The following is a 57,671-nucleotide window of genomic DNA, read 5'->3' as shown; positions in this document are numbered from 1 at the left end:
TCGGCCAGTTGGTCCGTCAGGTCCACTACCGCCGTGTCGAAAACCACGAGCGACGTCTTCAAGGACCGCATGCTCGCCAGCACCGCGGCGAACACGCCGGAGAACACCACCGAGGCGGCCATCGAGCCGGACTGGTCGACGCACAGAACCACGTCGCGCTGGATGGCGGTGGCGCGGCGGCCGTACCCGATGATCCGCTCGGGAATGACCGTCCGGTGCTCCGCCTGGTAGTGCTTGAGGTTGGCGCGGATCGTGCGATCCCAATCAATATCGGTCAGCTTGGGGCGGTTGATGCGGGCGGCCCGGTTCAGCGCGCCGCTCACCGCTGCCCGGGTTTTCTGGCTGATGCGCTGCTCAAGCTCGGCGACCACCTTGCGTACCACCTGGCGGGCCGCGTCCTTGGTCTTCTCCGGCATCACGCGGTTGAGCGAGAGCAGCGTGCCGACCATGTGCACGTCCGGCTCGATCGCGTCGAGCATCTCGGGTTCCAGCATCAGCCGGGTGAGGTCGAGGCGCTCGATCGCGTCCTGCTGCATGACCTGCACGACCGTGCTGGGAAAGTATTCGCGGATGTCGCCGAGCCACCGGGCCACCTTAGGAGCCGAGCCGCCCAGTCCGGCCGAGCGGGCGCTGCGGCCTCCCTCGCCGTCAGCTTCCCCGTCGTACAGGGCGGCGAGCGCGGCGTCCATGCGGGCGTCGCGCCCCTCGGCCGGTCCCAGCGATTCGGCGGCCGGTCCGCCCAGCACCAGCCGCCAGCGCCGCCGCCGTTCGTCGTTGGTGGTCACCCGATCTCCCTTCCGAGCAGGGCACTCAGCGTCGGCAGCACCCGCGCCGCCCGGTCGTGATCAAGCACCAGTGGCTCGCTCGCCGCATGGGCCGGCCCACCCGCGATGCGCTCCCCGATTGCCCGCCGCTCACCATGCGCGAAAGCTCCAAAAGTGCGCCGCAGCAACGGCAACACGTCGTCAAAGGCCTCGGGCGCAATGTCAGCGAGCCACTGATCGAGCAATTCCAGCAGGGCATCATCGTGTACGAGCAAAAGACCGCCCCCACTCAGAAACCCCTCCACCCACGCAGCACCGTGAGCAGGCGGTGTACCGACGGTCAACGACAACCCGAGCCGCCGGCGCACCTCGGCCGCGTCCAGCCGCCCGGCGTCGAGCAGCAACCGCGCCAGCCGTCCCGCCAGCAACCCGTGCAAGTCGGCGCGCCCGGCCACCGATGTCAGCGCGCCCAGCCAGCGTTCGCGCAACTCCTGGTCATCGAGCAACCCGATCGCTTCGTGCACCGCGTCGATGTGTTTCTGCAGCTCCTTGGCCGCCTCGTCGGACAGCGACCCGGCCGCCGCGGGCAACCCGGCACACACGCGGGTGAGCAGGCTCGACGTCACCGTGCGCAACCCCGCCACATCCGTACGCCGGACGTCGCCGTATCGCACCGTGCGCGCCAGCGCCGGGATCGCCGCCATCAGATGGTTGAGGTCGGCGTCGAGCGCGGCGCGGGTGTCCAGCGCCGCCAGCACTGGCGGAAACGCGTCGGCCAGCTCCGCGACCAGGCACACCTCGACCAGCGCGGTCACGTCCCCGAGCGTCTCGGCCTTGCGCGCCTGCCCGACCACCTTGGCCGTCGCTGCGGACACCACTGTGGTGCCGTGCATGCTGCCCTCGACCAGTTGCACCGCGAAGTCCGGCAGCCACCGCAGCCGCCACTGCTCCCGGAACGTACCCGTGCCACGCCGCGCCGTGTCGGGCTCACCCCATGGCACCCCGATCGCGCGCATCCTGTGCAACAACCGGCTGCGACCCAGGTCGATCTCCCGGCGCAGGTCCAGCTCCAGCACCCGTTCCAGCGCCTCCGGTTTGAGACGCACGGAGCGCTGCTGGGCCGCAAGATCCTTGGCCAGCGGTACGGCGGGCATGTCATCGGGTACGCCACCAAGCCGCTCGCCGACCACCACCCGTCGCCCGATCAGCTCGGTGCGCAACGGCTCCCCGTCGCACATCACCGCCTCGGCCGCCTCGGTCACCTCGGCCAACCCAGCCAGCGGCCGCCCGCGTACAGTGGCCAGCGCCTCCGCCAACCGGGTCGCCTCGATGATGTGCGCCGATGAGGTGGGCACCCCCTCGGCCCGCAACACCCCGGCCGCATCCACCAGCCACCGCGGCACCACATCCTCGGCGGTGCTGAAAAGATGGTGATACCAGCCCGGCGAACCCACTCCGGCGCCATACCCCGACCAGGAAGCCAGCCGCCCGTATGTCCAAGGCACCCACGTAAAGCTGACCTTGGCCTTCTTCCGCCCCTTGAGCAGCGCGGCATCGTCCTTGGCAGTGACTTTGCGCCGTAACGCGGGCACGTGCCACGCCCCGCACACCACCGCGATGTCGGTGTGAGTGCGCCGGACCTCGCGCAGCACCGTGCGCATGTAGGCCTCACGAACCTCATCCTGAGGGTCGTCCGGCGCATGCTCGCGGATAGCCGTCATAGCCTCAGCGATCGCCTCGAACGCCGGCATCCCCCGATGCTCAACCACGTCCTCCCACCACCGCTCAGGATCGTCGTACCCGGCCGCCCGAGCCAACTCCCCGATCGGATCAACCGGCCGCCCGTGCGGCCTCTCCACCTCGGCCTCTGCCCCAGGGCCGGCCTCGGCCTCAACGTCAGGGTCATCCTCGGCCCCAGTTCCGCCACTTCCAGGCTCGGCCGCGGTCTCCGTGAGCCGATAGGCGTAGGGCAGGTCGAAGAACCGCACCGGCACCCCGTTGTCCACCGCCCAGCGGATCGCCTGCCACTCGGGGGAGAACACCGCGAACGGCCAGAACGCCGAGCGCCGCGGGTCGTCAGTGGCGTACCCGAGCAGCGCCACCGGCGGTTCCAGTCCGCTGTCGCCGACCCAGCGCACCAGTTCGTCAGCCTCTGGCGGCCCCTCGACCAGCAGGATCGCCGGGCGTTCGCGCTCCAGCTCCACCACCACCGCCCGGGCTGAGCCGGGGCCGTGGTGGCGGATGCCGTAGTGGTGCTCAGGCATCGCGGGCCGCGCGGTAGAAGTCGCGCCAGTCCGCTCGTTCGCGGACCACGGTTTCGAGGTATTCGCGCCACACCACCGCGTCGGAGACCGGGTCCTTGACGACGGCTCCGACGATGCCGGCGGCTACGTCGGCCGGGTGCAGGGTGCCGTCGCCGAAGTGGGCGGCCAGGGCCAGACCGTTGGTGAGCACCGAGATGGCCTCGGCGGTGCTCAGCGTGCCGGTCGGGGACTTGAGTTTGGTGCGCCCGTCCTCGGTCATGCCGCTGCGCAGCTCGCGGAACACCGTGACCACGCGGCGGATCTCGTCGAGCGCGGCCGGCACCTCGGGCAGGTCCAGCGAGCGGCCCATCTGCGCCACCCGGCGCGCCACGATCTCGACCTCATCGTCGGCGGAGGCGGGCACCGGCAGCACCACTGTGTGGAAGCGGCGGCGCAGGGCGCTGGACAGCTCGTTGACGCCGCGGTCGCGGTCGTTGGCCGTGGCGATCAGGTTGAAGCCGCGCTGCGCCTGCACCTCGGTGTTCAGCTCGGGCACCGGCAGCGTCTTCTCCGACAGCACGGTGATCAGCGCGTCCTGCACGTCGGAGGGCACCCGGGTCAGCTCCTCCAGGCGTGCGATCGTGCCGGTCTGCATCGCGCGCATGATCGGGCTGGGGGTCAGGGCCGCCTCGGACGGGCCCTCGGCGAGCAGGCGCGCGTAGTTCCACCCGTACCGGATGGCTTCTTCGGCAGTGCCCGCAGTGCCCTGCACCAGCAGCGTCGAGTCGCCGGAGATGGCGGCGGCCAGGTGCTCCGACACCCAGGTCTTGGCGGTGCCGGGCACGCCGAGCAGCAGCAGCGCCCGATCGGTGACCAGTGTGGAGACGGCGACCTCCATGAGCCGGCGCGGGCCGACGTATTTCGGGGTGATCTTCGCGCCGTCGCCCAGCAGATAGGTCACCACGGCCTGCGGGGACATCCGCCAGCCGGGTGGGCGCGGTCGCTCGTCGGACTCGGCGAGCAGGGCCAGTTCGTCGGCGTACTGGTCCTCGGCGTGCGGGCGCAGAGCGGTCACTGGAACTCCTGGAGCATCTCGTGTCGGAAGGTGAGGGTGCGGGCCAGCTCGGCCACCGGCCGCACCCGTGAGGGGTCGGCGGTGGCCAGGTCGAGCTGGGCCGCGAGCTGGGTCACGTGCGGGGTGAACGTGGGGGGCATGGCCAGCGCGGCGGCACGGCACAGCTCGGCGAGCTGCCAGCTGTGTTTATCGGTACGAGCCCGGTGCGCGATGGTCTCGATCACCGCGACGGCCAGCTCGTCGGGCCACGCGCCGGGGTGCACGGCCAGTAACCGGTGGGCCAGGTGGTCCTCACGGCGCAGAAACTCCGCGGCGATGCGCGCCAACTCGGCCGGGGGCAGCAGCAGGTGCAGATCCCAGCGGACCGCCTCCCGCAGGTTTTCGTCGCGGACCAGCTCGACGGACCACGCCGAGGTCTGCTGCGCGATGGCGGCCTTGGCGAACCCGTGCAGCAGCGGCGTTTCCCAGTCGTGGCCGCGGGCCAGCGCCACCACCTCGGCCGGTTCGCGCGAGAACGTCTCGGTCCAGGTGCTCAGCGGTGTGCCCGCGATGACTTCCTCCAGCAGCCACGCCTGCACCCCGGTGCCCCGCGCGGGCGTGGCGCCCACCCCGTCGCGGCGCAGGTCCGGGGTCAGTTCGGCAGGCGGTGTCACGATGAGGCGGCTGCTCACCCGCACGCCGGCGATGCGGCGCTCCTCGAGGCGCACCGCGGCGAGGGCCCGCGTAGCCATCCGCCGGCCCAGACCTGAGCCGGGCAGCCGTTGCAGCAGCTCGAGCGCGGCCTCGCGGACCTCTTTGCGGCGGTCGTCCAGCACCGCCTCCAGGAACTCGTCGTCGGCCGGGGACAGGCCGGTGCTCAGGGCACCCACGAATCGGGTCCGGTCCTCGGCCGGCTCGCTCGTCCAGGTGCTGCGCAGCAGAGCCAACCCGGCGGCCGGGTCGCGGCGCCGCAGGTGGGTGAGGTGTTCCAGGCGCGCTCCGGGCGTACCGGTATCCCAGGTTTCCGGGTCCTCGACAACGGCCGCGCCGGTCGACTCGGCGCTCAACCACCGCCACTCCGGCCGCATGGCGGCCAGCCACTGCCCCCGCTCACCGGCCACGCGGCCGATCGGGGCGCGGATGACACCGTTACGGCGCCCAGCGTCCAGCAGCGCGGGCAGCGTGCCGGGCGGGACCAGACCGCCATGCCGGACCGCCGCGGCGAGCCACTGGGCCAGCAGCTCCTGGGACTGTTGCGAGCCGCCGGACAGCAGCCGCTGCAGCCGGAGACCGGCCGCCGTCGGCACCGCGGGCTGCTGCTCGGCCGGTGCGGGCTCGACGCCGGGATGACCGGTCGCCGCAGTGCGCCCGGCCCGCCGATAGGCCAGCGCGGTCGCCGCGGCCTCCAGCAAGGGGGACTGGGCCACCGGGATCGAGGTGTCACCGACCGCCACAGTGGACGCGGTGAACGGGCGCCGCGCGGTGCCGACCAGCGCCGCGGCCAGCAGATCCGGGGGCAGCTCGGGCGTGCGCGCGGCGGCGCCCCCGGGCATCGGCGGACCGGCGGGTACGAAGCGCCCGTTCACCCACGCGGCGAGCGGGCGCAGACCGTTGGGTGTCCATTCGCCGGCCACCGTCGCGGGCGCTCCACCGGAGAACGCCAGCAGCCACCACGGTTCGCGGTAGCCGGGGGCCAGCGGCAGCGATTGCCCGTCGCGGCTGGTCAGGAAGCCGTCGGTGCTGGGCACCACGTCGGCGAGCAGCATCGGCGCGTCGGCGCGCCACGGCTCGGCGGCCACGATCGCCGACCATCCGGCCAGCGCGCCGGGAACCGTGGTGGCCCCGCTGGGCTGCGGCAACGGCCGGGCCGGACCGAGCCGATCCTTGAGCAGCGCCCGCAGCGGTGCCGCTCCGGGATAGAAGCAGAGGTCGCCCTCGAACGAGGTGCCGGGCACCAGATCGGCGGCCAGGGACTGGCCCGGCGCGGCGAACGACAGGTGCAGCGCGAACCGGCCGGTGCCCGCGCCGAGCAGCCAGGTGCGGCGGGTGGTGATCGTGCCGTCGTCGGAGTCGCTCTGGCCCAGCACCTGCCAGTGGTCGCGCACGGCCTCCCCGGCCAGCACGTCCTCGGTGGACACCGGGAACCCGATCCGCGAACGGACCGTGGCAGCCAGCTCGGGTGGCAGTTCAGCGATCCGGTTGTGACCCGCCACGAGCAGCCGCAGCAGGGCCAGGTCACCGAGCAGACGGTCGGCCCAATGCGCCCCGATGCCCGCAACATCGCCCAGCCGGCGCACCGCCGAGGCGGCTCCGGGGGCCTGCGCGTCGACCAGCCGGGCGGCCATTGCCTCGTACGGCCGGTGCCCGGCTCGCTCGGCGCTGGCCAGACCCTGCTGGACCTGGTCGTCGAGCCACCGGCTCAGCTCGGCCATCCCGGCCGCCACCCGCTCCTCGCGCTGGCGGGACCGCTTCTCGGCGGCCGCCGGGTCGGATGGGCCGGCAGCCTTGGGAGCGGACGCCTTGGCCGCGCGCGCCGACCGGCTCGCCTGCCATTCGAGCACGAACCCGGGGGCGGTGTCCTGATCCGGCAGCGCCGCGCCCTCCGCCCAGACCAGCAGCAACCCGAGCGCGTGTTTGCACGGGAACTTGCGGCTCGGGCAGGAACACTTGTAGGCGGGACCGGTCAGATCGATGCACACCTGGTAGGGATTCTTGCCGCTGCCTTTGCACAGCCCCCACAGCACGTCGCCGAGCAGACCGGACTGCTGCCACGACGTGGGCGTGCCGACGCTGCGCGCGCCCTTCAGCGAGCCGGCATCGGGCGCGACGGCGTGGACCTGAGCGGGGGACCATCGTTCAACGGACACCGGAGCACCATAGAAGCCGGGTACGACAGTTTGAGGGGGCGCGGATGCGGGTCATCGTTTTCGGGGCGACCGGCATGGTCGGGCAGGGCGTGCTGCGGGAATGCCTGCTCGCAGGCGACGTCGAGGAGGTCCGCAGCATCGGGCGGCGGCCGACCGGGCGGCGGCATCCGAAACTGACTGAGACGAGCGTCACCGACGTTGGCGACCTGTCGGCCATCGCTGACACCCTGAAGGATTACGACGCCTGCTTCTACTGCCTCGGGATCTCCTCGGTCGGCATGAGCGAACAGGACTACACGACCATCTCGTACGACTACCCGGTTGCCGCCGCGCGCACGCTCGCCCGGCACAACCCCGGCATGACCTTCGTCTATGTGTCGGGCGCGGGGACGAACGTGGAGAGCCGCACGATGTGGGCACGCGTCAAGGGCCGCACGGAGGTGGAGATCATCAAGATCTTCCCGAACGGCTACGGCTTCCGCCCGGGTTTCATCCAGCCCTTGTACGGCGTGATGCCCCGCACCCGCACCCTCAAGGCGCTCTACACGCTGCTCGCCCCGGTCGCGCCGGCGTTCATCCGCTGGGCACCGCGTTACGCGACCACGTCCGAGGGCCTCGGCAAGGCCATGCTGCGCGCCGCCCGGATCGGCTTCCCCACGCACATCGTGGAGAACAAGGACCTGCGCTGACAGTTCTACACGGCTGCGTGCGCTGCCGGCACCACTTCGCCGGGCTGCGGCGGGGGTGGCGGGGTGCCGTCGCCGAACGGGCGCCCGCCCAGCTTCTCCCGGCCGTGCTCGCCGAGCCAGTTGCCCAGATCCGGGCCGGCCGGGACGATCCCGGTCGGGTTGATGTCGCGGTGCACCTCGTAGTAGTGCTGCTTGATGTGCACGAAGTCGATGGTGTCGCCGAAGCCGGGCGTCTGGAAGAGATCCCGCGCGTACGCCCACAGCACCGGCATCTCGGTCAGCTTTGAGCGGTTGCACTTGAAGTGCCCGTGATACACCGGGTCGAAGCGCACCAGCGTGGTGAACAGCCGCACGTCGGCCTCGGTGATCGTGTCCCCGGCCAGGTACCGCTGATCCTTGAGCAGGTCCGACAGCCGATCGAGGCGGTCGAACAACCGGTGGTACGCCTTCTCGTACGCCTGCTGCGAACCGGCGAAGCCGGCCCGGTACACACCGTTGTTGACGTCGGCGAACACGAACTTGTTGATTTTGTCGATCTGCTCGCGCAGGGCCTCGGGGTAGAGCTCGGGCGCACCGTCGCGGTGGTACTGCTTCCACTGCAGGGAGAAGTCGATGGTGATCTGCGGGAAGTCGTTGGTCACGACCTGGCCGGTGGGCACGTCGACGATCGCGGGCACGGTGATGCCCTTGTCGTACCCGGGGAAACGCTTGAAGAACGCCTTCTGCAGGCGCTCGATGCCGAGCACCGGGTCACGCCCGCCCGGATCGAGGTCGAAGGTCCAGCTCCGCTCGTCGTGGGTGGGCCCGGCCACCGCCATGGACAACGCGTCCTCGAGCCCGAGCAGCCGCCGCACGATGATCGTCCGATTCGCCCACGGGCACGCGCGGCTCACGACCAGCCGGTAGCGGCCCGCCTCCACCGGATACCCGTCGCGCCCGTCGGCGGTGATGCGGGTGGCGATGTAGCGCTGGTCGCGGGTGAATTCACCCTCGGAGGAGACATAGCTCATGCGGTTCACCTTCCCAGGAGTAAGTGGCTTGATGTGCCGATGCCGCTACTTTCTGGCAGGGTTGACAGATGGCAGCAAAGATCAGCACCTACTTGTCCCACTGGACGACATACGTTCCGGTAGTCGCCGTAGCAGCCCTCATCCTCACCTGGGGCCGCGACCTCCCGCCGCCCGTGGTCGTGCTCAGCGGCGTGCTGCTGGCCGGTGCCGTGCTCGCGGCCGTACATCACGCCGAGGTGGTGGCCCACCGGGTCGGCGAACCCTTCGGCTCCCTGGTGCTTGCGGTAGCCGTCACGATCATTGAAGTGGCCCTCATCGTCACGCTGATGATCAGCGGCGGGGAGAAGAGCCAATCGCTGGCCCGGGGCACGGTCTTCGCCGCCGTAATGATCACGTGCAACGGCATCCTGGGTCTGTCGCTGCTGGTGGGCGCGTTGCGCCGGCGCATTGCGGTGTTCAATCCGGAGGGTACGGGCGGAGCGCTCGCTGCCGTGGCCATGGTCGCCGCATTGAGCCTCGTGCTGCCCAGCTTCACCACGAGCCGGCCCGGCCCGCAGTTCTCCCCGGCCCAGCTCGGCTTCGCGGCTGTCGCTTCGCTGGCGCTGTACCTGCTGTTCGTCCTGGTGCAGACCCGCCGCCACCGCGACTACTTCCTGCCGATCACCACAGCGGGCAAGGTGATCGACGCCGAGGAACACGTGGACCCGCCCACTGCCAAGGCTACGTTCACCAGCCTTGGCCTGCTGCTGGTCGCCCTGGTGGCGGTGGTCGGCCTGGCCAAGGGCGTGTCGCCGGCCATCGAATCCGGCGTGGAAGCCGCGGGCATGCCCCAAGCCGTGGTCGGCGTGGTGATCGCCCTGCTGGTGCTGCTCCCGGAGACGATCGCCGCGGTGCGCGCGGCCGCTCGTGACCGCATGCAGACCAGCCTGAACCTGGCGCTCGGCTCGGCGATGGCCAGCATCGGCCTGACCATCCCGGCCATCGCCATCGCCATGATCTGGCTCCAGGGCCCGCTGCTGCTCGGCCTCGGCGGCACCCAGGTGGTGCTGCTGGTGCTGACCGTTGTGGTGGGCACGCTCACCGTGGTGCCCGGCCGCGCGAACGTGCTGCAAGGCGGAATCCATCTGAGCCTCCTGGCAGTGTTCCTCTTCCTGGCCGCCAGCCCGTAACTGCTTCACCGTGCCCGGCCCTGGTTGCTGGTGTGGCTTTACTGGGCGGCTTGGACCGGTTTCTGGGGCTCGGCGCAGGCACCCGGGGGCAGCTCGGGGTCGCCGAGGGCCGCGAGCGACTGATTGACCTCGGTCGGCGTGGCGAGCTGCTGGTAGCCGGCGCCGACGATCACGTCGACCGTTGCGCTGGTGCGTTTGGGGTCGAACTCGGGCGTGGCCTGGTTGAGGAAAAAGGCACGCAGCAGCCAGGCCGAGGAAAGCGCTTTGGGGCCGTACCGGAAAATTGCGACGTCCTTGATGCGCTTGGTGCTCTCGCCGGGCTTCTCGGTCTGGAACCCGCGGTTCTTGAGATCGTTTGTGAGCGCCGCGGCGAGACCTGGTTCCTTGGTTCCGTTGAAGACCCGGACCGTGATGTCGTTCGTGCCGCGCGGCAGCGTCGCGTTCACCATGACGGCGCCCTTGCAGGCGTCGGCGAGCGGTTCGTTCTGCGTGTCGCGGACCACCGCGACGATGACCGTCACGAGCGCGGCGATCATCAACACCCCGAACACGACAAATGCCCGAACTCGCGTCAAGCTCATGGTCCACCCCGTGAATCATTGACCGGCGCCCCCGCCGGGAATCGAGACGCTAGCAAGTGGGCTCAAGGCGGGCGGCGGCCGGTGGGTGGGGGAAAAGGCCAGGCCGGAGTCCGTTTCAGGCGGTACGGCGGCGGACCAGGGCCGGTTCGTAGATGACCGATGAGACGCGCATCTCAGGATCCTCGACCCGGGCGAGCAGAAGTCGAGCCGCCTCAGCAGCCATGTCCTCCAGAGGATGACGGATGGTAGTCAGTGGAGGACTAGCTGAAGTCGCCGCGCTGCTGTCGTCGAAGCCCACAACCGCGACATCCTCGGGGATCTGGCGGCCGCTCTCCCGCAAGGCAACGAGAGCCCCAAGCGCCATCAGGTCATTGGCGACAAAAACGCCGTCCAAATCGGGATGCGCCCTCAATAAAGTGCCCATCGCGGCCTCGCCACTGGCCTGCGTGAAATTGCCCTCCACAACGGGAACCCACCCGTGCCCGTGCCGCGCCATGGCACTGCGGAAACCGCTCACCCGATCGTTGCTGGCCGGCACCTCAGCAGGCCCGGAAATCATGCCGACAACCCGGGAATCAAGCGAGACAAGAAGGTCAGCGGCCATCGCAGCACCACGATCATTAGCAAGGTCCACATAATTCATGGGTACGGGATCGGCAGGCCGCCCGATCATCACGGCCGGCACCCCGGCATCGGTCAGCATGCGAGGCAGCGGGTCCCGGGCCGGCAGCGAAAGCACAATGACGCCGTCTGCCTGGCCGTGGCGAAGGTCGCCGACCAGGCGGGTGCGCTGTTCCTCGGTGCCAACTATTTGCAGGGCAAGCTGAATTCCGGCGGTACGCAGCACGCTCATCAGCCCACCGACAACGCGCCCGAAGTACGGGTCGGCAAAGAAACGCCCCATGAAGGGGTCATCATCGTGGGCCTCGGAATCCGAGACAACCAGCGCAATGGTCCCGGTCCGCCGCGTCACCAGGGAACGGGCAGCACGATTGGGTACGTACCCCGTCTGCCCGACAGCCTCCCACACCATCTCGTGCAACTGCGGATCAACATTACGAACCCGGTTGATGACCCGCGAAGCCGTAGCCCGCGAAACCCCCGCAACCCGAGCGACATCCTCCAGAGTAGGCAGCCGCTCACCACTTCGAACCCGGCTTTTAGCCGCGGTCATGACGTGCTGTTTCCAGTCCGCATACGAGGTTTATAGCACGTGGAGAGCGCTCTCCGATATTTATCCACAGGCGGTGGGCTGCGGCGCTCTTTTGGTGCCGGTCCGGCGCCAAATGACTGTTTTCCTGGTTCGCCGAGGGCGGGTGGCCGGGCGGTTTCGCGGGCTTCGGTGTGTGGGTCCGGCGCCAGTTCCTCTTGCGCTGCTTTTCGGCGGCGTGCATGTTCACCCTGCCGCGCGCGCCATCTCCCCATTGCGCGCCCATCTCTTTCACCGCGCGCCCCTCCCCGCTCTGCGTGCCTGCTTGCTCTGCGTGCCTCCCTGTTCTGCGTGCCTCCCTGTTCTGCGTGCCTCCTTGCTCTGCGTGCCTTCCTGTTCTGCGTGCCTCCCCGGCAGCGCTTCCTCTCCACCGCGCCACCCACTTCGATCTCCGCTCCCACCCCGCCGGTGGTTCCGGAACCTGGCCGGCGTATTGACGGGCGTGCAATCTCGGCGTAACACTTCGGAAAGCGCTCTCCAAGCTCGTTCCCGCGTTCCGGTCGTTCCCCGCACCCTTCGAAGGTTTCGGAGAGGTGTTCCGGCCGGGACGCATCCTCCTCATCCCCGGGAGAAAGTATGAGAACCAAGCTCAGACGGTTCGTCGTTCCCATTGGCGTTGCTGTGCTTGCGAGTACCGCGCTGGCGATCGGGATTCCTCAGGCGCACGCAGCGGATTCGTTGCTGTCGCAGGGGAGACCCGCGATCGCTTCGTCGGTCGAGAACGGGGAAGCCCCGGCAACGGCTGCGGTTGACGGCCGCGCCGAAACGCGGTGGGGCAGCCAGTGGGCCGACCCGCAGTGGCTCCGGGTCGACCTGGGTGCCTCAGCAAGCATCAATCGCGTTGTCCTGCAGTGGGAAACCGCGTACGCGAAGTCCTACCGTATCCAGACAAGCGCCGATGGCAGCGCCTGGACCGACATCTACAGCACGACCACCGGCGCCGGCGGAACCGAGACGCTCACCGTGAACGGTTCCGGGCGTTACGTCCGCTTGTACGGTACGCAGCGCGGCACCACCTATGGATACTCGCTGTTCGAGTTCAAGGTCTACGGATCGCTGGCCACCACACCGCCGCCCTCAGGTGATGGCTATGTGCTTGCGAACCCGCCCGTCACCGGAGTGACGCCGTCCACGGCCACGCCGCCGGCTACGAACCCGCCGACGACACACCACGAGTTCCAGGCGAACTGTTCCGTCAGCCGGTCGAACCTGCCCGACGATCCCATCGTGTTCCCGAACATGCCGGGCGCCTCGCACTCGCACACGTTCATGGGAAACACGACCACGAACGCGGCTACCACGCTGGCGAGCCTGCAGGCCGGGCAGACCTCGTGCATCACGCCGGGGGACAAGACGGGCTACTGGATGCCGACGCTGCTCAACGGCGACACTGCGGTGCAGCCGGTCGGACGTCAGGTCATCTACTACAAGAGCGGCGTGATCGACTATCGCAGCGTGCGTCCGTCGCCGCCCGGACTTCGGTACGTGGTGGGCAGTCCGCTCGCGACGCTCGACGAGTTCCGCAATTCTCCCGGCGCGGTCGAAGGCTGGGAGTGCGGCGACAGCGTGCGGAACTGGGATTTCCCGGCTAACTGTGTTGCCGGTAGTCAGCTGAACATCCGTTTCCAAGCGCCCAGCTGCTGGGACGGCATCCACTTGGACACGCCGGATCACAAGAGCCACATGGCGTACCCGGTCGTCGGCGTCTGCCCGGCGGACCACCCGGTCGCCGTTCCCATGATCGAGTTCAAGATGGCGTTCCCGGTCAGCGGAAACCTTTCCAACGTGCGGCTTTCCAGTGGGCGGGGCTACTCCTTCCACTACGACTTCTACAATGCCTGGGACGCCCCGACGCTCGCCGCCCTCGTCACGCACTGCATCAACGGCGGACTCCAGTGCGACCCGCGCGGGTTCGACCAGTACAAGCCGAATCGCGGCGCGGCGCTGAACGAAAATTATGTTCTGCCGTAACACACATCAACGGTCCGGGGGCTCGCGGCGACGAGCCCCGGACCATTGCTTTCGGCAATCGGCGTCAAGCCCGAGGAATTGCTGAAGCGCCGATAACAAAATCTCAATGAAAAGTGCCGAGCTTATCCAGGTACGTTCGCCGGCTGCTGATCACGTTGTCGGCGAGCGCCTTGGTGCGCGGCTCGATGCCCGCCTTGCCCTCGCTGCCGGCCAGGTTGACGCCCTGATCGAAGTGGGCCCTGAGGTGCCCGACGACGAGCTTGTCGAACGCCGGGCCCTTCTCCGCAGTGGCCGCGCTGACCTGCTCGGGCGTCACCATTCCCGGCATCGGCATGCCCTTGTGCGGGTTCTCGGCCGGCAGCTTGGCCTCGTCGTGCAACGCCCGCAGGGAGGTCAGCTCAGCTTCGTGGAAGGCCGAGATATCGGCTGACAGCGCCTTGAGCTGGTCGTTCTGGCTGTTTGCGGGTACCAGCGCCAGGAGCGGCAGGAGTTCCTCGTCCATCGCGATGGTGATTTCGATCCAGGCAAGATCGGTGCCGCCGAAGAACCCGGCAGTCCCGGCCGAGTTCGCGGAGGCTGCCGGTGTCGTGGTCGTGCCGGTCCCATCGGTCGCACTCGCCGAGCAGGCTCCCATGGTCAGCAGAACCATGAACGCACACCCGCCAGCCATCACAGCCCGGCCCCGGCCCGTCACGCGTCGAATGGCCGGCTCGCGCGTGATGGGGAGGCGACGTTGCACGCAAGAATTTTGAGCGCAGCAGCCGAGTGTGTCAATGTTGCTGCTCACTCCTCAATTTCTGTTATCGACATTGCGGAACGGCATCACTATTGACGAGCCGCAACACCGGCGTAACACTTGCTGCACCGCCGAGCGCGTTTCCCGAACTGCCCCTGCATGCCGTGCAACCCACTGAGGCCGCGGTGTGCAGGGGTCTCCAAAGGTCTTCCATGGTTGCTCTGAGTAACTATTGAGAGTGACGTCGTTTCCCGGCGTCGGCTGCGCGACGAGTGCCTCGCTGACCTGACGCGACGCGACCAGATGCAACGCGACCAGATGCAACGCGACCAGATGCAACGCGACCAGATATGACGCGCCATATGACGCGACGCGACGCGACGCGACGCGACAAAGACGTGACGTGATGCCGAAGGTCGTGGGATGGGGCCACCCAGGCGTTGACATGGAAAGCGCTCTCCACAGCGGATCCGTTCAGTCTCCGCACGAGATCGATAACCCCTCTAACTGTCCGATAAATAACCTTTTGGGCGCCCGGTAAGCGTCGATGTATTGACATGAAGGAAACGCGGGCGTAACACTGCCGCAAGCCACGGAGAGCGCTTTCCGTCCCCGAGAGTCAGGAGTTCCCCGTGCATCCCCATGCTCAGGAATCCCTTCACCGCGAACCCCATGACGTATCCGCACCTCCCGCTGCGGCAGTTGAGCAGCCATCTCCAACCCACCCGAGCCCGGCCGTCCGGCGCCGCCGCCTCGTGCCGGTCGTGGCGCTGAGCCTGATCGCCGCTTTCCTCGGGCTCATCCCCAGCGCCACCGCCCAAGCAGCCGACACCCTCCTCTCCCAGGGCCACCCAGCAACCGCCTCCTCGCAAGAGGGAAACGACGTCTCCGCCGCAAACGCAGTAGACGGAAACGCGGGAACGCGCTGGTCCAGCCAGTTCTCCGACCCCCAGTGGCTGCAAGTAGACCTCGGCTCCGTGGCCACGATTTCCCAAGTTGTGCTGCAGTGGGAGAACGCCTACGGCAAGGCGTACAAGATCCAGACCAGCGCCGACGGCACTGCCTGGACGGACATCTACAGCACGACCACCGGCGCGGGAGGCACGGAGACGCTGACCGTCACCGGCTCCGGGCGCTTCGTGCGGATGTACGGCACCCAGCGCGGCAGCGGGTACGGGTACTCGCTCTGGGAGTTCAAGGTCTACGGGTCGCAGGGTTCCAGCTCCGCCTGGACCACGCTTTGGTCGGACGACTTCTCCGGTGCGGCGAACACGTTGCCGAGTAACGCCAACTGGTTGCTGCGGACCGGATCTTCGTATCCCGGTGGCGCCGCTAACTGGGGGACCGGTGAGGTGGAGACGGCGACGACGTCCACCGCGAACGTTTCCCTTGATGGCGCTGGGAAACTCAACATCAAGGCCATCCGGGACGGCGCCGGGAACTGGACGTCTGGGCGCTTGGAAACGCAGCGTACCGACTTCGAGCCGCGCGCCGGTGAGCAGACCCGGTTCGCCGCGGTGCTCAAGCAGCCTGACGTGGCGAACGGGAACGGCTACTGGCCGGGGTTCCGGGCCACCGGGGCGGCGTACTGGGGTAACTACAACAACTGGCCGGGCGTCGGGGAAACCGACATCATGACCGACGTCAACGGGCGTAGCCAGCTGTCGCAGACGTTGCACTGTGGCTCGGCGCCGGACGGCCCGTGCGCGGAGTACAACGGGCGGAACAGCGGACTGGCCAGCTGCACCGGCTGTCAGACCGGCTTCCACGAGTATGCCCAGGTCATCGACCGCACGAAGACCGACGAGGAGATCCGCTTCTACCTTGACGGGCGCCAGACCTGGGTCGTCCGCGAATCGCAGGTGGGCGTGACGGCGTGGAACGCGGCAGTGCACCACGGATTCTTCCTGCGCCTGGATCTGGGGATCGGCGGGTCGTTGCCGAACGCCACGGCCGGGTTCACCACGCCCACACCGGAAACGACCTCCGGCGGCGTGCTGTCGGTCGACTCGGTAACCGTTTCCCGTAGTGCCGGGAGCGTCCCGGCGGCGATGACGGATCCGGCTACGCCGGCCGGGCCCTCGACGGTCCGGGTGACTGGAACGCAGGGAAACTGGCAGCTCAACGTCAACGGGTCACCGTACGAGATCAAGGGCTTGACCTATGGTCCTCCGCAGGCCGCGGCGGACGGGTACCTGCGCGACCTGAAGAACATGGGCGTCAACACGATCCGGATCTGGGGCGTTGATGACGCCAACACGCCGACGCTGCTCGACCGGGCGGCGCAGCAGGGGATCAAGGTCATCGTCGGGCACTGGCTGAACCAGGGGGCCGACTACGTCAACGACACGGCCTACAAGAACTCGGTGAAGGCGGAAATCGTTTCCCGGGTCAACGCGCTGAAGAACCGGCAGGGCGTGCTGATGTGGGACGTCGGGAACGAGGTGATCCTGACGATGCAGGATCATGGGCTGTCCGCCGCCGAGGTCGAAGCTCGGAGAATTGGATACGCGAAGTTCGTTAACGAAGTTGCCCAGGCGATCCACGCGGCCGACCCCAACCACCCGGTCACCTCGACCGACGCGTACACCGGCGCTTGGCCGTACTACAAGCAGTACGCGCCCGACCTGGACCTGCTCGCGGTCAACTCGTACGGGGCGATCGGGAACGTGAAGCAGGACTGGATCAACGGCGGGTACACCAAGCCGTACATCGTGACCGAAGGTGGACCGGCCGGCGAGTGGGAGGTGCCCGCCGACGTGAACGGCGTTCCCACCGAGCCGACCGATCTGCAGAAGCGCGCCGGATACACGGCAAGCTGGAACGCGATCAAGGCGCATCCCGGCGTCGCGCTGGGGGCTACCGAGTTCCACTACGGGCTGGAGAACGACTTCGGTGGCGTCTGGTTGAACACCTTCACCGGCGGCTGGCGGCGGTTGGGTTACCACGCGCTGCGGCAGGCGTACACCGGGCAGGCTTCTCCGAACACGCCCCCGGAAATCAGCTCGATGACCGTGGGTGACCAGACGGCCGTTCCCGCAGGTGGAACCTTTACCGTGAACGCCGCGGCCAACGATCCCAACGGGGACCTTATCCGGTGGAATCTCATGTTCTCCGACAAGCACATCACCGGAAACACAGGTTTGACCAATGTGTCCTTCACGGAAACTGGGAACGGCGCTTTCACAGTGCGGGCGCCGGAGCAGCTCGGGGTCTGGAAGGTCTACGTCTACGCCTACGACGGTCAGGGAAACGTGGGAATCGAGCAGCGCTCGTTCAAGGTGGTGCCGCCGCCGGCTCCGGGAACCGAGCTCAGCCGCGGAAAACCCGTTACCGCCTCGTCCTACCAGCCGACCGGTACGAACGGGCCGCAACTCCCGGCGTACGCGGTGGATGGTGACTACGGCACCCGGTGGGCCAGCGAATGGGTCGACACCGCGTGGCTGCAGGTCGACCTGGGTTCGGTGCAGTCGTTCAACCGGGTACGGCTGGCCTGGGAAGCGGCGTACGCCAAGTCGTACACCGTGCAGGTTTCCTCCGACGGTTCGAGCTGGACGACGCTGACCTCGACCACCACGGGAAACGGTGGATTCGATGATCTGACGGTAAACGGGTCCGGGCGCTATGTGCGGGTGAACGCCACGGGCCGGGCCACGGCCTACGGCTACTCGTTGTGGGAGTTCGGGGTGTACCGCAGCTAGCGCGGTCCCCTGCGGGCTCGAAGGTGCAGGAGATGGACTCCTGCACCGCAACGAACGGGATCCCGGGGATTCGCACGGCAGTGTCGTGCGGGTCCCCGCGGTGAAAGTCTTACCTGTCTCGAACATCCGGCGGGTTCCGGCGCGGGCAGAATGAAGAGGTGGGAGACAAGGGCCTGGTGCTGCTCGTCGAGGATGAGCGGCCCATCGCCGATCTGGTGCGGCTGTATCTGACGCGCGACGGATTCGGCGTGCATGTCGAGTACGACGGTGCTGCCGGGCTGGCTGCCGCGCGCAAGCTGCGCCCGGTTGCCTGCGTGCTCGACATCGCCCTTCCCGGTATGGAGGGTACGGAGATCTGCCGCCGCCTGCGGCAGGAAGGTGACTGGACGCCGGTCGTCTTTCTCACCGCACGAGGCGATGAGGTGGATCGGATCCTTGGTCTGGAGCTGGGCGGCGACGACTACCTCACCAAGCCGTTCAGCCCCCGCGAGCTTGTTGCGCGGTTGCGGGCCTTGCTGCGCCGGGCCGCCGGGCCCGGGGACGAGCATCGGGTCCGGACCGCCGGCCCGGTGGTGCTCGACCCGGCCCGGCGGGTGGCGACCGTCTCCGATGTTCCGCTGGCCCTGACGACGACCGAGTTCGACCTGCTCGGGCATCTGCTGGGAAGACCGGGGCGGGTGTTCACCCGTGAGGAGCTGCTCGCGGCGGTGTGGGGTTATGCGTCGCACGCAGGCACCCGCACGGTGGATGTGCACGTGGCGCAGGTGCGCGCGAAGCTGGGCAGCGCTGCTGGGCTGATCCGGACGGTGCGCGGGGTTGGCTACACCGCCGATGCTTAAGACTTTTGCTGGGCGATCCGTCCTGATCACCGCCGCAACCGCGGTCGTTTCGGTGATCGTCACGGCGCTCGTCGCGCTGCCCGTCGCCGTACGGTCGGCCAACAACGCGGCTCGGGCGGACCTGGTGGAGAAATCGGCGTTGGCCGTCGAGTTGCTCGCCACCGAGCGCCCGGCCGCCCGCGAACGGATCGTGTCCCGGTTGCGCGACGACGGGATCGCCGTGTATCTGTTGCGCCGGGCCATTCCCGACCGGCCCGGGGTGCCGGATCGGGTGGTGCAGCAGGTGGCGGCCGGGTCAACGGTGGACACCGAGGGTGAGGTCGACGGCCGCGCGGTGCTCATTGCGGGGCGCCCGCTCAGCGGTAACGACGCCGGAGTGGTGCTTACCCGCAATGCCTTTTCCGGTACGAGCGCTCGCGTGCTCGGCGGTGTCTGGGTCGCTTTGCTCGCGGGGCTGCTGGGCGGTGTCGGGGCGGGCGCGCTGCTGGCTCAGTTCGTCGCCCGGCCGCTGCGGCAGGCGGCGCTTGCCGCAGCCCGGCTGTCCGCCGGTGACCGTTCGGTCCGGCTTGCGGTGCGGGCGCCAGCCGAAACCGCCGAGCTTGCCAGCGCGTTCAACCAGCTCGGTGCGGCCCTGCAGCTCAGTGAGGGACGGGAACGCGAGTTTCTGCTGTCGGTCTCGCATGAGCTGCGCACCCCGCTGGCCACGATCCGCGGGTACGCCGAGGCCCTCGCGGACGGGGTGATCATGGGGGAGACGGACACCCGGGGCGCCGGCGAGACGATGGTGCAGGAGGCGGATCGGCTCGACCGGCTCATCGCCGACCTGCTCGTGCTTTCCCGGCTGGAAGCCGCCGATCTGCCGGTGGACCTGATCGCCGTGGATCTGGCCCAGCTGGTCGGGGCCGCGCAGGAGGCTTGGGCGCCGCGCTGTGCCCCGGACGGCCCGCGGCTGACTGCCGATTTGCCGGACACCCCGGTGTGCGTACGCACGGATCCGGGCCGGATGAGGCAGGTCATCGACGGGTTGTGTGAGAACGCGTTGCGGGTGTTGCCGGCCGGGACCCCGCTCATCCTGGCCGTTCGCGCGGGAGAGCACGGCGGTGTGGTCGAGGTCCGAGACGGCGGCCCCGGGTTCACTGACGAGGATCTGCCGGTGGCGTTCCAGCGCGGGGCTCTGCAGCAGCGTTACCGCCACGTGCGCAAAACAGGCAGCGGGCTCGGGCTGGCCCTGGCCGCCCGGCTGGTGGCGAGAATGGGCGGCACCATCGAGGCGGGGCACGCTCCCGAGGGCGGGGCGATGTTCACCGTCACGCTTCCTTACACAACCCGAACATGACGCTGACACAGCCCTGTGCGGAGCACGGGAGCCTGCAGGCATGACAAGAATTGCTTTGAGCACCCTGGGGCTTGCCGGGGTACTGGCTCTGACCGGCTGCGGTGCCACCATGACCCCGGTGGCCGATGTCGCGCCGGCGCCGTCGCATCAGGCATCCGCCGGGACGGCCAAGGCGCCGGCCGGTAAGCGGGCTTACCTGCGCAAGAACACCCTGCACGGGGAGATTGTGGTGCAGGGCAAGGACGGTAAGGCGACAATAGTGGTGCAGCGTGGCACAGTCACCGCCTCGGATGCGAAATCTCTGAGTGTCAAATCCGCCGACGGCTTCAACCAGACGTGGACGCTCGGCGACAAGGTGAAGATTCGCGGTGCCGTTGCCAAGGGTGCCCAGGTCGGCGTCGCCGGCCGCAAGGACGGTGGCACCTGGGTGGCCCGGCTGGTGACCGTGAAGAAGTAGACCCGGACCTGGGAGCCGCCGGTTCACTGCAGGATCGCGCCCATCGGGGAAAGCAGCAGCTTGCCCAGCGACTCGGCCGTGTGGTCCAGGCGGGCGCGTTCGCGGGTCAAGGCTTTCAAGTCATGGCGTACGGCCCACAGGCGCTTGGCGTTTCGCCAGGCCACGTTGCGGGTGTATTCGACGACCTCGCCCTGCCACCAGTCGTCCAGGTCGCCGTTCATCATGTCGATGAGCACCTGCCACTTGTCCAGGAAGCCGCGGCGCAGGCCCGGGATCTGTTCGGCGAAGATGTCGTTGATCTGCAGGTAGTCGTGGTGCTGGTCGCTGTCGTCGATCGGGTCTCCGCCGTGGTGGTCGAAGGTGGTGACCAGGGCGAACGGCAGATCGTAGTTGAGGTGCGCGTTGATGCCGGCCGCTGCTGAGGACAGGGCGTGGGCGTCCGGGCCGGGGACGCGTTGGAAGAGCACCATCCAGGCGCGGGAACAGCCGGAGCTCATCTCGGACCACAGGCGCAGCGCTTCGACGTAACGCGCGGCGAACTCGACGTCCAGGCGGGCGAGGAAGGCCGGGTCTTGGAAGCGCCCCTCGTACAGGCCCTCCAGCACGCCCGTGGTGATCGTCAGGTACACCTTGTTGAAGTCGGCCAGCGGATTGCTGCCCAGCAGCGGCGGCACCCGCAGCAGCAGCTCCTGCAGTGCGGTGAGCTGGCTGACCACCGAGGGCACGTCATCGGGGTGGGCGGCGAGGACGGCGGACATGTCGCGTTGCACGGGTCCCCATACGGACGACTCGATGATCATGTGCAAACTCCCCGTGGGTCCTCAAGCACCGCCCGGCGGGCAATGGTCCACCGGGCGGTGCTCCCCCGAACGGATATGAGCCTGTCATCGCCGGGTGCCGCAGGGATCGGTAGAACTACGTATCTCGGCTACGCAGGTAACGAGAAGATCACGGGGCGCCGAGGAAGATCCGGCTGGCCTGCACCCGGGTGCGGACCTGGAGCTTGTCGAAGATGTGGCCCACGTGGACGCCGACCGTACGCTCGCTGATGAACAGCTTCTGCCCGATCTCGCGGTTCGTCAGGCCCTCGGCGACCGCGGCCAGCACCTCGCGTTCGCGCTCGGTCAGCGCGGCGAGCTGGTCGTTGCCCGCGGCCCCGGTCAGGTCGGGCGACTCGATCAGCGCCACCTTGGCCCGGTCCGCCACCTGCTCGATCTCGGCGGCGAACGGCTTGGCGCCCATCGCGCGGGCCGTGGAGTAGGCGGCCCGGATCGCCCGGGTGGCCGAGGTCTTGCGGGTGCGGCGCGCGAAGGACGCCTCAGCCTGGCGCAAGCGCGAGTATGCCGCCGGGTAGGGCTGTTTGCGCCGGTCCCATGAGGCGGCGGCCCGGGCCCACAACTCCGGGTCGCTGCGCTGCTCGATGCGGCTGGTCTCGGCGGCGCACAGGTCCAGGTAGCCGTCGACCACCGCGCGGACCTGGGGGGCCGCGTCGCCGGCGCCGCGGGCCATGCGGTCGACGATGCTGCGCAGCCGCTTGACCGCCGCCGGGTCGACCGGCACCTCGCCGCCGGCCTGCGCCTCGGCCTCGGCGCGCAGGCCGTGCCAGGCCAGCACGCCCAGCAGTACCAAGTCGTCGGAGCGGGTCTCGGTGAGCCCGCGCTGCACCGCCGCCCGCGCCTCGGCGTGCCGGCCCTGCCACATGGCGAGCCCGGCGCGCAGGGTGAGCATGGGCAGCACGTGCCGGGCGCCGCCACCGGCCAGGATCGTGGCGACCGCATCGAGGTCGCGGTTGGCCGCGTGCACGTCGCCGAAGCCGACCCACAGCCGGCAGCGGGCGAGCAGAAGCTCAACCGCGTCGGCGCCGGACGGGCGGTGCCGCATGGCGTCGACGAGCACCCGTTCCATCTCGGCCCACTGCCCGATGCGGAACAGCCCGTTGGCGGCGATCGCGAGCAGCCGGGTCTGATAGGTGCGGCCCTGGCCGATCGCGGCGAGCTTCTTCGCGCCGCGCCGGGCCACCAGCACGCCTTCCTCGACATTGTTGAGCGGGTTGGCGAGCAGCTCGGCCAGGTGCTGGTAGGCGATGCCGATGTCCTCGGGGTGCCCGGTGCGCTCGGCGATGTCGACGGCCTGGCGGATCACCGCGAGCCCGGCGTCCGGGTCCTGCAGGAAGGCCAGGCTGAAACCGAGGGCGGCGCTGGCTCGTACCAGATCTGCTGTCGAGATTGTGCTGTTGTCCGCAACCTCGAGGGCCTCGCGCGCCCGGGCGCCCGCATCGGCATAGCGGCCCAGGTGCACCAGCAGCTCAGCGAGGTTGGCGGCGGCACTGGCCTTCTCGCCCGGGGTGCACTCCTGCAGGGCCAGGACGCGCTCGTATTCGGCCTCGGCGGGGGCGGCACGACCGGAGGCGGCCAGATAGCGGGCGCGGCGGAAGTGGATCTCGCACACCCCGGGACCATCGGGACGGGCGGCGAGCTGCTCAAGCATGCTCAGAGCGAGCTGGTGCTCACCACAGCGGTGCGCCGATTCGGCGGCGTTGGCCAGCAGTTCGGTACGCCGGGAGTCATCCTCGCCGGTCAGCGTCAACGCGAGCGCCCAGTAGCGGTGGGCCTCGGCGAAACCGTAGAGCTGCTCGGCCGCCCGGGCCGCAGCCACCACCGAGGGCAGCGCCCGGTCCGGCTCGCCCGCGCGCTGCCAGTGGTGGGCCAGCCCGGCATGGTCGGGCTCACCGGGCTGGGCTTCGAGCGCCTCGGCGTAGCGACGGTGCCGGGCGGCGTGCTCGGCGGGCAGGATCTCGTTCTCCAGCACCTCGGCGACCACCCGGTGGCGCAGCCGGTAACCGTCATCGGAGCTGGTCACGAACCGGTGCGCCACGGCGGCGCGGATCGCGTCGAGCAGCTCCTCCTCGGGCAGCGGCAGGACGCGGGCCAGCAGCGCGTGTTCGACCGGCTCGATGCCCGCGGCGATCGTGTGGACCACCTCGTGGGCGTGGGCGGGCAGCTCATCGACGCGCGACAGGAAGATCTCGCGCAGCGTGTCGGACAGCTCCACCCGGCCGTCGCGCAGGTCACGGGCGAGTTCCTCGGCCACGAACGGGTTGCCGCCGCTGCGCTTGTGCACCCGCTCGGCATCCTCGGCGGCCACGTCGTCCCCGGCGATGGCGGTGACCAGCTCGGCGGTGGCGTCGTGGTCGAGCGGGGCCAGGTCGAGCACCCGTACGGATCGCAGCCGGCGCAGCTCGGCCAGCACCCGGCGCAGCGGGTGGGAGCCGTGCAACGACTCCGAGCGCACCGCGGCCAGCACCGACACGTTGACCTCGCCCAGCCCGGCGAGCAGGTAGAGCAACAGCTGGCGGGTGCTGCGGTCGGCCCATTGCAGGTCGTCGAGCACCAGCAGCAGGCGGCGGCCCTCGGCCAGGCTGCGTAGCTGGTGCGAGACGCGTTCGAGCAGCGCGTCGGGGGAGCTGGTGACCGGTTGCGAGCCGGTCTGGCGCAACGCTTGGAGCACGGGGTGCAGCGGGGAGGCATCCCCGATGTCCAGACACGCTCCGTAAACGACCGCAGCGTCGTCGCCGGCCTCGGCCACCGCGATCTCGCGCAGCAGCCGGCTCTTGCCCACACCGCTCTCGCCGGTGACGAACACCGCTGCCGTGCCCCCGGGTCCGGCGGCCCGCAGGCCCGCGCGAATCGACGACACTATGTCGGAACGTCCGACCAGTGGCGTGTCGTCCCCGTCGCTGGCCATGCGTGGCAGCCTAGTGGGAAGGACCCCGGAGCCCGCTCCTCGGTTCGGCCTGTTCTGCGTCACATGGACAGGACGCCGGGTCGGCTGTCGTAGATACGTCATTCAGCAGATCCCCGTCCGGAATCGGGCTGGCACCGTTCTCTTCGCCTACAGGCAAGGGAGCGGACGACATGAGCGCACCATCTACGGAAGTAGCATGCCGGCGACAGACAGTAACTATTTTCTTCGTCGACATCGTCGGGTTCACCACGCTCGTCGACGAGCTCGACTGCGTCGAGGTGCACGAGCTGCAGCGCGACTACTTCGCCACGGTCTCGGCCGTGATCCGCGAGGCCGGGGGCATCGTGGAGAAGTTCATCGGCGACGCCGTCATGGCCGTGTTCGGCACCACGGGACCGGACGCCGGAACCCCGCGGGAAGTCGGGCTCGCCGCGGCCGCCGCCGCCCGGGCCGGCCTGCTCGTGCAGGAAGCGCTGCGGGGGCGCCTCCTGGCCGGGCGGCACCTGATCAAGACCAGAGTGGGACTCGCCACAGGCGATGCCATGGTCGACGTGAGTGCCGCACGTGACGGCGGCTACGGCATGGTGGCCGGCAGCGTGGTCGCCACGGCGTCGCGGCTGCAAGCGTACGCCCCGCATGACACCGTGGTCGTCTGCTCGGCGACGCAGGAGGCCAGCGCCAGCTCGGTCGCGTACCAGGAACTGCCGCCCGTGGTGGTGCACGGCAAGCGCGCCCCAGTGGAACTCTTCCGTGCCCTGCAGCCTCAGGACAGCTCGATTGAGGGGCGCACACTGCAGCCGTGCGGCTGAGTTTCCTACAGCAAGCCGCGCCCGCGCCGATAGATGCGACGTGGGAGCCTCACCATCCGTACCGGCTGAGCCGGCAGCGGCTCAGTGGGAGCCCGGCGATGACGCCGGGCTGGAAGTGCTGGCCGAAATCGGCCGGGGCGCCCAAGCCGTCGTATACCGGGCGCGCCGTGACGGCACCGACTACGCGCTCAAGGTCTCGCTGCAGGATGACGTCAAGCCCGCCCGGCGGCGTGAGCTGCGCCGGCAGGCCGCCCTGCTGGCCTCCATCGACCATCCCAACCTGCCGCGGGTCTACCGCAGCGGGGAGAGCGGCGGCCGGCCGTACCTGGTGATGGATCTCATCGATGGTGAGCCGCTGGCCCGCCGGTTGCTGCGCGGCCCGCTGGCCGAGCTGGACGCCGTCGCGATCGGCATCGGGCTCGCCGGGGCGCTGCGCGAGACGCACCGGCGCAACCTGGTGCACCGCGACCTCAAGCCGGAGAACGTGCTGATCACCCGGGCCGGCGAGCCGCGCCTTGTCGACTTCGGGCTGGCCGCCGGAGCCGGCGGCGAGGCGCTCGGCCCGGACGACGCGATCGCGGGCACACTGACCTACTGCGCGCCCGAGCAGGCCGGCATGCTCAACCGCCCGGTCGACGCCCGATCCGACCTGTACGCCCTGGGCGCGGTGTTGTTCGAATGCGTCACCGGAGCCCCGCCGTTCGCAGCCGACGACGTCGGCGAGCTGCTGCACCTGCACGCCACCGCACCCGTGCCGGACCCGCGCGCCCTGGCCCCCGGGCTCGGGGCGACCTTCGCCGCGATCCTGATCCGCCTGCTCGCCAAGGACCCCGACGACCGTTACCAGAGCGCTGCCGGGCTGCAGGCCGACCTGCGCCGGCTCGCCGCCGGCCCGGCCGCGATCTTCGCGCTGGGCGACGACGACCGGCCCGAGGCGCCCTACGAGCCGGCGATGACCGGGCGCGACGCCGAGTTCGCCGCGCTGCGTCAGCGCTGGGAGCGCACCGCTGCCGGCAACGGTGGCTTCGTGCTGCTCAAGGGACCCTCCGGCACCGGTAAGACCCGGTTGGCGGCCGAGCTCGCGGTGTTCGCCGCCGGAACCGGGGGAGTCGTACTGCACGGGGGTGCCTCGTCCAGCGACCGCCGGCCGATGGGACCGCTGCGGGTCGCTGTGGACGCGTACGTCAAAGACCTCCTGCGCGCCCCCGGCGGACGCGACAAGGCCGCCGAGATCCTGCGCACCGCCGCTGGCGACAGCGCCGGCATGGTCACCAGCCTGTCCCCGTCGCTGGCCGGGCTGCTCGACGTGGCCCAGGTCAGCGGTGAGGTCGGCTTCGCCCGGCACGCCGCCGCGGTGGCCGACCTCATCGCCGGGCTGACCCGCACCGCCGGCCCGCTGCTGTTGCACCTCGACGACGCCCAGTGGTACGACGAAGGCACCGTGCGCGTGCTTGAGCAACTGGCCGCGCGCGCCGGTGACCTGCCGCTGCTCGTGGTGGCCACGGCCCGCCAGGACGACAAGCCCTCGCCCGTGCTGTCCCGGCTGACCGCCGCCAAGGTCAGCGAGGTCACCCTCGAACCGTTCGGCCCGGCCGAGGTCGGCCAGCTCATCAGCATGCTCTCCAACGGCATCGCGACCAGTGAGACCAGCAACGCCGCAATCCACATGATCACCGGCGGGAACCCGTTCGTGACGCTCGGGTACGCCCAGGCCGTGCTGGACGCCGGCCTGCTGATCCCCGACTGGGGAACCTGGGAGGTCGACCGCGACGGCATCGGCGAACTGGCGCTGCCCTCCGACGCCGCCCGGCTGGTGCTGCACCGCCTCGGCGAGCTCGACGCCGACACCCGCCGCCTGCTGGCCGTGGCTGCCATCGCCGGCACCGAGTTCGACACCGAGGTGATCGCCACGGCCGCCGGGGTCGAGCGCCGCCGCGCGCTGGCTTCGCTGGCCGAGGCCACCCGGCTCGGTGTGCTGCAGCAGCAGCGCGACGGCGGGCACCGCTTCCTGCACGAGACCATCCGTACGGCGCTGCTGGCCGACCTGAGCGAGCAGACCGTCCGCGAGCTGCACGGAGCCATCGCCGACGCGCTCGACGCCCGCGAGGACGCCGACGTGTACGCCCTGGCCCGCCACTGTGTGCGCAGCGACCCGGCCCGGGACCCGCAGCGCACGTTGCGGGTGTGCACCGAGGCCGGCGCCCGCGCCCTCGACGAGCACGCCCCGGACACCGCGCTGATGTACCTCGGGTACGCCCGCGAGTCCGCCGAAGCCGCCGAGGTGCGCCTGGGCAGCCGGTTCAAGCAGTTGCTGGGCAGCGCCTACCACCAGAACGGGCGCCTGGACGAGGCCATCGCCACGCTCACCGACGCGCTCGCCGGGACCTCCAACCGCGTCGAACGCGCCGGGCTGCACCTGCTGCTGGCCAGGGTGCACGAGAGCGACTGGAACGGCGCCGCCCAGCAGCACGCCGTCGAGCAGGGCCTGGCCGAGCTGGGCCGGACCCTGCCGGCGAACCGGGTGCTGCGGGTGACCTCCAGCTTCTGGATCCTGATCATCGGCATGCTGTGCCGCTTCACCGGGCTGGGCTACGGCACCGCCAAGGGCAAGCACGCGGACCTGCTGCGCCTGGAGACCACGCTGCACCACTACGGTGTCACCGGCGCGCTGCGCGACCTGCGGCCCCGGCGGGCCCTGCTGCACGGCATGCGCACGAGCCACCCGTTCAACCGGCTGGGCCGCTCCCCGGAACGCGCCCGCGACCTGGTCACCTTGGCCGCCGCGCTGCGCATCCTCGGGCTGCGCCGGCTCGCCGACCGGATCACCGGCAACGCCATGGACCTGGCCGCCGAGCTGGGCGACCCCACGCTGACCGCGCGCATCGAGTTCCTGCACGCCATAGCCGTGCACGGCAGCGGCGAGGACTCCGGTGAGCGGATCCGCCGGGTGCTGCACGAACGCGAGCGGTTCCTCGACGCCGGGCTGGTGCTCGACTGCTACGCCGTGCTCGGCTGGGACCTGCTGCTGCGCGGGGAGCTGGCCGAGGCCGAGGCGTCGATGACCGGCCGCCGGCCCTGGCTGGACGCGTACGGCCACACCGACCGCCCCACCGTGGTCGCCCTCGACTCCGGGTTGCTGGCCCTGCGCGGCCGCGCCGGTGAGGCGATCGCCGAGCTCAACCGGGCCGGCACCGGCTCCCGCGGCGTCAACGAGGTGGTCGATCTGATCATCTCGCGGATGCTCGGCGCCATCGAGCGCGACGACCTGGGCAGCCCGTTCGACGACGCGGTTGCCGAGTTCGAAGGGCTCGGGCTGGGCCCGCGCGACCTGCTGCCCGCGCACCATGGGATCTACGTCTACCAGGCGTACGGCCGGCTCGAACAGGCCCGCCGCGCCGCGCCCGCCGAGCAGGAACTGGCCATGCAGGCCGCCGCGCTCGCCGTGGCAGCGCTCAAAGAGGTCTCCGCGCGGCCGCTGATCGCCGTGCACCACCAGATCGCCGAGGCCGCCCTGGCGGTGCTCACCCCCGGCGGTGCAGGCAAGGCGCTCACTCTGCTCGCCGCGGCGGAAAACCTGCTGCTGAAGGTGGATGCCCCGCTGCCGGCCTTCGAAGCTGCCCTGGTACGAGCCAGAGCACTCGCTGCCACCGGTGTCACCGGGGAGGCCGAACGGCAGGCCCGCCTGGCTGCCGGGATCGCCGAGGACCTGGGGTGGCCGCATCGCGCCCGCCGTACCGCCGCGGAGTTCCGCATCGACGCCGGGCGCCGCAACCGCGTGCCGGTTGCCGCCGGCCGGGGTCGTGAGGGGCAGCGCTGGGCGGCGCTGGAGCAGCTCAGCAACGCGGCGTCGCGGGTCATCGACCCTGAACGGCTGACCCGGGTGGCGCTGGACGAGACCGTCCGGCTGCTCGGCGCCGAACGCGCCATGGTGTTCCTGGTGGACCAGGCGAAGGGCCGCTTGACGCCGTACGTGGGCCGCGACGCAGCCGGGCGCGACCTGGCCGAGCTCACCGGCTACAGCACCACCGTGGTCGGCAAGGTCCGTCAGAGCCGCGAGCCGCTCGTGGTCACCGGCACCGAGGAGGGTGCCGCGCTGGGCGCCGCGAGCGTCGTGCAGTACGGCCTGCGCAGCATGCTTGTCGCCCCGCTGGAGCTTGACGACCGCCTGCTGGGCATCGTCTACCTGGACAGCCGGGTGGCCAAGGGCGTGTTCACCGTCGACGACGTGGACGTGCTCACCGCGATCACCCACCACATCGCCGTCGGTCTGGAGACCGCCCGCGCGGCCCAGCTCGAGGTCGCCGTGGCCGCCGCGAACCGCCAGCGGGACCTGGCCGAGACGCTGCGCCGCGCGATGGCCCGCCTGACCGGCACCCTCGACCCCGAGCTGGTGCTGCGCCGGTTGCTGCTGACCGCGCGGCAGACCCCGGGCGGCGACCGCGGCTGGCTGCTGCTGGGCACCTCGGAGTCCGCCGAGGTCACCGTGCTCGGCGGGTCGGCCGGCCCGGCCAGCCTCGTCCTGGACGAGCACCCCGAGCTGCGCAAACTCTTCGAGAACCGGCAAGCCGACCTGACCGGCGGCGTGCCGGCCTGGGCCGCCGCGCTGGGCGACTACACCGGTGAGAGCTGGCTGACCGTCACCCTGGACGACCGCGAGGGCATGGTCGGCGTGCTCGTGCTGGCCTCCGAGAAGGAAGGCGTCTACACCGCCGCCGAGCTGGGCGTCGCCGCCGCGCTGGTGGGCCAGGGCATGGTCGCCTACGACAACGCGCGGCTGTTCAGCCGGATCAACGAGCTGGCCACCACCGACAGCCTCACCGGTGTGGCCAACCGCCGGCGCTTCTTCGAGCTGGCCGAGCGCTCGGTGACCACGGCGCACGAGGCCCGCCGCGCGATCACCGCCCTGATGATCGACATCGACCACTTCAAGCGCATCAACGACACGTACGGCCACCAGACCGGCGACGACGTGATCAAGGGTGTGGTGGCGCGGGTGCTGACCTGCGTACCGCCCGACGGCCTGGTGGCACGCTACGGCGGCGAGGAGTTCGCGGTGCTGCTGCCCGGCGTGGCCGAGGACGGTCAGGCGATCGCCGAGAAGGTACGAGCCGCAGTTGACGGCGCGCCGATCGAGACGCGCACCGGTGACATCACGGTGACGATCAGCGTCGGGCTCTCCCGGCTGCGCGGCTCCGACACCACTCCGGACGCCCTGCTCGGACGCGCTGACGCGGGCCTGTACGCAGCCAAGCAGGCGGGTCGCAACCGTGTCATGGCTCACGACGAGTAGGCCGTAACGGTCCTGGTCGCGGATTCTGTCGTACCTGCCCGGTAGGCTCGCCGCGTCGTTGACGGCTGTGACTGCTCGGGAGTAGTACCTCGTGACTGCGCAACAGGAGATCCTCTACGGGGCCGATGACCTCACGCACCTCGAGGGTCTTGACGCGGTGCGCAAGCGGCCCGGCATGTACATCGGTTCCACCGACAGCCGGGGTGTCAACCACCTGGCGAATGAGATCATCGACAACTCCACCGACGAGGGTGTCGGTGGTTACGCCGAGCACGTCGCCGTGGTGCTGCACCCGGACGGCTCGGTGCAGGTCGATGATGACGGGCGCGGCATCCCCACCGACATCAACGCCAAGTCCGGGCTGTCCGGCGTCGAGCTGGTGCTGACCCGTCTGCACGCCGGTGGCAAGTTCGGCGGCTCGGGCTACAAGACCTCCGGCGGTCTGCACGGCGTCGGCGCCTCGGCGGTCAACGCGCTGTCGCTGCGCTTCGACGTGCTGGTCAAGCGCGACGGCAAGGTCCACGAGATCTCGTTTCAGCGCGGGGTGCCCGGCGTGTTCGCAGGCGCGGGTCCCGGGGCGGAATTCACCGCCCAGCCCGGCCTGCGGGTCACCCGGCGGATGAAGCGCAACGAGCGTTCCGGCACGTCAATCCGTTACTGGTACGACGCCCGCTACTTCGAAACCGGGGCGCGCCTGGATGTCGAGGTCGTCAAGGCCAAGCTACGCAACACCGCGTTCCTGGTGCCCGGCGTGCAGTACACACTGGCCGACTTCACCGGCGAGGAACCGGCCGAGGAGACGTTCCACTTCCCGAACGGGCTCGCCGACATGGTCGAGTTCCTCACGCCGGCCGCCGACAAGCCCGTCTCCGGCATGCTGATGGTCACCGGCGAGGGCACCTACAAGGAGAACGCGGCGGACGCCAACGGCGTCATGCAGTCCAACGTCGAACGCAAGGCCGAGATCGAGGTCGCGTTCCGATGGGGCACGGGCTATGAACGTACCGTCGAATGTTTCACCAACACGATCCGCAACATGCACGGCGGCACCCACCGCAAGGGCTTCGAAAGAGCGCTGGTCCGGGCGATGAGCGAGGCTGTGCGTAACGCGCGCGGCCTGCTCAAGCCCAAGGAGGACGCTCCGCAGCTCGACGACTACCTGGAGGGGCTGACCGCGGTCATCCACGTGCGGGTGCCCGAGCCGCAGTTCACCTCGCAGACCAAGGACGAGCTGTCCACAGCGGGCATCACCCGGGTCCTGCAAGCCCTGGTCGAGCAGCATCTCAAGCAGTGGATCGACGACCGCAAGACCAAGGCCGAGGCGCGCACGGTGCTGCAGAAGGTGGTCGACGCCGCGCGCGTGCGGCTCACCCAGAAGCAGCAGAAGGACGCCGCCCGGCGCAAAACCGCCCTGGAGGGCGCGTCGATGCCGCCCAAGCTGGTCGACTGCCGCTCCACCGGCATCGGGCGCAGCGAGCTGTACATCGTCGAGGGTGACAGCGCGCTGGGCACCGCCCGGATGGCCCGCAGCTCGGAATACCAGGCGCTGCTGCCCATCCGCGGCAAGATCCTCAACGTGCAGAAGGCCAGCCTGCAGCAGGTGCTCGACAACGCCGAGTGCTCGGCGATCGTGCAGGTGCTGGGCGCGGGCTCCGGACGTACCTTCGATCTCTCGACCATGCGGTACGGCCGGGTCATGATCATGGCGGATGCGGATGTCGACGGCTCGCACATCCGCACGCTGCTGATCACGCTGTTCGCCAAGTACATGCGCCCGGTGATCGAATCGGGCCGGCTGTTCGCGGCCATGCCCCCGCTGCACAAGGTGAGCACCAAGGGCCGCAACGCCGAGACGATCTACACCTACACCCAGCAGGAGATGGAGAACACTGTCGGGCGTTTCGAGAAGGCCGGCAAGACGGTCAGCAGGCCGGTGCCGCGGTTCAAGGGCCTCGGCGAGATGGACGCCGACGAGCTGTGGGACACCACCATGAACCCCGCATCGCGTACGGTGCGGCGCATCACCCTCGACGACGCCGAGCGCGCCGAGGCCACCCTCGAACTGCTGATGGGCGAACGCGTCGAGCCCCGCAAGAACTGGCTCATCGAGGCCGCCGGCCGCATCGACCAGGACACGATCGACGCCTGAGGAACGGGTCACAGACATGGCACGCCGCAAGAACGAGCAGTCCCGGGTGGACCTGTCGGCCTTCGACCAGGCCGGCGCCCGGGTCATCGACAACCCCATCACCACCGAGGTCGAGGACTCCTACCTGGAGTACGCCTACTCGGTCATCCACTCCCGCGCGCTGCCGGACGCCCGCGACGGGCTCAAACCCGTGCACCGGCGCATCCTGTTCTCGATGCAGGAGCAGGGCCACCGCCCCGACCGCGCCTACGTCAAGTCCGCCCGCGTGGTCGGTGACGTGATGGGCAAGTACCACCCGCACGGCGACACCGCGATCTACGACGCGCTGGTCCGGCTCGCGCAGGACTTCTCGCTCAACGCGCCGCTGATCGACGGGCACGGCAACTTCGGCTCACCCGACGACGGCCCGGCCGCCGCCCGCTACACCGAGGCCCGCATGTCGCCCGAGGCGATGCTGCTGGTCAGCGAGCTCGGCGAGGGCACCGTCGACTTCAAACCGACCTACGACGGCAACGAACTCGAACCCACGGTGCTGCCCGCGGCGTTCCCCAACCTGCTGGTCAACGGCACGTCGGGCATCGCGGTCGGCATGGCCACCAACATGATCCCGCACAACCTGGGCGAGGTCGTGGCGGCCGCCCGGCACTTGATCACCAACCCGGACGCCTCGCTGGACAAGCTGATGCGCTTCGTACCCGGCCCCGACCTGCCTACCGGCGGCCAATTGCTCGGCCTCGACGAGGTGCGCCGGGCGTACGAGACCGGCCGCGGCGTGGTCCGGATGCGTGCGCGGGCCCAGACCGGCCCGCTGGAAGGCGGCCGCGGCCGGCAGGCGATCACGGTGGTCGAGCTGCCGTACGGCATCGGCACCGAGAAGATCATCGAGGCCATCACCGACGAGGTGAAGGGCAAGCTGATCACCTCCGGCCCGCGCAAGGGCCAGCGCCAGGCGGCCCGGCTGCAGGGCATCTCCGACGTCAAGGACCTCACCGACCGCGAGCACGGCACCCGGCTGGTGATCGAGTGCAAAGTCGGCGTCAACCCGCAGGCGCTGCTGGCCGACCTCTACCGGCTGACCCCGCTGGAGACCTCGTTCGGCATCAACAACCTGGTGCTGGTCGACGGCCAGCCGCGTACGCTCGGGCTCAAGGGCTTGCTGGAGGTGTTCCTGGAACACCGCTACGACGTCGTGACCCGGCGCACCACCCACCGGCGCACCAAGCGCGAGGACCGCCTGCACCTGGTCGACGGCCTGCTTATCGCGCTCATCGACATCGACCGGGTGGTAGCGATCATCCGCGGCAGCGACGACGCGGCCGCCGCCAAGGCCGGGCTGATGAGCGAGTTCGGCCTCAGCGACATCCAGGCCGGCTACATCCTGGACACCCCGCTGCGCCGGCTCACCCGCTTCGATCGCATCGAGCTGGAAACCGAGCAGGAACGCCTCAACGCCGAGATTGCCGAACTCAGCCGCATCCTCGACAACGTGGACGTGCTGCAGCAGGTGGTCTCCGACGAACTGGCCGAGGTGGCCGCCCAGTTCGGCGCCCCCCGGCGCACCACGCTGATCGACGGCGACCTCAAGGAAGTCCTCGCCGCCTCCGCCCCGGCGGGCCCGCTCGAAGTCGCCGACGACCCGTGCCAGGTGATCCTGTCGGCCACCGGTCTGATCGCCCGCACCGCCGCGGAGAGCGAGGAATCCGCCGAGGGCCGCAAACGCAGCGGCCGGGTCAAGCACGACGCCGTACGCTCGGTGGTCCACTCCACCGCCCGCGGCCGGGTTCTGCTGATCACCAACCGCGGCCGGGCGTTCAAGACCGACGTGCTGCCCCTACCGGTGCTGCCCGAGCAGTCCGGCACGGTCTCGCTGCGCGGCGGCATGTCAGCCTCCGAGCTGATCCCGCTGGAAAAGGGCGAACGCGTCATCGGCCTGGCCCCGCTGACCTCCGAAGGGTCGCCCGGCCTGGCCATGGGCACCCGCAACGGCGTGGTCAAGGTCTGCTCGCCGGAATGGCCGGTCCGTTCGGACGAGTTCGAGGTCATCACCCTCAAGGACGGCGACGAAGTCCTGCAAGCAACCTGGCTCACCGACGGCAGCGAATCGTTCGTGTTCGTCACCTCAGACGCGTCGCTGCTGCGCTTCCCGGCCAAACTCGTGCGTCCCCAAGGCCTCAAGGGCGGCGGCATGGCCGGCATCAACGTGACCGCCGACGCCGAGGTGCTGACCTTCAACGTCATCAACCCCAAGGACGACCAGCACGGCGAACCCATGGTGGTGACCTCCACCGGCACCCAGGTCAAGCTCACGCCGTTCGCCTCCTACCCGGCCAAGGGGCGAGCTACGGGCGGGGTGCGGGTGCAGCGCTTCCTCAAGGGGGAGACGCGGCTCGAGGTGGCGTGGGTGGGACCGAGGCCGGTCGGGGCGAGCCGGACGGGGGATCCGATCGAGCTGCCGGAGCCGGACGGGCGCCGGGATGGGTCGGGCGAAGCGGTGGCGATGGGCCCGCAGATCATTGGTCACCTGATCGAACGGGGCTGACGTTTCTGGTTGGACCGTCGCGTCTCATCAGAGCGTCGCGGGGCGAAGCTTGCTGGCGCCGCCGCGACGGTCGGGGAATGGGCGGGCTCGCTGCCGCCGCTTGAAGTGAGCCACGACGGCATGTCACCTCGGCCTCGATGCTGGAGTCTCAATGCCTCTACGGGCAGGAAGTTTTCGTGCAGAGATCTGAAGTTGCGTGGCGGAAGAGTTCGCGTAGCAACGGCGGAGGGCAATGTATCGAGGTTGCAGTTCTCGGCGACATCGTCGCGGTTCGCGACTCGAAAAATCCGGGCGGGGGCGTGCTCCGGTTTCCGCGAGAGGCTTGGACGGCGTTCATCAGCTGGGTCCGGCAGCCCGGTAGTTGAGGTAACGCGCCCTGGTCAGGCGGTTGATTCGGTGGCGATGGCGTAGGTCGCTTTGCCTGCTCGTTTGACTGCGTACATTGCGTGGTCGGCTTGGCGGAGCAGGAGTTCGCTGTCGGCGCCCGGCATGGTGGGGGCGATGCCGATGCTCGCGCCGACCCGGGCTGTGCCGCCGTCCACTTCGATGGGGGCTTCGATCTGGGCGGCCATCCGGTTGGCGACCTGCTGGGCGTCGTCGGGGGAGACGAGCAGGATGGCGAATTCGTCGCCGCCGGTTCGGCAGATCACATCCTCATCCCGTACGCAGGTGCGCATCCGGTCTGCCACTGCTCGCAGCACCGTGTCGCCGGCGGCGTGGCCGTGGGCGTCGTTCACCTGTTTGAAGTCGTCGAGGTCGACCAGCAGGACGGCTGCCGGGGTGCCCTCGGTCAGGGTCGCGTCGAGGTGCTGGGCGAACAGGGTGCGGTTGGCCAACCCGGTGAGTGCGTCGTGTGTGGCTTCGTAGCGTAGCTGGGAGGCCAGCTGGTCGCGTTCGGTGAGCAGGCGGGCGTTCTCGTTGAAGGCGTCGAGCTGGCGCAGCACCACCAGCAGCGTGCTGACCGCGGCGCCGGCCAGGGCGATCGGGACGGTGGCGCTGGCGTGCCGCATGATGGCCCAGGTGAGCAGGCCGTAGGTGACGGCGATGGCGGCGTACGGGAGGATGCTGTAGGGCTTGCGCCGCACCCGCTGGACCAGGGCGCCGGGGTTGGCTCGCACCTGGGTTTGGGTCACCCGCACGGCGATGGTCAGTAGCGCGTGTGAGGCTACGGTTAGTGCCAGGAACCAGGCCAGTGGAAACGGTCCGTGACTGGACAGCGCGTCCGCCGATGACTTGACCGCCGCGGCGACCGTGCCGATGATCGCGCAGGCGCGGGTGAACAGCGACGTGCCGGACATGACGAGCTTGGCGACGATGAAGATGCAGAAGATCAAGATCACGGGGCCGAGGAGTACGGGCAGAGCGGCGTGCAGCAGCGCCCCGGGCTGATCCGGCGCGATGAGAAACCAGCCGGCCACCACGCCGGCGACCGTCACGGTGGCCACGTCGAGCCAGAAGCGCACGCGTTCACGATGCGAGCTCAAGCCCAGCGGCGAGGTGAGCAGCGCGGCGCCGAGCCACAGACTGCCCACCGACAACAGGGTGGCCTGAACGCTCCCGCCGGTCGCCGCATCCTCGGCGCCGGGGTGGCGAGCCGAGTACCAGATCTGCGCCAGGTCACCGATCAGGTAGATCACCCCACCGGTGGCGACAGCGAACCAGAAGCGCCGGGCGGTGGTGCCCGGTCCGCAGGTTCGAGCCAGTGACCGCGCCGTCCAGGCCAGCCCGGCGTGCACCGCAGTGACAAAAACCCACGCGGTGACCACCTGCACAGCCCGGTTCGGGGGCATCACGACGTACCACAGCATGAGCGCGGCGGTGGAACCGATAAGCGCAAGCAGCGGACGGTCGTGACGCAGAAGGCGGAACACGTGTCACCCATCGGCCGGAAATTTGCCGAGTCAAGAATTAGGCCCGCTGTAAGCGCTCCAGCTTGGCGGCGGTGTCGCGGACCTTCAGGGCCAGCTGGTCGCGTTCGGGCTCGGGAGCGTCGTCCAGGTTCTTCTGCCACAACTCCAGGCACTCCTGCAGCAACATCTTCGCGGTGACCAGCTCACCCATGCGGCTGTGGACATAGGCGAGGGCATCCATGGATGACAGCGAGGCGGCATCGCGGGCGCCGAGCAAGGTACGCCGGCCCTCGTACGCGCGGCTGAGCTGCACCCGCGCGGCATCGAAGCGCTTGGCCTCGGCCAGCGCCTTGCCCAGGTTGTGCGAAGCGGTGAACGTCTCGCGGTGCGGGTCGCCGAGGAGACGGCGGCGGGTGCTGAGCACGTGCTCGTACAGCTCCAGCGCCTGCGGCAGGGTGGCGGGATCGGTCAGCTTGCCCGCGACCTCGGCCATCACCTCCAGGGTCCGCAGATGATCGGCCTCGGCCTCGGCGTTGCTGGTGCTCGTGGTCATCACGTCGTCCAGCGGCTTTCGCGGCTCCGGCACGTCCCGGGGCACGGAGATGCGATCCCAGGCCTCCAGCACGGCTCTGATCATCGTTCTTTGCTGCGCCTCGTCCGAGGGGCAGCAAGCCACGGCCAACGCCAGCAGGATCGTCTTGTTCGGAATCGGCTTCGTGCCGGCCAGGAAATAGTTGAAGCTCGAGCGCCGCAGGCCGGCAACGCCCGGCTTGATCCGGGCGAACACCTGGGAGCGGTTCCGGTTCTGCTCCTTGCACAGCCAGTCGAGGGCCTGCCCCAATTGCCCGGCGGTCGTGGCGACCTCCAGCCGGCGAAGAAATTCACCACTGTTCATGACTGTCAAACGCCTTTGCCGTGACGGAGGAAACGGTTCCCCTGGTGTCCATGGACAATCCGTGCACAATATGTGGCGGTCCATGGGCGGCCACCCGGATCCATGCCGGTGCAGGGCTTGCCACCAGCCGTTTCCTGGAATCCGTGATCGTGCATGGACTGGTTTTCCGGTCCGTGGAATCCATTTTGTGCACCGCATTGAATGGACTGTTGGGCATCTGCATATTTCTTGTTACCAGCCGCGCCAGCAGCGGCAACGGGGTGAGAAAGGGCGATCGTCCGATGATCCAATTGCTCATTGTTTTCCTCATGAACTCCGAGGCCTTCATGCAGCTTCTGTTCTGCCTGCAGGCGCTCACGGTAGTGCTGAAGTTCCTCACCGCGCTGTGTGCGTTCGTGGGTGGCGCCGCTCTGCTGACTACCCGGATCCGCCGGTGGATCCGCCGGCGTTCCCGCGCCAAGTCGGCGCCCGCTCTTGAGCCGGCGCCTGCTGGTGAGAAGGAGGGCGGGACGGCTCGCTGAGCGTCTCCCTCGGGTCCGCCGGCCAGCCTGGCCGGCGGACCTTTTTGTCGCCCGTTCGAGGACGGGACGCCGGCCGTATACGGGGTATGCGAGCTAAGGGCCGAAGTCGTCGGTCTTGATCGCGGAAAGGAAGTGGCGCCACTGGTCATGGCCGAACATCAGCACCGGCCCGGACTCCGCTTTGCTGTCGCGCAGGAGCACCGAGCCCTCGCGGATGGACACCTCAACACAGTTGCCGGTGCCGCTTCGAGAGCTCTTGCGCCATTCGGTGCTGGTCGGCGGCGAGTTGCCCAACGTGCCTCCCTGATTGATCCGGGCTGCTTGCACGCACGCGCCGGTAAGCGATCTGTGTGGTCTGATCAAACGCAGAAAACGCAGCGTGATCGCGACAGTTGGGATCTGGCAGCCCAGAGTGTAGAAGTCTTTCGTGGGCGCGGCTAGTCTGGTGAGGACGGTGGCTGTACACAATAGGTTTTCCACCCGTATGCGCGGTTGTCAGTACGCCGTTGGTGGCATGAAAGAGCGCGTTGGCCTGGTGTTTCTTATACGATCCAGGTCGTCAGGAGGAACGGGCCGCAGTGTGCGGTCATGGCGGATGAGGTGGCTGGTGCGGAATAGCTCTCACGACGGGCCGGCACCCGTTGAACAATTGGAGCCGCACATGCAGCAGCAGCGACCGAAAATCGATCCCGCATCCCCCATTCGGTTAGCCGTTTACGGAACCTGCGCCGGGGTGGCCGCCCTTTCCCTGGGCCGCACGGTGGGTTCAGCGCTATTCACGCAGGCAACGGCGAGGGCAATTGCCCTCGCCGTTATCGCCGGCGTCGTCTGCATCGGTGCGGGAATGATCTGTGATCCGGTGCTGTCCCGATGGCACCAGCTCACCCAGGGTCAGCCCCCCCACGACGACCGGCCCTGACCTCCTCGCGCCGAGCGCGCCGCAACGCCCAGGTCAGGAGGACGGCCATCGTGAACAGCAGCACCAGCAGCGCTTCGGCCGTTCCCACGAGCAGGATGATCGTGACCAGGATCGGCATTTGCACCACCAGGGCATGCACCAGCTTGCGGGCGTCGGTGAGGATCCCGTGCAGCAGGCCGGGGTTGCCGCGTGAACTGACGGATGCGGGTGCTGTGACGACCGGCTCCGGCGACTCTTCCCAGAGATCGAGTTCCCGGTCACGTTCAGCCACTGCTGGCCACCGGTTCTCGCCGCCTCATCGGCGGCCGCGCGCAGGCGTACGGAAGCGGATTGTGCCGAGCTGAGTGGTTGTCGATGCAGCTCATCGGCTTACCTCCGGTTCGCGGGCCTGACGTGCTCGAACGATGGACGGTGGCGGCTCAGTCCAGGCGGGTGAGCACGGGGTCGATCAGGTCGTCCAGCTTGTCCTCGCGGACCGACTGGGTCTGCAGCGTCTCGAAGTTCGTGATGAACTGCCGGACCTGGCGCTGGTCGTGCTTGGTCAGGTACTCCCCGGCCGCGTTCTCCAGGTAGAGCAGCGGGAAATCGTCGGGGTCGGGAAAGGCCAGGATGACGAATGGGCCGTTCATCCCGACGTGCGCTCCGGCGCCGAACGGCAGGATGCGCAGGTCCACCCGGGGGTGGCGGCTCATCTTCTTGAGGTGCTCGAGCTGGGCCTGCATCACCGCGTTCCCGCCGTGCTCGCCGATGCCGACGTTGCGGTGCAGCACAGCCTCATCGAGCACGAAGGACGCCTGAGAGATGCCGCCGTCGTGGAAGATCTGCTGACGCAGGGCGCGCAACTCGATGATGCGGCGGATCCGCTCCAGCACCGGCTCCTTTTCCTCACCGTTCAGGGAAGCGGTTTGCAACAGCGTGTGCAGCACGGCTTCGGCATACTCCGGGGTCTGCAGCAGCCCGGGCACGAAGGAATACTCGAACTCGCGCATCGTATGAGCGATGATCTCCGCTTCGAGATAGTCACGGAAATCCTTGGAATGGATGTCGCTCATTTCCGGCAGGCTGCGCTGGCGAGCCACGTCGGCCATCTCCGTCAATTCCTTCACCACTTCGTCTTCGCTGACGTCGTAAACCTTGAGCAGAGCAAGTAGATCCGTGTACGAGATGCTGTTCTCGCCACTCTCGATGCGGTGCACCTTCGATTGTGACCAGCGCAGCACGCCGGCCACCTGAGCCTGAGTAAGGCCTATCTTCTGGCGGATCCCGGACAGTCTCCGGATGAGCCGCTTGCGTTCCAGGGCTGCTTTGCGCCTTTCTCGAACGCTCATATCAAGATCCCATTGCTCTCTGTGACACTGCTTTCTACGGGTGTGCACTGTGTATCCAGAGTACTGCACCGGAAACCCGGGTCCGGCAGTCTGCATATCGCACCTCGGATGTCGCAGTGCCCGTTCACCTGCAGGTTTAACATCCAACCGGGTGGGTACGCGGCGGCTTGGCGGGCGAAGAGGCAGGTAGGCGCAATCACGGAGCGTTACGTGGCGGCCGAGGGAGAGCGGGCGCCGCGATGGCATCCGAGGTATTCGGTCGCTTTCCGTAGTCCCCGAAGGAATGTATTTGAGCGGCCCTGGCGGGATACTCACAGGCAATCCTCAGTAAAGCGGAACGCGCGGCTGGGCCGATTGTCGATAAAGGTAGGTTCCCGGAAGTTGGCGGCTTACGGCGGGTTGTGATGGGTCGCTGTCGGCTTGGTGACAGACACGGGGTTCCGGGCGGGACGGAGCCGAGCAGCACGGACGATGGGGCCCGGTTGGCATGAGCTGGGCGCCATGAACCGGGCGCCATGAGCTGGACGGTAGTTTCGCCGAGAAGCAGTCGTGTCCCCGGAGCGATGTCGCAGAGTGGCACACGGCCTCGCCGCGTCTGACGCAGGCGAGCGGAAGTGGGCGACAGCGCTGTTCGCTGCCCACTTACTGGAGACATCATGGATCTCGGCCTCGGCCTACCCGTCAGCGATCCCGTACGGCTGCCCGACTGGGCCCGGCGCGCGGAAGCCGCCCGCTTCGACTCGCTCGCCCTGCTCGACCGGCTGGTGTACGACAACACCGAACCGCTCGTTGCCCTTGCCGCCCTCAGTGCTGTGACCACGCGAATCCGCCTGCAAACCGGCCCGCTGCGCCAGACGGCCCTGCTGGCCAAGCAGGTAGCCACGCTGGATCGGCTGTCGGGTGGACGGTTCGTGCTCGGCGTCGGTGGGCGCGCGGATGATCACGCCGCTGCGGAGGTGCCGTTGACCGAGCCCGGTCAGATCGCCGAGGCGGTTGAGGCGTACCGCGAGTTCGGGGCTGACGAGCTGGTTCTGTACTGCTACGCCGGCGATCCCGGTCAGGTGGAGGAGTTGGCAGCCGTTCTACCAGATGGGGCGCAGGCGCCCGGGAGCGGCGAGGCGCGCGAGGTCGGTCCGCAAGGCGGCCAGGCGCTCCTCGCCCAACGCGGCCGCCCAGGGTTGCAGGACCTCGACGGCTGCCTCGTCGGCGGCGCGGGTGCAGGCCTGGCCCCGGGCGGTCAGCACGATGAGACGCGCGCGGGCGTCGGTGGGGTGCGGGTGGCGTTCCACGTAGCCCCGACGGACCAGCTCGTCGACCATCTGGCTGGCGGCTTGCTTGGTGACGTCGAGGTGCTCGGCCAGTTGGACGACCGTGGCACCCGAGCCGGACAGCCGCGCGAAGGCGAAACCGTGGGCGGGGCGGATGTCGGTGAAGCCGCGGGCGCGTACGCCGGCGTCGATGCCGTCGACCAGGGCCCGGGCCGCGCCGAGCACCAGCACCGGCAGGTCGAGGAGGTTGCGATCCACGAAACCCAGTATATAGTCAAGCAGCTTGACTAAATGAGGAGGGTGTTGTGCAGGTGCATCGCATGCATGGGTCGGAGTTTCACTCGTACGTTTCCCCGTCGAGCGGTAGCCGGGAATTGTGCGCATGGCGGTTGGAGGTAGCACCCGGCACGCGCGGGGTGCCGCATCGAGTCAGCAAGGAAGAGATTCTCTTGCTGCTGGAGGGCGAGCTGACGGCGACCGTGGACGGGGTGGCCACGACGGCCCGGGCCGGCGATGTTGTGCTCGTGCCGGCCGGATCGGCGTTCGGGATCGACAACACCTCGCCCAGCACCGCGACCGCGTGGGTCACGACGAGCGTGGGGCTGCAGGCCACCCTGGACAGCGGCGAGGTGATCAGCCCGCCCTGGACCCGCTGAGGGACCTGGCTCCGTCTGGAGGATGAGCGCGAATCCGTTCCTGGGACCGATCCGCCGTACCGGTCCCAGGAAATAGCGTCCCTCGTATGTTTCGTCACCTCCTCGCCTTGCTGGCCGCCGCCCCGATCGCGTTGGCCGGGGCGAGCCCCGCGCAATCAACGGGCACCGATCCCGCCAGGTGCGCCGGGCTCACCGCGTCCCACGTCCCCCAGGGGACCATCACCTCAGCCGCTATCGCCGACGGGTACTGCGAGGTGCAGGGAACCTTGCGCCCGGCCACCCACTTCACCATCAAGTTGCCGGTCAGGGGGTGGACCGGTCAGTACGTACAGCAGGGATGCAGCGGGCTGTGCGGCGCGGTGCCCGACCTTGCCTATCCACTGTTCGGCTTCGACTGCGCGGCGGCGATGGCCAGGACCCTGGTGGTGGCCGCCGATGACACCGGTCACCGGGGTGATTTCGAAGGGGCGGAGCCCGCCACCTGGGGGGCCGATCCGCAAGCGCGGCTGGAGTTCGGCCGGACCTCGGAGCATCGGCTGCGACTGGCGTCCGACCGGCTCATGGTGGCCTACTACGGGCGCGGTCCGTCGTACCGATACTTCGATGGATGCTCGACCGGGGGCCGTCAGGGACTCAACCTCGCTCAGCGCTATCCCACCGATTTTGACGGCATCCTGGCCGGCGCCCCGGCGAACGACCTAGCGGCGCTCAATCTCGTGCAGGCCTGGCGGGTCACGAGCAACACCGATGCGCGCGGCAGGCAGATCCTGGGTCCGGAGAAGGTGCCGGCGCTGCACGAGGCCGTGGTCAAGAAGTGCGGTGAGGTGATTCAGGATCCGCGCCAGTGCGGGTTCCAGCCGTTGTCGCTGCGCTGCCCGGCCGGTGTCGACAAGCCGGCCTGCCTCACTTCGGCGCAGGTGAGTGCGGTGGTGAAGATCTATCGGGGACCGTCCGGCCTCTTCAACGGGGGGATGCCGTACGGCTCGGAGCTGGGCTGGATCGACGAGTTCGTGGTGCGCTCCGGTTCACCGCTGAACGGCAGCACCGCAAAGCTGGCCTTGAACTACTTCAAGTACCTCGGTTACCCACGCGTCCTGCCGGACAGCTTCACGCTCCCCGGCGTGCGCTTCACCCAGGCCACCCTCGAGCAGCTCAACAAGATGGCCGACGTGCTCTACAACGCCACCGATCCCGACCTGCGGGCGTTCCGGGCCCACGGCGGCAAGCTGATCGTGTACCACGGGTGGGCCGATCCCTCGATCCCGCCGTTCTCGACCGTTGACTACTACCGGGCGGTCCAGCGGCGCGGCGGCGCGAACGCGTACACCCGGCTCTACATGATCCCGGCGGGCTATCACTGCCTGTTCGGTCCGGAGCCCACCGGCGAGCCGTCCGAGGCTGGGTTGCCGGAATTTTTGCAGCCGCTGATGGACTGGGTGGAGAAGGGCGAGGCGCCCGGGGTGATCACCGTGCCGACGGTCGACGGCAAGTTCACCGAGGTGATCCGCGAACTGGACGTGGCGCCGTTCGACGCGCTGGCTCGGGTGAGCGTTCCGCCGGGCGGATTGAACGCAACGCGGTAGTGACAGCGAAGCCCAGCACCGGTGTCGAACCGGTGCTGGGCCGCGATGGTCCCTACTTGGACGGCTCGGGGATGTCGCACGTGATCTTCGGGTTGACACCGAGCCAGTTGAGTGGGCCGGCCACCACGGTGATGATCACGGTGCCGGCTTTGGCGCAGCTGGCGTCGCTGTCGTCCTTGAAGTAGCCGCGCTCGAACGCGGCGACAGCGCCGAGGACGAGCCAGATGATGACAAGGACGCCGCCTATCGATCCTGCGCGCATCGGAACTCCTAATTCAAATGGGGGGAGTGGCCCGCGAGATACCCACCACGCGCCGATCTCTAAACGGCGGTGCCCACCAGGTCGTACGCGCAGGCCTCCGGCACGTCCGCAGCGCCGTACAGGTGAGGCCGCCGAGCAAGGGTTTGCCGAATTGTCCCACGTCATTGAGGTGACCAGGGTTTCGGCGGAAGGTGGCGCAGGCTTGTGCTCGTTCGTCCCAGTTGGCCCGGTTGACGTCGAGGTAGTCGCTCACGCGGAGACGGTAACGCAGGTTTGCTGGGATAGGTTCGACCGGTGGAAACAAGGCGTACGACGGTGCGGGATGTGCGCCGAGCAAACCGGGCCAGCCTGCTCACCGACCTGTTCCACGGGGGCCGGCAGAGCCGCCAGCAACTGGGCGACACCACGGCGCTGAGCCAGGCGAGCGTCAGCAACCTGATCGGCGAGATGATCGACGAGGGCCTGGTCGAGGAGGCCGGGCTGGTGGGCTCGGACGGCGGACGGCCCCGGGCGCTGCTGCGGGTGGCTCCCGGATACGGGTACGTGGCCGGCGCGGACGTCGGCGAGACGCGCGTGACCGTCGAGTTGTACGACCTGGCCATGTCCCGGCTGACCGTCGCCCACTACCAGCTCGGCGACGACCCGGCCCCGCAAGCCATCACTGGCAAGCTGCTCGAGGGCTTGACCGCGGTGATCGGGGAAGCCGGGGTGCGGCCCGCGCAGGTGCTCGGTTTCGGCGTGGGCGTGCCCGGTGTCGTGGACCAGGGCGGGGCCGGTGCCGTCGTGCACTCGCAGACCACCGGCTGGGACGGCGTGCCGTTGGGCGAGATGCTGCACGCCGGGACCCCGGTGCCCATCTTCGTGGAGAACGGCGCGAAGGCGGTCGGGCAGGCCGAGATGTGGTTCGGAGCCGGTCGCGGTGCCCGGCACGCGGTGATCGTCATGGTCGGCACGGGCGTCGGGGCGGCCGTGGTCATGGACGGGCGCAGCTACCGCGGGGCCAACAGCAGTGCCGGCGAATGGGGGCACACCACCATCGTGTACGGCGGGGACGTGTGCCGCTGCGGTGCGCGCGGCTGCCTCGAGGCGTATATCGGGGCGGGCACGGTGAGCGCCCGGCTGGCCGGGGCGACCGGTCAGCCGGCCACCCCGGGTCTGCTGACGCGCCTGCTGAGCGGCGACGGCCCGCTGGAGCCGGCCGCCGCCGAGGTGATCGCGCAGACCGTGGGCTACCTGGGCGCCGGGATCGCGGACCTGATCAACCTGTTCTCCCCGGAGCGCATCGTGCTGGGCGGCCCGGCCGGCCTGGCGCTGGGAGAGCGCTTTCTGCCCGACATCCGGGACTCCGCCTCGCAAAACGCGCTGCGCCAGCCGTACTCGCGGACCCGGATCGACCTGTGCCAGCTGGGACCGGACACCGTCGCGATGGGCGCGGCGACTCTGCCGATCGCGCGGTTGCTGGCCAACGGCGGCTTGCCGGTGACCAGCGGACCCGCGCCGATGTCCCGCTCGGCACATCGGCGGTCGCTCAGCCGCAACCGAACCTGAAAGACCGCGGGCGGCACCGCGTTGGATCTACCTGGATCGATTGCGCGTGATGGTGTCGCGGAACCACAGAGCGGACTGCTTCGGGGTACGGACCTGAGTCGCGTAGTCCACGTGCACGATGCCGAAGCGCTTGGCGTACCCCTCGGCCCACTCGAAGTTGTCCAGCAGCGACCACGCGAAGTAGCCCCGGATGTCGGCGCCCTGCTCCCGTGCCGCCGCCACCGCCGCGATGTGCTCGGCCAGGTACGACGTGCGGTCGTCGTCGGCCACGAAGCCCGTCTCGTCGGCGGTGTCGTCAAACGCCGCGCCGTTCTCGGTGATGACCAGCGGCAGGCCGGGGTAGTCGCGATGCAGGCGCACGAGCAACTGGGTGAAGCGTTCCGGGGTGATCGGCCAGTCCATAGCGGTGCGCGCCGTGCCCGGCTTGACCTCGCGGACCACCGGGTGGCCGGCGGTGTCGACGGTGTTGCCGTGCTCGTCCGTACCGCTGAAGTCCTGCCCGAAGTAGAAGTTCACCCCGAGCACCTCGAACGGCGTTGAGATGATCTCGAGGTCGCCGTCGCGCACCGGGAACGCCGAGCCCTGCGCGGCCAGGTCGTCGACGATGTCCTGCGGGTACGCGCCCTTGCACAGCGGGTCGAGGTAGATGCGCAGCCCCATGCCGTCGGCGCGGCGGGCGGCTCCCCGGTCGGTCTCGGTGTCGGTGGCCGGATCCGCCGTACCCATGTTCAGCGTGATGCCGAACGTGTGCTCGCCGCCCGCCTCGCGCATCCGCTGGGTGGCCAAGCCGTGCCCGAGCAGCAGGTGGTGCACCGCCGCGAGCGCCGCGTCGGGGTCCTTACGGCCGGGTGCGTGCACGCCCGTCGCGTAGCCCAGCCAGGCAGAGCACCACGGCTCGTTGAGCGTGGTCCAGGTCGTGACCCGATCGCTGAGCTTGTTGAACACCAGCATCGCGTAATCGGCGAAGCGGTAGGCGGTGTCGCGGTTGGGCCAGCCGCCCGCGTCCTCCAGCCCCTGCGGCAGATCCCAGTGGTACAGCGTGACCCACGGGTCCACGCCGGCCGCGAGCAGCTCGTCGGTCAGCCGGTCGTAGAACGCCAGCCCGGCCGGGTTCACGGGGCCCTGCCCGTGCGGCTGGACCCGGGGCCAGGCCACCGAGAACCGGTACGTGTCCACGCCCAAGCTCTTGATCAGCGCCACGTCCTGCGGCATCCGGTGGTAGTGGTCGCACGCCACGTCGCCGTGATCCCCGCCCACCACCGCGCCGGGCACCCGGCTGAACGTGTCCCAGATGGACGGTGCCCGGCCGTCCTCGGCGACCGCGCCCTCGATCTGGTACGACGACGTGGCGACCCCCCACTTGAACGACGGCGGGAAAGTAACCTCGGGCAGCACCAGACCGGGGACTGCGACGGGATTCATGCGACGGGCTCCTTCACCGGGTGCAGCCAGCAAGCCACGGAGCGGGTGGCTCCGTCGGGGGTGTCGGGGTTGCCCAGCACCGGGATGTTGCCGGCACACGGGTCGAACGCCTTGGGGCAGCGCGGGTGGAACGAGCACCCCGAGGGCATGCCCTTGAGGTCGGGCGGGGAACCCGGGATGCCGGTGAGTTCGCGGCGCGGGCCGCGCAGCGCCGGGAACGAGCCGAGCAGACCCGCGCTGTACGGGTGCAGCGAGTCACGGTAGAGCGCGCCCGCCTGAGCTTCCTCGACGATGCGCCCGCCGTACATGATGGCGATCCGGTTGGAGAACTCCACCAGCAGCGACAGGTCGTGGGTGATGAAGATGACCGAGAAGCCCAGCCGCTCGCGCAGCTCGATGAGCTGACCGAGGATCTGGCGCTGCATCACCACGTCGAGCGCCGTGGTCGGCTCGTCCATGATGACCACCTGCGGCTGCAGGATCAGCGCCATGCCGATCATCACGCGCTGGCGCATGCCGCCGGAGAGCTGGTGCGGGTACGCGTCCATCCGGTCCGCGGCGATGCCAACGAGCTTGAGCATCTCGCGGGCCCGGGCGTTGCGGCTGTGCGCGCTCATCTTGGGCTCGTGCGCGGCCAGCACGTCGGTCAGCTGCGTCGAGATCTTGTGCACCGGGTTGAGCGAGTTCATCGCGCCCTGGAACACGATGGCGGTCTGCGCCCACCGGAAGTCGCGCAGGCCCTTGTCGCTGAGGCCGAGGACGTCGTACGACTCGCCCTGACCCGGGTGGTAGATGACCTCGCCGCCGGTGATGACCCCCGGCGGGGCGAGCAGCCGGGTCAGGCCGTACGCCAGCGTGGACTTGCCGGAACCGGACTCGCCGGCCAGGCCCAGGACCTCGCCGCGGTGCAGCGTCAGGTTGACGTCGCGCACCGCTCGTACCGCCTGGTCACCCAGGCCGTACTCGACGTTGAGGTTCTTGATCTCGAGAACGGGCTGGGCGCTCATTCGGTCGCCTCCTTGCTGCGGTTCACCGGCGTTGCCGCCGCGGTGGCGATGGTCGGGATGGGCTTGGCGTGGGTGTGCGGTGCCGAGGAGTTGCTGAGCACCGGGGTGAAACCGACGCGCATGCGCACCGTACGGCCGGAAGCGGTCTTGACCTTGGTCTTGCCGGCACTGCGCAGGCGCGGGCTGACGAACTCGTCGATGCCGAAGTTGATCAGCGACAGCGCGGTGCCGAGGAACGCGATCGCCAGACCGGCCGGCACGAACCACCACCAGGCGCCCTGCGCCAGGGCCTGCTGGCTCTGCGCCCAGAACAGGATCGTGCCCCAGTTCCAGCCGGTGTCCGAGCCGATGCCGATGAAGGCCAGGGTGATCTCGGAGGTGACGGCGAAGATGACGGTGCCGACGAAGCCCGAGGCGATGATCGCGGTCAGGTTGGGCAGGATCTCGAACAGCACGATCCGCCAGGTTTTCTCGCCGGTGGCCCGCGACGCCTCGATGTAGTCGCGGCGGCGCAGCGACAATGTCTGCGCCCGCAGCACCCGGGCGTTCCAGGCCCACGAGGTGAAGCCGATGATCAGCGCGACCAGCGTGGCCCCGCCGGACGGGGCGGCGGCGGTGATGATGATGACCAGCGGCAGCGCCGGGATCACCAGGAACACGTTCGACAGCGCGGAGAGGCTGTCATCCCAGCTGCCGCCGAGGTAGCCGGCGGTGACCCCGATGAGCACCGACAGGATGGTGGCCATCGCGCCGGCAGCCAGGCCGACGACCATGACCGTGCGGGTGCCGTCCAGGATCTGGCTCAGCACGTCCTGCCCGAGGTGCGTGGTGCCCAGCCAGTGGCTCGAGGACGGGCCCTGGGTGAGGTCCCTGCTGCGTGCGTCCGGGTCGTACGGGGCGACCCACGGCCCGATGATCGCGAACAGGATGTAGATGCCGAGCACGATGATGCCGGTCAGCGCCTTGGCGTTGGACACGAAGCGGAACCGCTGGCGCTTGGCCTTGGCCGGCGTGGGGTCGGGCTGGGCCATGGCGCCCTGGCCGGGGATGACCTGCTCGACGCTGGAGGTGGGGATGGTCATGGTTCAGCCCTCCTTGCGGGTACGCGGGTCGAGCAGCAGGTAAGCGATGTCCGCGATCAGGTTGGCCACCAGCACCGAGATGGTGATGACCAGGAAGATGCCCTGCATCAGCGGGTAGTCCTTGGCCGTCACGGCTCGGAAGAGCAGGAAGCCGAGACCGGGGTACGAGAACACAATCTCGACCAGCAGCGTGCCACCGACGATGAAGCCCAGCGAGAGCGCGAAGCCGGAAACGTTGGGCAGCAACGCGTTGCGAGCGGCGTAGCTCAGCGCCACCCGGCGATCGGAGAGCCCCTTGGCGTGCGCGACGGTGATGTAATCCTCCGCCGCGACGGTCACCATCATGTTGCGCATGCTCAGGATCCAGCCGCTCACCGAGGAGATGAGGATCGTCAGCGCGGGCAGCAGGCTGTGCTGGATGGCGTCCGGGATGAAGTACTGGTCGAAGGCCGGCACCAGACCGGGGGAGTAGCCGCCGCTGGAGGGGAAGAAGCTGTCCGGCCCGGCCAGCAGGAAGATCGCCAGCAGACCCAGCCAGAAGTACGGCACCGAGGACAGGAACGTGGTGGCCGGCAGCAGGCCGTCGACCCACGAACCGCGCCGCCACCCGGCCAGCACGCCGAGCCCGGTACCCAGGAAGAAGCTGATGATCGTGGTGATGCCGACCAGGGCCAGCGTCCACGGCAGCGCGTCGCTGATGACGTCGGAGACCTGCGCCGGGAACGCGGTGAACGACAGCCCCAGGTCGCCGTGGAAGAGCTGCTTCCAGTAGTCGATGTACTGCGACCAGATGCTGGCGTCCTTGTCCAGGCCGAACAGCACGTACAGCGAGTCGATGGCCTGCGAGCTCATCTGGCCCTGGAAGCGGGCGAGCAGCGACTTGACCGGGTCGCCGGGGATCATCCGGGGAATGAAGAAGTTGATGGTGATCGCTGCCCACGCCGTGAAGACGTAGAACAGGATGCGCTGGAGCAGGTATTTCACCGTGCCTCCTCCGCGATCTTCGGGCTGGTGGCCACGGTCTGCTCGTCGTAGAGCCAGCACGCGGCCCAGTGCCCGGGCCGGTCACCGATCTCGAGGCGGACCGGCAGGTCGGTGGTGCACCGCTGCATTGCGGCCGGGCAACGCGGGTGGAACCGGCAACCGGCCGGCGGGCGGATCAGGCTCGGCGGTTCGCCGTCGCCGCGATCGGCGGTGTCGGCGAGCATGTTCTGGATCCGGTCGGGGTCGGGAGCGGAATCGATGAGCAGCCGGGTGTACGGGTGGGCCGGGGACTGCGTGACCGTCTCGCTGTCGCCGCCCTCGACCATCCGGCCGGCGTACATCACCAGAGTCTCGTCGGCGAAGTAGCGCGCCGACGCGATGTCGTGGGTGATGTAGAGAATGGCCAGGTTCAGCCGCTCCTTGAGGTCGCGCAACAGGTTGAGCACACCCAGGCGGATCGAGACGTCCAGCATGGACACCGGCTCGTCGGCCAGCAGCGCCTCCGGGTTCGCGCCCAACGCCCGGGCGATGGCCACGCGCTGGCGCTGACCGCCGGACAACTCGTGGGGGAACTTGTCGAGGTAGCGCTCCGGGGGCGTCAGGCTGACCCGGTTGAGCAGGTCGGTGAGGGCCCGCTCCAACTCCTGCGCCGTGGTTCCCGCGTTGCCGTGAATCTTCAGCGCGCGGGTCAGGTGATACCGGATGGTGTGCACCGGGTTCAGCGACGCGAAGGGGTCCTGGAAGATCATCTGAACCCGCCGGGCGTACGAGCGGAACTGGCGCCCGCCCTTGACCTTCGTCGATTCGCCATGCAACCGGATGTCCCCGCCGGTGCGCGGGTAGAGCTGCGCGAGCAACCGCGCGACCGTCGATTTGCCGGAGCCGGACTCGCCCACCAGGGCGACCACCCGGCCGCGCCGCAGCGTGAGGTCGACATCATCGACCGCGTGCACGGCCTCATGCGTGCGCTTGAAGATGTCGCGCAGGCTCCGCCGGACGGGGAAGTGCTTGGTCAGGCCTTGCGCCTCAAGCACCACCTCGGTCGCCGGCGCTGTCACGTCGGGGCTCAACGTCATGCCGTGTTCCTTCTTGAAAGGGGTGACCTTGCGGTGCCGCCCCCGCCTCGGGCGAGACGGGGGCGGCGTCAGCGCATCAGGAGTTGGCGGGCTTGAGGTGCAGGATGACGTCCAGGGCGTTGGCCTGCGTGGGCTGACCGGCGCCGTAGGGGTTGGTGTCATCGGGCCAGCCGACCCAGTTCTTGGTGCTGTAGGCCATGCCCACGTTGTCCGCGCCGACCGGGATCATCGGGGCCTGCTCGACGAAGATCTTCTGGATCGTGGTGAGCGCGGCGGTGCGGGCGGCGTCGTCCGAGGCGTTCGCGTAGTCCTTGAGTGCCTTGGTCGCCTCGGGGCTGTTGAAGCGGCCGAAGTTACCACCGGGGGAGGCGGTGCCGATCGGCTTGAGCAGCGAGCCGTCCATGACCGTCTGGTAGATGTCCCACGGCGTCGAGCCGCCGTTGGTCCAGCGGAACGTGGCGTCGAAGTTGCCTTCCTCGACGTTGCGGAACCAAGCGTCCTGGTTCGCCTTGTCGACGGTGGCCTGGATGCCGATCTCGGCCAGGTTGCTCTTCACGATCTCGAGCGAGGTCTGGTAGTCGGACCAGCCGCTGGGGTCGGTCAGGGTGAGCTTGACCGGCTTGCCGCTCGGGTCGTTGAGCGTGGTGCCGTTGAGCTTGTAGCCCGCCGACTCGAGCAGCGCCTTGGCGCCGGCCACGTCCACGGTGGCGTTCTTGCCCTTGTACTGCTCGGTGATGAACGCGTCACCGGCCGGCTGCGGCAGGCCCGTCACGCTGGTGATCTGCGGGTGGAAGTAACCGGCCTCGGCCTGGTTGAAGATGTCCTCGCGGTTGATCACCATGCCCATGGCCTGGCGCAGCTTCGGGTCATCGAACGGCTTCTTGGTGGTGTTGATGTAGACGCCGTGGATGCCCAGGACCGGCGGGGCCCAGACCTTGTAGTGCGCCGGGTCCTTGTCCAGGAAGACCGACTTGTAGTTCGGGATGAAGACGAAGCTCCACTCGTTGGAGCCGTCGGCCAGCGCGGTGGTCTGCGCGTTGTTGTCGGTGTACGACGTGTAGCGCAGCTCCTTGACCTGCGGCAGGTCCTGCCAGTAACCCGAGGTGCGCACCGACAGCGTGGTGGTCTGCGGGGTGAAGGACTTCAGCGTGTACGGGCCCGAGCCGACCGGGCTCTTCACCGGGTCCTTGGTCGGGTCGGAGACGCTCTCCCACAGGTGCTTGGGCACCATCGGGGTCTGGCCCAGCCACTTGTCCTTGTAGACGAACATCGAGCTGGTGAACGTCACGGTGACCGTGTTGCCGCTGTTGGTGATCTCACCGTACGGCGTGGCGGCCAGGTTCAGCGCCTCGTTCTTCTTGATCAGGTTGAACGTGTACGCGACGTCGTCACCGGTGACCGGCTTGCCGTCGGACCAGGTCGCACCGTCGCGGACGGTGATCGTGACCTTCTTGAAGTCGGGCGTCCACTCCGCTTTGGTGGCCAGCCACGGCTTGGACTCCTCGGCCGGCTTGACCGGGTTCCACATCATCAGCGGCTCGTAGATGGCCCACCGGTAGCCCAGCGAGGCGCCGGCCGAGGTGGTCAGGAACGGGTTGTGGTTCTCCGTCTGCGGGCCGTTGGGCATGCCGACGGTCAGGAAGGTCGCGCCGCCGGACGCGCTCTTGTTGTTCGCGTTCGGGGAATCGCCACAGGCAGCAAGGCCGCCCCCGGCGAGCACGCCCGCGAGGGCGACCGCGAACAGTTTCCTTCTCTGCATCTTTGGATCTCCTCTAGTAAGGCGAAATCGGGTGAGAGGGGTTGCCCGAGGTGCGGGCGGGTGCGACCGGGCGCTGGCGAGCCCGGACGGTGGTCTGCGATGTGGTGTTATTCGGCGCCACTCGAGGCGCGCGCGGTGAAGGTGGCGGGGATGACTGTCGGTCGGTTGGGCAGGGGTGAGCCTTCGAAATGGGCGAGCAGCGTGCGGGCTGCGGCCTCGCCCATCTCGCGCAACGGCTGGTGCACGGTGGTCAGCGGCGGCTGGGTGTGCGCGGCCAGCGGGATGTCGTCGAACCCGACGATGGCCACGTCCTGCGGCACCCGCCGGCCGCTGTCCAGCACGGCCTGCATGGCGCCGGCGGCGGTGAGATCGTTGTGGGCGAACACCGCATCGAATTCCCGCCCGGCGTCGATGGCGGCGTTGACGCCCTCGAAGCCGCAGTCGATGGTGAAGTCGCCGGGCAGCACGTGTTCGGCCGGGATGGGGTGACCGGCCTCGGCGTACTCGGTGGCGAAGCCTTCCAGCCGCTGCACCGTACAGCCGAAGCGCTCCGGGCCCGCCACGACCAGCGGCTTGGTGCGTCCGAGGCCGAGCAGGTGCCGGGCGGCCGATCCGGCGCCGGTGAAGTTGGTGGTGCCCACGCTCGGGATCTGTCCGGGCTGGACATCGCGGTCGTCGATCAGCACCACTGGCAACCCGCGGGCGTGCAGGCCGGCGATGTAGTCGAGGGTGCCCTCGGGCTCGATGACCAGCAGGCCGTCGAAGCTCTTCGCGGAGACCTGCGCGCCGAACTGGCGCATCGACTCCTCGCCGCGGTTGCAGGTGAACAGCAGCAGGCCGTACCGCTCGGTCTCCAGCACGTCGACGGCGCCCTGCAGGACCTCACCGATCCACGGCCAGGTGAGCGAGGGGACCAGCATGCCGACCACCCGGGTACGACCACGGGCCAGCCCGACGGCGCGGGAGCTGGGCACGTAGCCGAGTTCCTCGATTACCGCGCGGACCCGGGCGGCGGTGGACTCGTCCAGCTCACCCTTGCCGTTGAGGACCCGGGACACTGTGGTCTTGCTGACCTTGGCCCGGGCCGCCACATCGGCGATAGTGATTGGCACGTGTCCTCCGGCGGGTGTCGGCCCGGTTTCACAGCAGTTTCGGAACCGGTTTCGGGAGCGGTTCCGGAAGTTAACTCCCGTGAGCCCCGTCACGTCAACGCGTCGGCGTCTTTATTTAGGTTTCAGGTGCATAACCAAGGGGCACACATTTGCCTCCCCGGTCCCGGCAAAATGCTCCGAAGAGGATTAACCGGACGGAAAAATTAGTTGCCTGCCGGTACGCCCTCAACCCGGCGGACCAACTCCGGCAGCATGGCGCCCAACGCGGCGTCGACCACCACTTGCGCGTACGGCTCACCCCGCGTGAGGCCCTGATTGACGATCGCGACCCGGATCCCGTCCTTGGCCGCGCGCAGCACGAACCGGCGACCCGACATGACCGTCAGTGACGAACCGAGCACCAGCAAGGTGCGGGCCCCGGCTACCAGCTCGAAGCTGCGGCTGACCCGGTCCTTGGGTACGGTCTCGCCGAAATAGACCACGTCCGGCTTGAGCATCCCGCCGCACAGCAGACAGCCGACCACCGTGAACCCGTCCAAGCCGGCGTCGTCGATCTCCACGTCACCGTCGGGGTTGACTGCCGAAACGGCGGCGGCGAAGTCCGGGTTCGCCGCGTCCAGCCGGGCCTCCAGCTCGCCGCGCTCGCTCAGGTCACCGCAGTCCAGGCAAGCCACCCGGGCGAGGTTGCCGTGCAGCTCGACCACGCCGTGCGCGCCGCCGTCCTGGTGCAGCCCGTCCACGTTCTGCGTGATGATCCCGTCCAGCCGGCCCAGCTCCTGCAGCCGAGCCACCGCCCGGTGCCCGTCGTTGGCCCGGGCATCGCCGATGGTGCGCCAGCCGAGGTGGCTGCGCGCCCAGTACCGCCGCCGGGCGATCGGGTCGCGGGTGAAGCTCTGGTACGTCATCGGCGTGGCCCGCCGGGCGACCCCGGACGGTCCCCGGTAGTCCGGGATGCCGGACTCCGTGGACAGCCCGGCGCCGCTCAGCACGACAACGCCACCATCGGTAACCCACTCGGCAAGCTCGTCCATCACCCCTCCATAGTCCCTCGCCGGTTCGTGATCACCCGACGGAGTGGGACGAAGTACTCAGTCGATGCGTTATGTGCACGGACCTGCGGTACGCGGTAAGTTGTCCGAGTGGCTGTAGTGGCGCGCGTGCTCCCCCGTCTGTGGGACGGGCACCGTTTGCTGCAGTTCAGCCGTTTGCTGCAGTTCTTGACCGGCCTCGCGCTGATTGCGCTGGCCTTCGCCGTTCCGGCGCTCGGCGGCACCCCCGAGGTCCCCGGCCCGCCCTATGTCGTCACGGTCGTCGACGCCCCGGCCGCGGCCCCGGCCGGCCCTGCGGCCCAGATCCTCGTTCCCGACGCCGGCGTCGTCGAGCAAGTCGGCTGCGACGAGCTGCCGGCCGGCGCCGCGCCGGCCTCGGGCCTGACGATCAGCGCCGATGCGGCGCTGCCCGGCAGTGCCTACCAGGAGTCCCACTCCGGTCGCGCCCCGCCCGCCTGACGGCCGCCGCGCTTCGTGCGCACCTCTGCGCCGTACCTGCGGGCCGTTGCGCCCGGACCATTCTCACTACAGACAGTGATTCCTGACGCACGAGAGAAGCCGGTGCCGCTGTGCAAACCGCCGCCCTCATCTGGATGACCCTGCTGCTCGCCTTGGCCGCCACCACGGCGGCCCTCGGCGTACCCCGCCGCCGCCCGGCCACCCCCTGCGAAACAGACCCCAGCCTCCGGCACCTCCGTTTCGGCCGCGAGCGCGCCCGGCGTGCGGCCGCGTCGGCCGAGGACCTGCGGCGCTCGGGCGAGATCCGGCTGGCAGCCGAGCGGGCCGCCGAGAAGGCCCGGCAACGGCGGACGGCCTGGGAGCAGGCCCAGCACGAGGTCGAAGCGGCGTGGGCGGCGTACGACAGCGCCGACCGGGTGGCCCGGCGGTGCACGGCGGCCGCCGCGTTCCCGGTGCTCCAACAGCGGCGCACCCGGGCCGAGATCGCCGACCGGGAACGGTTCCTGCACCGCCGCGCGGTGGCCGCCTGCCGGTGCCGGGAGCTGTCGATGGGCCAGCTCAACGAGGTGCTGGCGCATCGGGGTGGCTGGAACCCGCGCCGGCATCCGGTGGCTCAGGAGACGGCGTTGCGCTGCGCCGTACGCGAGCATCGGTTTGCCGAACTTCAAGCGGCCACGCAGCGCGAGCGGGCCGCCTGGCTGGAGTCCGAACGGGCGGCGGTGGCCCTGCGCAGCCTGCGGGCCGAAGCTGTGGCCGCGGCGACCAGTGCCGGCCGCACCGCGCGTCCGGTGGGTCCGCAGCGCCGGGCTGCGGCCGAACCCGCGGCTCGTCCGGCGGCGGCGCGACTGGCGGTGCACTGAGCGGGTAAGAAATGGGCATCGAGCCGCGTGCTTGCCCGGCTTGCGGAGCGCGAGACGGGTGAGCCAGGTACCGTTCCAAGTGCGCCGAGTTACGCCCAGGAGGCCGACGTGTCAGTGACCCCGGCGGGCCGCCCGCCCGCCGTGCGGCTGCATCGCGCCGCGCGCATCGAGGATGCCGTGCACGAGGTCATCGAGCGGAGGCTGCGGCAACGTGGCTGGCAGCCGGTGATCACTGCCTACACCGGGTACGGAGCACCGGGCTGGGCCCGCGTCATGGCCCGGGTTGTGCTCACCCGGCGCAACCAGACGGCCAAACAGTTGGAAAAGGTCCGCGGCTGGCGCAGCTTCACGTCCTCGCCGGTGCACAACGCGCTGGTCCGCATCCAGGTGGGCGACCAGATCCATGAGACCCGCACCGACCGCAGCGGCTACGTCGACACCCGGGTCAAGGGTGACCTCGAGCCGGGGTGGGCCAGCGTGCAGCTGACCACCGACGGCGCCCAGCCCGTGGAGGCACCGATCCGCGTGGTCGACCCGGACTGCAAGTTCGGTGTCATCAGCGACATCGACGACACGGTCATGGTCACCGCGCTGCCGCGTCCTCTGCTAGCCGCCTGGAACACGTTCGTGCTGGACGAGCATGCGCGCATGGCGGTGCCGGGCATGGCGGTGCTGTACGAACGGCTCGTCAACGCCAACCCCGGCGCCCCGGTGTTCTACCTGTCCACCGGAGCCTGGAACGTCGCGCCGACGCTCAGCCGGTTCCTGTCGCGCCACCTGTACCCGGCCGGCCCGCTGCTGCTCACCGACTGGGGACCCACGCCGGACCGCTGGTTCCGCAGCGGCCAGGAACACAAGCGCAACACCCTGGCC

The 57,671-nt window shown here is 69.2% G+C and carries 44 protein-coding genes and 1 pseudogene (2 of these 45 only partly in view); 20 read left to right on the top strand and 25 right to left on the bottom strand.

Going from position 1 to position 57,671, the window contains the following annotated elements; all coding sequences use genetic code 11:
• The 4 genes in view from TFC3_RS22365 to TFC3_RS22350 are tightly spaced (each overlapping or abutting the next) and all read right to left on the bottom strand, a layout consistent with a single transcriptional unit that may run on beyond the window.
• Window positions 1-785, bottom strand: partial view of a VWA domain-containing protein gene (locus tag TFC3_RS22365; protein ID WP_067503293.1) — the 5' portion only. It extends 376 nt beyond the left edge of the window; 785 of the gene's 1,161 nt are visible here — the first part of the coding sequence; its start codon is at window positions 783-785; the stop codon falls past the left edge of the window.
• Window positions 782-3,028 carry a DUF5682 family protein gene (locus TFC3_RS22360; RefSeq protein WP_067503290.1) on the bottom strand — a complete coding sequence of 749 codons (2,247 nt, stop codon included), beginning with the start codon at window positions 3,026-3,028 and terminating at the stop codon, window positions 782-784. The genes TFC3_RS22365 and TFC3_RS22360 overlap by 4 nt, the downstream gene beginning before the upstream one ends.
• Complete coding sequence (locus tag TFC3_RS22355) at window positions 3,021-4,082, bottom strand: AAA family ATPase (RefSeq protein WP_067503287.1); 1,062 nt, start codon at window positions 4,080-4,082, stop codon at window positions 3,021-3,023. The genes TFC3_RS22360 and TFC3_RS22355 overlap by 8 nt, the downstream gene beginning before the upstream one ends.
• On the bottom strand, window positions 4,079-6,928 hold the full coding sequence (locus TFC3_RS22350) for an SWIM zinc finger family protein (protein ID WP_067503284.1): 2,850 nt from the start codon (window positions 6,926-6,928) through the stop codon (window positions 4,079-4,081). The genes TFC3_RS22355 and TFC3_RS22350 overlap by 4 nt, the downstream gene beginning before the upstream one ends.
• 44 nt (window positions 6,929-6,972) lie before the next feature.
• Here TFC3_RS22350 and TFC3_RS22345 point away from each other — a divergent pair, with 44 nt between their 5' ends.
• The gene (locus tag TFC3_RS22345) at window positions 6,973-7,617 is read left to right on the top strand and encodes an NAD-dependent epimerase/dehydratase family protein (protein WP_067503281.1); all 645 of its coding nucleotides are present in this window, start codon (window positions 6,973-6,975) and stop codon (window positions 7,615-7,617) included.
• A gap of 5 nt (window positions 7,618-7,622) precedes the next feature.
• Here TFC3_RS22345 and TFC3_RS22340 read toward each other — a convergent pair whose 3' ends face one another.
• Window positions 7,623-8,627 carry a glutathione S-transferase family protein gene (locus TFC3_RS22340; protein ID WP_067503278.1) on the bottom strand — a complete coding sequence of 335 codons (1,005 nt, stop codon included), beginning with the start codon at window positions 8,625-8,627 and terminating at the stop codon, window positions 7,623-7,625.
• A gap of 68 nt (window positions 8,628-8,695) precedes the next feature.
• Between TFC3_RS22340 and TFC3_RS22335 the strand changes: the two genes are divergently transcribed.
• On the top strand, window positions 8,696-9,796 hold the full coding sequence (locus TFC3_RS22335) for a calcium:proton antiporter (RefSeq protein WP_067503275.1): 1,101 nt from the start codon (window positions 8,696-8,698) through the stop codon (window positions 9,794-9,796).
• A 38-nt stretch (window positions 9,797-9,834) separates the two neighbouring features.
• Here the strand turns inward: TFC3_RS22335 and TFC3_RS22330 are convergent, their stop codons facing one another.
• Window positions 9,835-10,377 carry a LytR C-terminal domain-containing protein gene (locus TFC3_RS22330; RefSeq protein ID WP_067503272.1) on the bottom strand — a complete coding sequence of 181 codons (543 nt, stop codon included), beginning with the start codon at window positions 10,375-10,377 and terminating at the stop codon, window positions 9,835-9,837.
• A gap of 115 nt (window positions 10,378-10,492) precedes the next feature.
• Window positions 10,493-11,551, bottom strand: a complete 1,059-nt coding sequence (locus tag TFC3_RS22325; protein ID WP_067503269.1) for a LacI family DNA-binding transcriptional regulator — start codon at window positions 11,549-11,551, stop codon at window positions 10,493-10,495.
• A gap of 612 nt (window positions 11,552-12,163) precedes the next feature.
• Here TFC3_RS22325 and TFC3_RS22320 point away from each other — a divergent pair.
• Entirely contained in the window at window positions 12,164-13,558 is a 1,395-nt protein-coding gene (locus TFC3_RS22320; protein ID WP_067503267.1) for a DUF1996 domain-containing protein, read from the top strand.
• Between the two features lie 103 nt (window positions 13,559-13,661).
• Here TFC3_RS22320 and TFC3_RS22315 read toward each other — a convergent pair whose 3' ends face one another.
• Window positions 13,662-14,207: a DUF305 domain-containing protein gene (locus TFC3_RS22315; protein ID WP_067503264.1), complete on the bottom strand. Its 546-nt coding sequence runs from the start codon at window positions 14,205-14,207 to the stop codon at window positions 13,662-13,664.
• Window positions 14,208-15,058: 851 nt separating this feature from the next.
• On the opposite strand from TFC3_RS22315, the gene TFC3_RS22310 reads away from it, so the two are divergent.
• From TFC3_RS22310 to TFC3_RS22295, 4 genes are all read left to right on the top strand, one after another.
• Window positions 15,059-17,995: a discoidin domain-containing protein gene (locus tag TFC3_RS22310; protein WP_369819636.1), complete on the top strand. Its 2,937-nt coding sequence runs from the start codon at window positions 15,059-15,061 to the stop codon at window positions 17,993-17,995.
• A gap of 158 nt (window positions 17,996-18,153) precedes the next feature.
• The gene (locus TFC3_RS22305) at window positions 18,154-18,834 is read left to right on the top strand and encodes a response regulator transcription factor (protein WP_067503257.1); all 681 of its coding nucleotides are present in this window, start codon (window positions 18,154-18,156) and stop codon (window positions 18,832-18,834) included.
• A complete protein-coding gene (locus TFC3_RS22300; protein WP_067503254.1) occupies window positions 18,827-20,170 on the top strand; it encodes a sensor histidine kinase KdpD in 1,344 nt (447 codons plus the stop codon). Before TFC3_RS22305 ends, TFC3_RS22300 begins: the two co-directional genes overlap by 8 nt.
• A gap of 40 nt (window positions 20,171-20,210) precedes the next feature.
• Window positions 20,211-20,627, top strand: coding sequence for a hypothetical protein (locus TFC3_RS22295; protein WP_153040334.1), 417 nt, complete (start codon window positions 20,211-20,213; stop codon window positions 20,625-20,627).
• 23 nt (window positions 20,628-20,650) lie between these two features.
• Here the strand turns inward: TFC3_RS22295 and TFC3_RS22290 are convergent, their stop codons facing one another.
• Both TFC3_RS22290 and TFC3_RS22285 read right to left on the bottom strand, forming a co-directional pair.
• Window positions 20,651-21,421 carry a DUF5995 family protein gene (locus TFC3_RS22290; RefSeq protein WP_153040473.1) on the bottom strand — a complete coding sequence of 257 codons (771 nt, stop codon included), beginning with the start codon at window positions 21,419-21,421 and terminating at the stop codon, window positions 20,651-20,653.
• Window positions 21,422-21,575: 154 nt separating this feature from the next.
• Entirely contained in the window at window positions 21,576-24,371 is a 2,796-nt protein-coding gene (locus TFC3_RS22285) for a LuxR family transcriptional regulator (RefSeq protein ID WP_067503245.1), read from the bottom strand.
• Window positions 24,372-24,541: 170 nt separating this feature from the next.
• Here TFC3_RS22285 and TFC3_RS22280 point away from each other — a divergent pair, with 170 nt between their 5' ends.
• The 5 genes from TFC3_RS22280 (at window position 24,542) to TFC3_RS36125 (ending at window position 35,523) form a co-directional block, all read left to right on the top strand.
• A complete protein-coding gene (locus tag TFC3_RS22280) occupies window positions 24,542-25,180 on the top strand; it encodes an adenylate/guanylate cyclase domain-containing protein (protein ID WP_067503243.1) in 639 nt (212 codons plus the stop codon).
• A 40-nt stretch (window positions 25,181-25,220) separates the two neighbouring features.
• Window positions 25,221-30,470: a diguanylate cyclase gene (locus tag TFC3_RS22275; RefSeq protein ID WP_161952660.1), complete on the top strand. Its 5,250-nt coding sequence runs from the start codon at window positions 25,221-25,223 to the stop codon at window positions 30,468-30,470.
• Between the two features lie 91 nt (window positions 30,471-30,561).
• The gene (locus tag TFC3_RS22270) at window positions 30,562-32,619 is read left to right on the top strand and encodes a type IIA DNA topoisomerase subunit B (protein WP_067503241.1); all 2,058 of its coding nucleotides are present in this window, start codon (window positions 30,562-30,564) and stop codon (window positions 32,617-32,619) included.
• Window positions 32,620-32,635: 16 nt separating this feature from the next.
• Complete coding sequence (locus TFC3_RS22265) at window positions 32,636-35,158, top strand: DNA topoisomerase (ATP-hydrolyzing) subunit A (RefSeq protein WP_067503238.1); 2,523 nt, start codon at window positions 32,636-32,638, stop codon at window positions 35,156-35,158.
• 137 nt (window positions 35,159-35,295) lie between these two features.
• Complete coding sequence (locus tag TFC3_RS36125; RefSeq protein WP_082772223.1) at window positions 35,296-35,523, top strand: DUF397 domain-containing protein; 228 nt, start codon at window positions 35,296-35,298, stop codon at window positions 35,521-35,523.
• A 15-nt stretch (window positions 35,524-35,538) separates the two neighbouring features.
• Here TFC3_RS36125 and TFC3_RS22260 read toward each other — a convergent pair whose 3' ends face one another.
• Together TFC3_RS22260 and TFC3_RS22255 are read right to left on the bottom strand one after the other, a co-directional pair.
• Complete coding sequence (locus TFC3_RS22260) at window positions 35,539-37,029, bottom strand: GGDEF domain-containing protein (RefSeq protein WP_067503236.1); 1,491 nt, start codon at window positions 37,027-37,029, stop codon at window positions 35,539-35,541.
• 37 nt (window positions 37,030-37,066) lie between these two features.
• Entirely contained in the window at window positions 37,067-37,903 is an 837-nt protein-coding gene (locus TFC3_RS22255) for a tetratricopeptide repeat protein (RefSeq protein ID WP_067503234.1), read from the bottom strand.
• A gap of 44 nt (window positions 37,904-37,947) precedes the next feature.
• Here TFC3_RS22255 and TFC3_RS38190 point away from each other — a divergent pair, with 44 nt between their 5' ends.
• Window positions 37,948-38,424, top strand: a complete 477-nt coding sequence (locus tag TFC3_RS38190; RefSeq protein ID WP_161952659.1) for a hypothetical protein — start codon at window positions 37,948-37,950, stop codon at window positions 38,422-38,424.
• A 93-nt stretch (window positions 38,425-38,517) separates the two neighbouring features.
• On the opposite strand, the gene TFC3_RS22245 is transcribed toward TFC3_RS38190, so the two are convergent.
• The 3 genes from TFC3_RS22245 to TFC3_RS22235 all read right to left on the bottom strand — a co-directional run bounded on the left by TFC3_RS22245 (window position 38,518) and on the right by TFC3_RS22235 (window position 40,767).
• Window positions 38,518-38,718, bottom strand: coding sequence for a DUF397 domain-containing protein (locus TFC3_RS22245; RefSeq protein WP_082772511.1), 201 nt, complete (start codon window positions 38,716-38,718; stop codon window positions 38,518-38,520).
• A gap of 587 nt (window positions 38,719-39,305) precedes the next feature.
• Window positions 39,306-39,614 carry a hypothetical protein gene (locus tag TFC3_RS22240; protein ID WP_067503228.1) on the bottom strand — a complete coding sequence of 103 codons (309 nt, stop codon included), beginning with the start codon at window positions 39,612-39,614 and terminating at the stop codon, window positions 39,306-39,308.
• Between the two features lie 148 nt (window positions 39,615-39,762).
• Window positions 39,763-40,767: a helix-turn-helix transcriptional regulator gene (locus tag TFC3_RS22235; RefSeq protein WP_161952658.1), complete on the bottom strand. Its 1,005-nt coding sequence runs from the start codon at window positions 40,765-40,767 to the stop codon at window positions 39,763-39,765.
• Window positions 40,768-41,327: 560 nt separating this feature from the next.
• Between TFC3_RS22235 and TFC3_RS22230 the strand changes: the two are divergent.
• Window positions 41,328-41,624: pseudogene (locus TFC3_RS22230) on the top strand (LLM class flavin-dependent oxidoreductase); the annotation flags it as partial.
• A 129-nt stretch (window positions 41,625-41,753) separates the two neighbouring features.
• Here the strand turns inward: TFC3_RS22230 and TFC3_RS36120 are convergent.
• A complete protein-coding gene (locus TFC3_RS36120; RefSeq protein ID WP_082772510.1) occupies window positions 41,754-42,323 on the bottom strand; it encodes a MarR family winged helix-turn-helix transcriptional regulator in 570 nt (189 codons plus the stop codon).
• Between TFC3_RS36120 and TFC3_RS22225 the strand changes: the two genes are divergently transcribed.
• Together TFC3_RS22225 and TFC3_RS22220 are read left to right on the top strand one after the other, a co-directional pair.
• Window positions 42,260-42,595: a cupin domain-containing protein gene (locus TFC3_RS22225; RefSeq protein ID WP_067507248.1), complete on the top strand. Its 336-nt coding sequence runs from the start codon at window positions 42,260-42,262 to the stop codon at window positions 42,593-42,595. The genes TFC3_RS36120 and TFC3_RS22225 overlap by 64 nt on opposite strands.
• A gap of 86 nt (window positions 42,596-42,681) precedes the next feature.
• Window positions 42,682-44,178 (top strand): tannase/feruloyl esterase family alpha/beta hydrolase, encoded by a 1,497-nt coding sequence (locus TFC3_RS22220; RefSeq protein WP_067503223.1) that lies wholly within the window; start codon window positions 42,682-42,684, stop codon window positions 44,176-44,178.
• Between the two features lie 52 nt (window positions 44,179-44,230).
• On the opposite strand, the gene TFC3_RS22215 is transcribed toward TFC3_RS22220, so the two are convergent.
• Complete coding sequence (locus tag TFC3_RS22215) at window positions 44,231-44,440, bottom strand: hypothetical protein (protein ID WP_067503220.1); 210 nt, start codon at window positions 44,438-44,440, stop codon at window positions 44,231-44,233.
• Window positions 44,441-44,734: 294 nt separating this feature from the next.
• On the opposite strand from TFC3_RS22215, the gene TFC3_RS22210 reads away from it, so the two are divergent.
• Window positions 44,735-45,988: an ROK family protein gene (locus TFC3_RS22210; RefSeq protein ID WP_067503218.1), complete on the top strand. Its 1,254-nt coding sequence runs from the start codon at window positions 44,735-44,737 to the stop codon at window positions 45,986-45,988.
• A 27-nt stretch (window positions 45,989-46,015) separates the two neighbouring features.
• Here TFC3_RS22210 and TFC3_RS22205 read toward each other — a convergent pair whose 3' ends face one another.
• The 8 genes from TFC3_RS22205 to TFC3_RS22170 all read right to left on the bottom strand — a co-directional run bounded on the left by TFC3_RS22205 (window position 46,016) and on the right by TFC3_RS22170 (window position 55,461).
• Window positions 46,016-47,410 (bottom strand): GH1 family beta-glucosidase, encoded by a 1,395-nt coding sequence (locus tag TFC3_RS22205; RefSeq protein WP_067503215.1) that lies wholly within the window; start codon window positions 47,408-47,410, stop codon window positions 46,016-46,018.
• Window positions 47,407-48,417, bottom strand: a complete 1,011-nt coding sequence (locus TFC3_RS22200; RefSeq protein WP_067503212.1) for an ABC transporter ATP-binding protein — start codon at window positions 48,415-48,417, stop codon at window positions 47,407-47,409. The genes TFC3_RS22205 and TFC3_RS22200 overlap by 4 nt, the downstream gene beginning before the upstream one ends.
• Entirely contained in the window at window positions 48,414-49,499 is a 1,086-nt protein-coding gene (locus TFC3_RS22195) for an ABC transporter permease (RefSeq protein ID WP_067503210.1), read from the bottom strand. Before TFC3_RS22195 ends, TFC3_RS22200 begins: the two co-directional genes overlap by 4 nt.
• Before the next feature lie 3 nt (window positions 49,500-49,502).
• Window positions 49,503-50,483, bottom strand: a complete 981-nt coding sequence (locus TFC3_RS22190) for an ABC transporter permease (RefSeq protein ID WP_067503207.1) — start codon at window positions 50,481-50,483, stop codon at window positions 49,503-49,505.
• Window positions 50,480-51,559, bottom strand: coding sequence for an ABC transporter ATP-binding protein (locus TFC3_RS22185; protein ID WP_067503204.1), 1,080 nt, complete (start codon window positions 51,557-51,559; stop codon window positions 50,480-50,482). Before TFC3_RS22185 ends, TFC3_RS22190 begins: the two co-directional genes overlap by 4 nt.
• A 76-nt stretch (window positions 51,560-51,635) precedes the next feature.
• A complete protein-coding gene (locus TFC3_RS22180) occupies window positions 51,636-53,318 on the bottom strand; it encodes an ABC transporter substrate-binding protein (protein WP_067503201.1) in 1,683 nt (560 codons plus the stop codon).
• Window positions 53,319-53,425: 107 nt separating this feature from the next.
• Window positions 53,426-54,430, bottom strand: coding sequence for a LacI family DNA-binding transcriptional regulator (locus tag TFC3_RS22175; protein WP_067503197.1), 1,005 nt, complete (start codon window positions 54,428-54,430; stop codon window positions 53,426-53,428).
• Window positions 54,431-54,633: 203 nt separating this feature from the next.
• The gene (locus TFC3_RS22170; RefSeq protein ID WP_067503194.1) at window positions 54,634-55,461 is read right to left on the bottom strand and encodes an NAD-dependent protein deacetylase; all 828 of its coding nucleotides are present in this window, start codon (window positions 55,459-55,461) and stop codon (window positions 54,634-54,636) included.
• A gap of 126 nt (window positions 55,462-55,587) precedes the next feature.
• On the opposite strand from TFC3_RS22170, the gene TFC3_RS22165 reads away from it, so the two are divergent.
• The 3 genes from TFC3_RS22165 to TFC3_RS22155 all read left to right on the top strand — a co-directional run.
• Window positions 55,588-55,938 (top strand): hypothetical protein, encoded by a 351-nt coding sequence (locus TFC3_RS22165; protein WP_153040332.1) that lies wholly within the window; start codon window positions 55,588-55,590, stop codon window positions 55,936-55,938.
• A 110-nt stretch (window positions 55,939-56,048) separates the two neighbouring features.
• Window positions 56,049-56,798, top strand: coding sequence for a hypothetical protein (locus TFC3_RS22160; protein WP_067503188.1), 750 nt, complete (start codon window positions 56,049-56,051; stop codon window positions 56,796-56,798).
• Between the two features lie 108 nt (window positions 56,799-56,906).
• A protein-coding gene (locus TFC3_RS22155) for an App1 family protein (protein ID WP_153040331.1) crosses the window boundary here: on the top strand, window positions 56,907-57,671 show its 5' portion. It continues 276 nt past the right edge of the window; the window shows 765 of its 1,041 coding nt (coding positions 1-765); its start codon is at window positions 56,907-56,909; its stop codon lies beyond the right edge, outside the window.

Origin of the sequence: Actinoplanes sp. TFC3, assembly GCF_001553785.1 — a bacterium.
Classification (GTDB): domain Bacteria; phylum Actinomycetota; class Actinomycetes; order Mycobacteriales; family Micromonosporaceae; genus Actinoplanes.
This window is presented reverse-complemented; position numbering and strand designations above follow the sequence as displayed.

What these genes read in the sequence shown, in the direction of transcription:
- TFC3_RS22360 (WP_067503290.1), bottom strand. Translation starts at nt 3,028, where the DNA reads ATGCCTGAGCACCACTACGGCATCCGCCACCACGGCCCCGGCTCAGCC.
- TFC3_RS22345 (WP_067503281.1), top strand. Translation starts at nt 6,973, where the DNA reads ATGCGGGTCATCGTTTTCGGGGCGACCGGCATGGTCGGGCAGGGCGTG.
- TFC3_RS22340 (WP_067503278.1), bottom strand. Translation starts at nt 8,627, where the DNA reads ATGAGCTATGTCTCCTCCGAGGGTGAATTCACCCGCGACCAGCGCTAC.
- TFC3_RS22335 (WP_067503275.1), top strand. Translation starts at nt 8,696, where the DNA reads ATGGCAGCAAAGATCAGCACCTACTTGTCCCACTGGACGACATACGTT.
- TFC3_RS22330 (WP_067503272.1), bottom strand. Translation starts at nt 10,377, where the DNA reads ATGAGCTTGACGCGAGTTCGGGCATTTGTCGTGTTCGGGGTGTTGATG.
- TFC3_RS22325 (WP_067503269.1), bottom strand. Translation starts at nt 11,551, where the DNA reads ATGACCGCGGCTAAAAGCCGGGTTCGAAGTGGTGAGCGGCTGCCTACT.
- TFC3_RS22320 (WP_067503267.1), top strand. Translation starts at nt 12,164, where the DNA reads ATGAGAACCAAGCTCAGACGGTTCGTCGTTCCCATTGGCGTTGCTGTG.
- TFC3_RS22315 (WP_067503264.1), bottom strand. Translation starts at nt 14,207, where the DNA reads ATGGTTCTGCTGACCATGGGAGCCTGCTCGGCGAGTGCGACCGATGGG.
- TFC3_RS22300 (WP_067503254.1), top strand. Translation starts at nt 18,827, where the DNA reads ATGCTTAAGACTTTTGCTGGGCGATCCGTCCTGATCACCGCCGCAACC.
- TFC3_RS22295 (WP_153040334.1), top strand. Translation starts at nt 20,211, where the DNA reads ATGACAAGAATTGCTTTGAGCACCCTGGGGCTTGCCGGGGTACTGGCT.
- TFC3_RS22285 (WP_067503245.1), bottom strand. Translation starts at nt 24,371, where the DNA reads ATGGCCAGCGACGGGGACGACACGCCACTGGTCGGACGTTCCGACATA.
- TFC3_RS22280 (WP_067503243.1), top strand. Translation starts at nt 24,542, where the DNA reads ATGAGCGCACCATCTACGGAAGTAGCATGCCGGCGACAGACAGTAACT.
- TFC3_RS22265 (WP_067503238.1), top strand. Translation starts at nt 32,636, where the DNA reads ATGGCACGCCGCAAGAACGAGCAGTCCCGGGTGGACCTGTCGGCCTTC.
- TFC3_RS36125 (WP_082772223.1), top strand. Translation starts at nt 35,296, where the DNA reads ATGCTGGAGTCTCAATGCCTCTACGGGCAGGAAGTTTTCGTGCAGAGA.
- TFC3_RS22255 (WP_067503234.1), bottom strand. Translation starts at nt 37,903, where the DNA reads ATGAACAGTGGTGAATTTCTTCGCCGGCTGGAGGTCGCCACGACCGCC.
- TFC3_RS22235 (WP_161952658.1), bottom strand. Translation starts at nt 40,767, where the DNA reads ATGCAGACTGCCGGACCCGGGTTTCCGGTGCAGTACTCTGGATACACA.
- TFC3_RS22225 (WP_067507248.1), top strand. Translation starts at nt 42,260, where the DNA reads ATGCATGGGTCGGAGTTTCACTCGTACGTTTCCCCGTCGAGCGGTAGC.
- TFC3_RS36120 (WP_082772510.1), bottom strand. Translation starts at nt 42,323, where the DNA reads ATGCGCACAATTCCCGGCTACCGCTCGACGGGGAAACGTACGAGTGAA.
- TFC3_RS22220 (WP_067503223.1), top strand. Translation starts at nt 42,682, where the DNA reads ATGTTTCGTCACCTCCTCGCCTTGCTGGCCGCCGCCCCGATCGCGTTG.
- TFC3_RS22215 (WP_067503220.1), bottom strand. Translation starts at nt 44,440, where the DNA reads ATGCGCGCAGGATCGATAGGCGGCGTCCTTGTCATCATCTGGCTCGTC.
- TFC3_RS22205 (WP_067503215.1), bottom strand. Translation starts at nt 47,410, where the DNA reads ATGAATCCCGTCGCAGTCCCCGGTCTGGTGCTGCCCGAGGTTACTTTC.
- TFC3_RS22200 (WP_067503212.1), bottom strand. Translation starts at nt 48,417, where the DNA reads ATGAGCGCCCAGCCCGTTCTCGAGATCAAGAACCTCAACGTCGAGTAC.
- TFC3_RS22195 (WP_067503210.1), bottom strand. Translation starts at nt 49,499, where the DNA reads ATGACCATCCCCACCTCCAGCGTCGAGCAGGTCATCCCCGGCCAGGGC.
- TFC3_RS22185 (WP_067503204.1), bottom strand. Translation starts at nt 51,559, where the DNA reads ATGACGTTGAGCCCCGACGTGACAGCGCCGGCGACCGAGGTGGTGCTT.
- TFC3_RS22180 (WP_067503201.1), bottom strand. Translation starts at nt 53,318, where the DNA reads ATGCAGAGAAGGAAACTGTTCGCGGTCGCCCTCGCGGGCGTGCTCGCC.
- TFC3_RS22170 (WP_067503194.1), bottom strand. Translation starts at nt 55,461, where the DNA reads ATGGACGAGCTTGCCGAGTGGGTTACCGATGGTGGCGTTGTCGTGCTG.